We start from the raw sequence: 57,671 nt of genomic DNA on the forward strand, positions 1-57,671 counted from the left end.
TCGAAGTATTATCGACAATCATACCGATACGATCTTGTCCTGATCCGCGAATCGAAATGTATTGTGCGGACACGCTACCTCCACCGACGTTAATGTCCGTACGATTAGCCAGTAATTCGCGCAGGTTACTGATATTTCTAGTATGATTCACCGTAGGTTGAGCTTGAACCTTCACCGTATCAAGTGTAGCTTGATTAGCTTCCACATAGCCGGCGACGGCTAAACTAATTAAGCTTAATTTAAATATTGTTTTTTTATGCATTATGAGTCTCCTTTTAAAAAAGGTCTTAAGTTTAAATAAAAACAATTATCATTTCAATTTGTTTTACGCATAAAAAAAGCGAGATATTATCTCGCTTATATCGTTTCGGTTCTCTTTAATTACGATTTTAATAAACTGCCTTTTGCCGCATTTAAATATTGCATCATTGACCAGAGCGTTAAACCAGCGGCAATATACAGTAAAATCCAAGCAAGCACTTCCATCGCAAAATTAAACCGCCACAACATTCCGCCAAGCGCCAACATTTGTGCGGTGGTTTTAAATTTTCCCCACATAGAAACCGCTACACTGGCGCGTTCGCCTAATTCCGCCATCCATTCTCTCAATGCCGAAATAATAATTTCTCTCGCAATCATAATCGCCGCGGGAATAGTAATCCACCACGTATGATAATATTCCACTACACACACCAACGCCACCGCAACCAATACCTTATCCGCTACCGGATCTAAAAACGCCCCTAATTGAGTGGTTTGATTCCATTTTCTTGCCAAATAACCGTCGAAAGCATCGGTAATGGACGCAATAAAAAAAATCAGCGTTGAAATTTCAGCGGCATACCAACCGGCAGGCAAATAAAAAGCAATGACAAACAGAGGAATTAACACGACCCGAAATAAGGTTAAATAGGTAGGAAAATTTAGTTTCATATAGTGGCATTTGCAAAGTAAACGTTCGGTTATCTAAGTGTATCACACTCATAAGAAAATTTTTAACTATTGTATAGATAAAGTCAATTGACTTTGGCTAAATTTGTCGCTAATTTACACTTGATTTATGGAAGTTTGTCCATACATAAATAAAAGTTTTGTTCAACTTAAAGGAAACAATATGGAAAATCGTGTAATTAGCGGTGCAGCAGGTAACGAATCGTTACTTAGCACCCACAAAGTATTACGTAATACTTATTTATTACTTTCAATGACATTGGCTTTCTCGGCCGTTATTGCTTTTGCGGCAATGTCAATGAACGCACCTACACTACCGTGGTGGGGATTATTAATCGGTTTCTACGGTTTATTATTTCTTACTAATGCTACTGCAAACAGCGGTGCGGGTATCTTAAGCGTATTTGCTTTAACCGGCTTTTTAGGCTACACCTTAGGCCCAATTTTGAACCGCTATATCGGTGCGGGTTTAGGTGATGTCGTCGCTCTTGCATTGGGTTCAACCGCATTAGTATTTTTTGCTTGTTCGGCTTACGTGCTGACGACCAAAAAAGACATGTCGTTTTTATCCGGTATGATGATGGCATTATTTGTGGTGTTACTCGTTGGGATTATTGCTAACATTTTCTTAGCGATTCCGGCATTAAGCCTTGCGATGAGCGCACTATTCGTCGTGTTCTCAAGCGGTGCGATTTTACTGGGTACCAGCAATATTATTCACGGCGGTGAAACCAATTATATCCGTGCAACCGTGGATTTATACGTATCTATTTACAACTTGTTCTTAAGCCTATTACAAATCTTCGGCGTATTAGGTAGTGACGATTAATCTAAAACGAATTTAAGAGAGTAAGTGCCACACCCGTGGCACTTTTTATTTTATGTATTACATTGAATTAAACGAAAAAAAATACCCAACCGACGCTTCCGGCTATCTCACTCATCTTGCAGATTGGTCGGAAGATCTTGCCATTGAAATCGCGAAGAAGGAACACATTGAACTGACGGATGAACATTGGGAAATCATCTTTCTGGTACGTGACTTCTATCAAGAATATAAAACCTCACCAGCAATCCGAATGTTAGTTAAAGCAATGGCGAAAAAATTCGGTGAAGAAAAAGGAAACAGCCGTTATTTACAACGCTTATTCCCTGACGGCCCCGCAAAACAAGCAACTAAAATTGCCGGTTTACCTAAACCCATAAAATGTTTATAATTATTATTAATTGAGATTCATTCTCAATAACAACTCTAAATGAGAATTCATCGCTAAAAGGAGAATCTATGAAACTTTCATTTTTAAAACAAGCATTTGTGGTCGTACTAGGTATGAGTGCAACACTCGCTATGGCCGCCCCCTTTAAAGTCGTCACTACTTTTACCGTTATCCAAGATATTGCACAAAACGTTGCCGGTGATAAAGCGATTGTCGAATCCATCACGAAACCCGGCGCCGAAATTCATGATTATCAACCGACGCCAAAAGATATCGTAAAAGCGCAAAAAGCGGATCTTATCTTATGGAACGGTATGAATTTAGAACGTTGGTTCGAGCGTTTCTTTGAAAACGTAAAAGGTAAACCGGCAGTTGTAGTGACCGAAGGTATTACGCCGATTGCAATTACCGAAGGCGAATATAAAAACTTACCGAATCCGCATGCTTGGATGTCATCGGCTAACGCTTTGCAATATATTGAAAATATTCGCGCCGCATTAGTGAAATACGATCCGAAAAATGCCGAAAGTTATAACCAAAATGCTAAAATTTATGCAGAAAAAGTAAAAGCCATTGCGGAGCCGTTACGCCAACGTCTATCCGTTATTCCGGAAGCACAACGTTGGTTAGTAACCAGTGAAGGGGCATTTAGTTATTTAGCACAAGATTATCAGTTAAAAGAGCTTTATTTATGGGCGATTAATGCCGAAGAGCAAGGCTCGCCGCAACAAGTGAAAAAAGTAATCGATGGCGTAAAAGCCAATAATATTCCCGTTGTTTTCAGCGAAAGTACCGTATCGGATAAACCGGCGAAACAAGTGGCAAAAGAAACCGGTGCATTATACGGCGGTGTGTTATATGTCGATTCACTTTCAACCAAAGACGGTGCCGTACCGACTTATTTAGATCTATTAAAAGTAACGATCAGTACGATTGTTGACGGTTTTGAAAAAAGTAAAAAATAACATGGTATCCATTCCTACTTCTATTTCCGTTGAAAAGCTAAGTGTCCGTTATAATAACGGGCATTTAGCCTTATATGACGTATCCTTCCAACTGCAAAACGGTACGATTTGCGCCCTAATCGGCGTAAACGGCGGCGGTAAATCCACACTATTTAAAAGTTTAATGGGATTAGTTAAACCTCAAACCGGTACAATTCTGTTAAACCGAATGCCGATTCAAAAAGCATTGAAACAAAATCTGGTGTCTTATGTACCGCAAAGTGAAGAGGTCGATTGGCAATTTCCGGTTTCCGTTTACGATGTCGTTATGATGGGACGTTACGGTTATATGGGATTGCTACGCCGTCCTTCATCTCTTGATAAACAAAAAGTGATGCAAGCGATGGAACGAGTGGACATTTGCCACTTGCAGCATCGCCAAATCGGTGAACTTTCCGGCGGGCAGAAAAAACGCGTGTTTCTTGCTCGAGCATTAGCGCAAGAAAGCCAAATTATTTTGCTTGACGAGCCGTTTACCGGTGTTGATGTAAAAACCGAAAATGCCATCGTTGAATTGTTGCAGCAACTGCGTAGCGAAGGACATTTAGTTTTAGTTTCAACTCATAATTTAAACAGCGTGCCTAGCTTTTGTGATCAAGTATTGATGATAAACCGTACCTTACTCGCTGCAGGTAAAACCGAAACCACCTTTACGACCGAAAATCTGGAAAAGGTCTTTGGCGGCGTACTGCATTATCTCGCTAAAGATATTGGATAGATTAGATTGATAAAGACCGCCAAAAACAAGCGGTCTTTTTTTCGTATTTTTTAACATTACGTAACGAATATAAAACCGAGTAGCTTCTATATTTCTCTTTTCACAAAACTCACTAACATCGGCTGCACAATACGTGCATAATCTTGCGTATTTAAAATAATTGAACATTCTAACGTACCGGCGTTAAAAGCAAGTTCAGCATAGCGTTCAAGTAAACTAGGATCTGCAATAAGTTTAAGATCCGGATGAAAGCTAAAAGGTGGAATCGCACCAAAGACACAATCTGTAAGTTCATCAACTTCTTTAGGACTGGCAAGAGACGCCTTTGTACCGCCTAAGTATTGGGCGATTTGATTTAAATCCGCCTGCTCATCGGCTGGTAAAATAGCGAGTACCGCTTGTTTTACACCATTTCCTTTGATTTTACACACCAAGGCTTTTGCCCCTTGCCCGATTTCCGTACCACGAATTTTCGCAACCTCTTCCGATTTACCGGCACTCACATGACGGACTACTCGATAACGAGCTTGATATTGGTCTAAAAGTGCGGTCAAATTTTCGAATGTTTTTTCCGACATATTATTTCCCTTAGTTAATGATCTGATTTCAGTCCGGCACCACACATCGTAATTAAGCAATCTTCTACTGCACCATATAGCTCACAGTAGTGAAGATAAGCCGCATAGCTGGCTGCGGTAGTGTGTTCACAATAAATCCCTTTTTTGGCCAAAGCGTTTCGTGCCGCAAGAATTTTATCTTCCGGTGCATGTACAAAACGAATCGCATATTTTTCCGCATAAGCTAAAATTTCACTTGCTCGCATAGGCTGTCCAATGGCAATGCCTTCGGCGATAGTCGGCTTAATCTCAACCTGTTCTGCAAATTTTTGCCCTTTTTTGACCGCTTGCAATAAGGGATCACAATATTCGCTTTGTAATGCAATAATCGTTGGCATTTCATCAATAACGCCACTTTCCAACAAATGTTCTAGTCCTTTAATGACACCAATAAACAAAGTACCGTTTCCAACCGGAACGACAATATGTTTTGGAATCCGCCCGAGCTGTTCAAACGTTTCATAAATATACGTTTTCGTACCTTCATAGAAAAAGGGGTTATACACGTGGTTGGCATAATAAACGCCCTCATTTTCAACTTTAGCACGACATACATCTGCACAATGATCACGGCTACCTTTAATCACATTAGCTTTAGCACCATGCGCCTCAATCATATTAATTTTTTTCGGCGATGTTCCTTCCGGTACAAAAATTTCACATTGAATACCCGCTTTAGCGCAATAGGCTGCGACACTATTTCCTGCATTACCACTACTATCTTGTACGACCGATTCAACACCAATCGACTTACAATGACTGATAAGTACCGCCGCACCACGGTCTTTAAAGGAAAGCGTTGGCATAAAATAATCCATTTTTAATAATACGTTTTCATCAAAGCGAACTATCGGCGTCATTCCTTCGCCCAAGGAAATATCACGCCAACTTTCATCTTGCAAAGCAATAAATTTTCGATAACGAAATAAGCTCCACTCATGGCGATCAATCGTGTTGAGATCGAATTTAGGCGGTTTATAATCCAGTGTCCATAAGCCTCCGCATTGACATTTTGCTTGGCGAGTAGATACCGATGCGGTTTGTTGGCATTGATTACAGATAAATTTCATATTGATTCTCCTAAGCAAATTCGGCAACCGCATCAATTTCGATAAGTGCGTTGTAATGCAAATTACCGCAAAGTACAACAGTACGAGCCGGTTTATGTGAACCGAAAAAATCAGCATAAACTTGATTCACCGTATCCCAATAAGCTACATCGGGAATATACACACGGCATTGCACAACATCATTTCTACTAAGACCGGCAGCGGCGAGCACTCGAGCTAAATTAGCGAGAACTTGTTTGGTTTGAGCGGCAATATCACCAACAATTTTCCCATCAGCATTAAATGGAAGTTGTCCCGATACATACAACATACCGTTGGATTTTATTGCCGGAGAATAATGCCCTTTACTTTGATTCGGTAGAATAATTTCCATTAGCGTTTTCCTCTTACTTCATCTAAATAACTATAAATGGTCACTTTATTTACGCCTAATTTTTCAGCAGCTTTCTCAATACTGCCTTTCATTAAAAACAAGCCTTTTTGTTCCATAAAACGAATCTTTTCAATTTTTTCATCTCGATTCATCGTCTGAACAGATTGCCCGTTTAAAATTTTATCCATTAAATTTTCTACCATTGCAGAAAGCGGAAGTTCTTCTATTTCTAGCGTGTTCTCAGTTTGTTTTATCTGATTTAGGTTAGGCAATAAGGTATTTAAGTAAGCAATTTGCTCAGTAATCGGTGTTGTATCAATATTGATACACAAAGCACCAACTAGCTGTTGATTTGGGTCAAAAATCAGTTGAGTGGATGAACGAATAAGTTTACCCTCGACTTCAAAATAGTAATTGGCTACATAGTTATTATTCAACTTATCCGATAACATCACTTCCTTAACCAAATGGTCAAAATTCTGCCCCGGTTTACGATGTGTAACATCGCCGGCAACATACACTACCGAATGCTCAGGGCGATTTAAATCATGTAAAACCACTTCACAACTTTTACCAAACGTTTCAACTAACATCTCTGCCATCGAAATATAAGGGATAAGAATTTGGTTCATAGTATCTCCATAGAATTTTTTATATAGAATATATAAAATTTTATATACCATCAATAAATTTATATAATTTCTTATATAAATCCATTGAAAATTATACAGAGTTGCCCCTCCCCTTAAATTTTTCTTGTAATTTCGCTCAATTTTGCTAAATTCTTCAGGTTATTTTGCTATTTTTTAAAGGTCTAACCATGAACCAATTAGATTTAATCAAATCTTCAATCAAATCGACTCCTGACTATCCGAAAGCAGGTATTATTTTCCGTGACATTACCTCATTATTAGAAGTGCCGGAAGCATTCAAGGCAACCGTAGATGCCATCGTTGCCGAATTTAAAGACAAAGGTATTACTAAAGTCGTCGGAACCGAATCTCGCGGCTTTATCTTTGGTGCACCGGTAGCACTTGCGTTGGGCATACCTTTTGTATTAGTGCGTAAACCGAAAAAATTACCTCGTGAAGTGATTTCACAATCTTATGCTTTAGAATATGGCGAAGATACGCTGGAGATCCATTTAGATTCGATAAAAGAAAGTGACAATGTGTTAGTTGTGGACGATTTATTAGCAACCGGCGGCACAATTGATGCAACAGCCAAATTAATTCGTCGTTTAGGCGGTAAAGTAGAACACGCTGCATTTGTGATTTGGTTACCGGATTTAGGCGGTAAAGAACGTCTGGAAAAAGAAGGCATCAACTCATTCACATTAGTTGAATTTGCCGGTCATTAATATTTCTTAGTACGGAATACTATTCCGTAACAAATAAGAGTCGCAATGAGTTATCAAGTTTTAGCCCGTAAATGGCGTCCGCAACGTTTTTCTGAAGTTGTCGGGCAGCAACACGTTTTATCCGCATTAGAGAATGGTCTGCGTGAAGGCAGACTTCATCACGCCTACCTGTTTTCCGGTACACGTGGTGTAGGTAAAACCTCGATTGCACGCCTATTTGCTAAAGGCTTAAATTGTGAAACAGGTATCACCGCCACACCTTGCGGTGAATGTGCAAATTGTAAAGCGATCGAAGAAGGTCGCTTTATTGATCTGATTGAAATTGATGCGGCTTCACGTACTAAAGTCGAAGACACACGTGAGTTGCTTGATAATGTTCAATACAAGCCAACAGTCGGACGCTTTAAAGTTTACCTGATTGACGAAGTGCATATGCTCTCGCGTCACAGCTTCAATGCGCTGCTTAAAACGCTTGAAGAACCGCCGGAATACGTGAAGTTCTTACTGGCAACGACCGATCCGCAAAAACTTCCGATTACGATCTTATCCCGTTGTATGCAATTCCATTTGCGTGCGTTGGATCAAGCTCAGATTACCAACCATCTCGAATTTATCCTGCAACAGGAGAATATTCCCTACGAGTCGGCTGCTATTGAAAAACTGGCAAAAGCGGCTCAAGGCAGTATTCGTGACTCATTAAGTTTAACTGATCAGGCAATTGCGGTAAGTAATGCGAATATTAGCTTACCTATCGTGCAGCAAATGCTCGGTTTAATTGATGATCATCAACCAATCGAATTAGTCACCGCACTTGCGCAAGCCGACGGTGAAAAAGCGATGGCTGTCATTCAATCCGTTGCCGAAAAAGGGGTTGATTGGTCACAACTACTCTCTGACGTTGCCCAAACGTTACATCAAATTGCGATGCTTCAGTTGCTCAAAAATAGCGGGCAGGAACAAACTCAGTTGCATTTTTTAGCAAAACAAATTGCGCCTGAAGACGTACAGTTTTTCTACCAATTAATGCTTAACGGTAAGAAAGAATTGGAATTCGCACCGGAACAACGTGCCGGTGTGGAAATGACCATTTTACGAGCATTGGCTTTCCATCCGAAACGTACCGAAGAGATCAATCGTCATCCGGTAATGGAAGCGGCGAAAGCAACAAGCGAGCAACCTCATACACCTCAACAGAATATTGAACAGCTCAAAGCTCGTTTAAACCAGAATCATACGCAACAAGCGGTTAATTCTGTCCAAAATGTTGCAACACAACCTATTGCAAAAATGCCGGAAAACCCAACCGCTTACCAACAACCAGCCGTAAATACGGCTGAAAGCGGTTCTACACCGGTATCACCCGCTCTTGCGGCAATGCAAGCCCGTAAGCAATTACAGCAAACTCAGGCACAACTGGCTCAAAACGAAAAAAAAAAGTCTGAGTTAGTTAAACCGGCTACTCTACCCGCAAGCCGAGCGAATCCACAAAAAACGCCAAGTTTACAAGAGCGTTTTATGAATTTGGCAACCGAGCAACAGGCACAATCTCGGCCTCAACCGACACAGCAAGCGGCAAAACCGCTAAGTGATGAAGATTATCGTTGGACGTGGCTCAATCCCGAATTAGAAACCCAAAACGAAAGTACCAAACCGTCCGATATCAAGCAAGCAATCCTACAAGAACGTACGCCGGAATTAGTCGCAAAAACCATTGCATTATCTTGCGAGCAAGACGAATGGTGCAAAATTGTAAATGAGTTAAAGCTCGGCGGCTTATCTCGCCAAGTGGCGTTAAACAGCTATTTAGCCGAAAAACAAGGTGAACGGCTTAAGCTCATTCTTAAACCGGCAATGGCACACTTGGACAATGCCGAATCTCGTCAAAGCCTAGCAACCGCCTTGCAAGAAAAAGACTTTAGCTATGAATTGAGTATCGGCGAAAGTGAGGAACATAAAACACCGCTTGAAATTCGTCGCGCCATTTTTGAAAATTTAACGCTCGAAGCGAAAAAAGCACTTACTCATGATGAAAAATTAATGCTGTTACGCCAAACTTTTGATGCGGAAATCGATGAAAGTACGATTCGAGCCGTTGCAGAGAATAAAGAATAATGAACGCTTTAGAAATTACAAATCTTATTAAAACCTACCCGACCGGCGTGCAAGCGGTAAAAGGAATCGATCTCATCGTAGAACAGGGCGATTTTTACGCACTACTTGGACATAACGGTGCGGGTAAATCGACGACTATCGGAATTATCAGTTCTCTGGTAAATAAAACGAGCGGTAGCGTAAAAGTCTTCGGTTACGATCTCGATACACAAAAAATTCAGCTCAAACAGCAAATCGGGCTTGTACCGCAAGAATTTAACTTCAATCAGTTTGAAAAAGTGGTTGACGTCTTAACTCAACAAGCCGGTTATTACGGTATTTCTCAGAAAGAAGCGACGGTTAGCGCCGAAACTTGGTTGAAAAAACTCGATCTTTGGGAAAAACGTCATCATCTCACTCGAGAGCTTTCAGGCGGTATGAAACGCCGAGTTATGATTGCTCGTGCTTTAATGCACAATCCGAAATTACTGATTTTAGACGAACCTACCGCCGGAGTTGATATTGAGTTACGTCGTAGTTTATGGGACTTTTTACGTGAATTGAATCAACAAGGTACGACTATTATTTTAACTACTCACTATTTAGAAGAAGCCGAGAATCTTTGTCGTCATATCGGCATTATTCAAAACGGTTTATTGGTTGAAAATACCTCGATGAAAGCCTTGCTTTCCAAATTGGAAACGGAAACCTTCGTGTTGGATTTGCAAAAAAAATCGGAAAATCAACCGCTTGAAATAAAAGGTTATCCGACTCAATGGCTAGATGAAAATACGTTGGAAGTCGAAGTAAAACGAGAACAAGGTTTAACCAATCTGTTCCATCAAATCGCACAACAAGATGTCGAAGTGCTTAGTATGCGCAACAAGTCTAACCGTCTTGAAGAACTCTTTATGAAAATGGCAAATTAATATATGAATTTAACTGGATTTTTTACCCTTTCCGCCAAGGAATCTCGCCGCATTATTCGTATTTGGCGACAAACGCTTGTTCCGCCGATTATTACCACCACACTCTATTTTCTGATTTTCGGTAAACTGATCGGCAGTCGTATCGGTGAAATGAACGGGGTCGGTTATATGCAATTTATTGCGCCGGGATTAGTGATGATGAATGCGATTACCGCTTCTTATGTGAATACCGCTTCGTCTTTTTTCCTCAGTAAATTTACCCGTAATTTTGAAGAATTACTGGTTTCTCCGCTCTCGACACATAATATTATTTGGGGCTATGTGATGGGGAGTATTGTACGAGGCGGTTTAGCCGGTATTTTAGTGATGTTAGTCGCGCTTTGCTTCGTTTCGTTTGATATTCACTCGTGGACGATTATTTTACTGACCTTGTTAATGACAACCGTGGCTTTTGCGCTCGGCGGATTAATTAATGCGGTATATGCCAAATCCTTTGATGATGTCGGCTTAATTCCGACTTTCGTACTTACACCGCTCACTTATTTAGGCGGTGTTTTTTACTCTATTTCACTTTTACCGGAGTTTTGGCAAACCGTCTCCAAATTCAATCCGATTGTGTATATGATTAACGGCTTCCGTTACGGTTTTTTAGGTATTAGTGATGTGTCGGTGTCCTATACGTTTGTGGTGTTAATCTCATTTATTACCGTGCTATACTATATCGCCTTTTCATTGATTGAGAAGGGCGTCGGGCTTCGTAGCTGATTTTCTTTGCCAAGGATAACACGAGAGATATTTGCTAAAGTCAGCCAAAAACCGACCGCTTGCTCTCGTGTTAAACGTTTTAAAGGAATTTCAATATGAAACGATTATCTAAAACTTTACTTATCGGAATATCGGCGCTTTCATCGGCTTTTGCTTTAGCTCAAAACATTACCGTTTTTGCCGCCTCATCAATGAGCAATGTATTGCAAGAAATTAATCAAGATTTTGCAAAGCAATACCCGAATGATAAAGTGATTTTTTCTTTCGCCTCCAGTTCGGTACTCGCCAAACAAATTGAACAAGATGCGCCGGCGGACGTATTTATTTCCGCGGATCTAAAATGGATGGAATATCTAAAAGAAAAACAATCCGCCAAAACTCAAAATATCCGTCATCTCGTTAAAAATGATCTTGTTTTGATTGCGCCGAAAGACAGTTCATTAACGACAAGCGATATACAAGCGGTCGATTTCACCAAAATTTTAGCAAACAGCTATTTATCGGTCGGCGATCCGGCTCACGTACCTGCAGGCAAATATGCCAAAAAAGCCTTGGAACATTACGGCTTATGGCAACAAGTCGAGCCAAAACTTGCTCGAGCAAAAAATGTGCGAGATGCACTTTCGTTTGTCGAACGTGGGGAATCACCGCTAGGTATCGTGTATTCTACCGATGCGAAAATATCCGATAAAGTCAAAGTAATTGCGATTTTCCCGACCGAAAGTTACGGAGAAATCGTTTATCCTGCGGCAACTCTCAGTGATAAAGCACAAGCCAAAGCATTTTTAGATTTCCTTTATTCACAGGAAGCCAAAGCGAAATTTAAAGCTGCCGGTTTTTATCCGATTAATTAATCTTACAAAAGGGATAGCCAAAGGTTATTCCTTTTCTTCTTATCAACGGTTGGTAAATCATGTTTAATTTTACCCCTCAAGAACTTGATGCCATTTTCTTAAGTTTGAAAGTCGCTTTATTAGCAGTGGCTTTATCATTACCGTTAGCGATTTTTACCGCATGGTTGCTCTCCCGTAAGCAATTTTGGGGCAAAAATTTATTAAACGGCATCGTGCATTTACCTCTGGTTTTACCGCCGGTCGTGATTGGTTATCTGTTATTAGTTTCAATGGCGAAAAAAGGCGTAATCGGTCAGTATTTATGGCAATGGTTTGAATTTTCGTTCAGTTTTTCTTGGAAAGGAGCAGTGCTTGCTTCAATGGTGATGGCATTTCCGTTAATGGTCAGATCGATTCGCCTGACCTTAGATGCGGTCGATCCGAAATTGGAACAAGCCGCCAGAACCTTAGGCGCACCACCGTTAAAAGTGTTTTTTACTCTTACGTTACCGCTTTCCTATTCGGGGATTATCGCCGGTGCGGTACTCGGCTTTGCTCGTTCGCTCGGTGAATTCGGTGCGACAATTACCTTTGTTTCCAATATTCCGAATCAAACTCAAACCATTCCGTCCGCACTCTTTACCTTTATTGAAACGCCGGACGGAGAACTGGCTGCCGCACGCTTATGTGCCGTTTCGATTATGATTTCCTTAATTGCACTATTTGCTTCCGAATGGTTTGCGGAAAAGCAAAAACGCTTACTGAATTAACTTATGCTTCAATTAAATCTACATCAAACACTCGGACAACTTAAATTAGCGGTAAAGTTAGATATTCCAAATAAAGGCGTTACCGCGATTTTCGGACGTTCCGGAGCCGGTAAATCCAGTTTAATCAATCTAATCGCCGGCTTATCTACACCGCAGAAAGGTTATATCCGGCTTAATCAACAAACTTTATTTGATAGCGAACAGCGGATTAATCTCGCACCGGAAAAGCGAAAAATCGGCTATGTGTTTCAAGAACATCGACTTTTCCCGCATTATACAGTGGAAAAGAATCTCAAATACGGCTACAAGCGGTCGGATTCCGCTCATTTTTTGCAAATCGTACAATTACTGGGAATCGAGCATTTACTCACACGCTTTCCGGCGAGTCTTTCCGGCGGCGAAAAGCAGCGTGTTGCGATTGGCAGGGCATTATTAAGCGAACCGCAATTATTGCTAATGGACGAACCATTGTCGGCTTTAGATTTACCCCGCAAACAAGAATTAATGAATTATTTGAGTAAACTTGCCGCTCAAATTGAAATTCCGATTTTATATGTCAGCCATAGCCTAGATGAAATTATTCGCTTAGCCGATAATCTTATTCTGCTCGAACAAGGTAAAGTTACGCTTTTCGATAGTGTGGCTAACGTGTGGCACCATCCGGCTTTTACGGCTTGGCAACCGGATTCGCAAAAAGTCAGTTTATTAGAATTACCGATTAGCTCGCATCAATCGAATTATAAGATGATCAGTTTGGCACTCGGTTCGCAAAAAATTTGGATAAATGAAACGCCGCATTATCACATCGGCGATAAGTTACGCCTGACCATTGCCAGCAAAGACGTTTCGATCAGTTTAAAAGAACCGAATCCAAGTTCGATTCGTAATATATTGACAGGGAAAATTACGGAGATTATTCCGCATTCGGATCGAATGGATATTGCCGTATTAGTTGATAGTCACATAATATGGGCGAGTATCAGTTTATGGTCATTCGATGAATTGGCATTAAAAAACGGGCAAAATGTATATCTTCAAATCAAAAGCGTTTCTTTATAGCAATACAAAAATTTAGTAAAATAAGACCGCTTACAAAGAGAAAGAATATGCCTATTGTCAATCAATCTTCGCTTGTGCCTTATAGCGCCGAGCAAATGTATCAACTCGTAAACGATTACGAAAAATATCCGCAGTTTTTATCCGGCTGTATCGGTGCCAAAACCATTAGTCGCGGAAATAATGAGCTTGAAGCCGAATTACAAATTCAAAAGTTAGGTATCAGTCAAAGTTTTAGCACACATAATAAAATGCTCCCTAACGAACGGATCGAAATGAAATTGGTTAATGGTCCGTTTCGACAATTGCAAGGCGCTTGGAACTTTCGGCCGTTTGACGAGCAAAGCTGTAAAATATCGCTTTATTTAGAATTTGAATTTTCAAATCCTGTCGTGGGAATGGTATTCGGCAAAATATTTAATGAGCTGACGTTAAAAATGGTCAATGCTTTTAAACAACGCGCAAAAGAGGTGTACGGTGTCTGATATAGAGAAAATCGAAGTAGAAGTGCTTTTTGCCTATCCGAATAAACATTTTTTAAAAAAAATCACATTAGATGCGCCTACTAGTGTACAAAATGTGATTTTACAATCCGGCATTCTAGAAAAATATACCGAAATTGATTTACGAACGAACAAGGTCGGTATTTTTAGCCGTCCGGTTAAACTTACTGATATGGTGGAAAACGGTGATCGTATTGAGATTTATCGTCCGTTAATTGCCGATCCGAAAGAAATTCGCCGTAAACGAGCCGCCGAGCAAAATAAAAAATAGTAAAAAAGCACGAAACTTTCATTTCGTGCTTTTTTGTTAGCGCAATACTATCTTCTATATTTACCCGCCATAGACTGATACACCGTATTTTCATTCGATAGAATCATATATTTCTGATTCAAAATAGAAAGCTGGGAATTTAATTCCGTATTTAGTGCGCTAATCCATTCACGGAACTCGGACACGCCTTGTTCATAACGATTTTTATAATAGTTACTGATACGTTTATCATGCTCGTATGCTTGTTGTAGGGTCGCATAACTGCTGAGTGATTGTTGATAAGCGTAGTAGTGCTGATCAATTTCATTTAATGCGCTGGTCACCGTCTGTCCATAATTTAATTTCGCCGTCATATAATCCGACTCGGAAATTTTCACGTTATTTTTCACACGATTCCAATCTAAGAACGGTAAATCAAATGAAATCACACCGTTACCGACCGGATTATCGCTAATATTTGCGACTTTTGAGGCGCTTGCCGAAATCGAACCGCTAAGCGTAACTGTCGGGAACCAACTTTTTTCTGTTGCGGTAAGCGATTTAAATGCGCTTTGTAAACGGTTTAAACGGGCTACGACATCCGGGCGATTTGCGATTGCCGATACCGGTACGTTTAAATCGATTCCTTGCAATTTAACACCTAAAATACTCGGATAACGAGTAGGTAACGCTTGATTCGGTTTTAAATTTAACAAATTACGCAATGTCTGCTCTGCCGTTTTAAGATTGGTACGCACCGAAATTAAACTATTACGTGCGTTTAACGTTGCCTGCTGAGCTTGTTCCACCGCTAAACGATCGATTGCACCTGCGGCATATTTATTATTTAAAATCGTTGAGATTTGCTGATAATTATTAATGGTACGCTCAATCACTGCGATGGCATCTTTATAATAAGCAATTTGGTAGTAAGTAGAAACGACCGAATTTAATAATGAAAGACGTGTCGCTTTTAAATCTTCAACCGTGGCTTTATGCTCCCATTCCGCCGCACTTGCCGCATCAGCCAAACGTTGCCATAAATCAAGCGTATAACTCAAATTAAACGCTGCAGTATTTGAAATCGTTGATGGCCCAGTAGATGCTTGACTTACACCTAAACGACTTTGTGTTGTGGAATGAAGTTTTTTAGCCGCCGATGATGAACCTGATCCGCTAAACGTCGGTACTAGATTCGCGCCGACTAAATTCGCATTATAAAGCGCTCGGTTTACTGCAATGGCGCTTTTAGCTAAATCTAAGTTATTGGCAATCGCTTGCTCAACTAACGAATTTAACTGGCTATCATTATAACCTTGCCACCATTGCTCATTAATTTGGAACTGTTTGGTAATTTCTTCATATTGTTGATATGTTGCCTGCGCTTGTTCAAGCGAACCGTCCGCACTTAATTTTGTGGTTGAACAAGCCGATAAGGCAAGTACAACGGAAAGTGTTAAAGCTAATTTTGAAAGTTTCATATTGTTTCCTAAAAACTGTTATCAATCGGGGGAAGAATAATTAGACCGATTTAGAACAAAACATAGTTTATTCGGGTAAATTTTTTCTCAATTCAGACCGCTTATTTCGAAAGTAATTGACGAATTAATTTTTCATATCGAACCGCTTGAGAAGCTTGTTTTAAACGCTCGGAAGTTAAAATACTTTTCAACTCGCTTAATGCGGTTTGGAAATCATCATTTACGATCACATAGTCAAACTCATTATAATGAGACATTTCCGATACGGCCTCGGCCATTCTTTTACCGATTGTTTCTGCCGAATCTTGACCTCTTCCGATTAAACGTTTTTCCAATTCCTCACGAGAAGGCGGTAAAATAAAAATAGTCTTTACATTCGGAACTTTATTACGAATTTGACGGGCTCCCTGCCAATCAATATCTAAAAATACATCAATCCCATTCTCCAGACTCTTTTCTATCATCGGCAAAGAAGTACCGTAATAATTACCGAATACTTCAGCCCATTCTAAAAAATGCCCTTGCTCGATTAACGATTCGAATTCCTCATGACGAGTAAAATAATAATGTACCGCATGTTCCTCTCCCGGACGAGGATTACGCGTAGTATGAGAAACGGAAAGTTGAACTTCCGAACGAGGTAAATCCGCTAATAGCGCATTAATCAATGAGGATTTACCGGCACCGCTTGGTGCGGAAAGAATGTAAAGATTACCTAACATAACATTATTTATTATTTAAATGAAAAAGTTACAATTGAAAATGGAGAACCAATTTTTTAATCAGTTCTCCATTATTCACGAATTACTTACGTGCGAGAGGCGGAACAAACGTGATGCCTAAGTCCCAAGGTTGTTCAATCCACGTTTCTTGAGGAATATCAATTACATAATCGTCCACTAACGGTGCACCTGCCGGTTTAGCGAATACGGTTACGAATTTCGCTTTAGGATACATTTTGCGAATTTCTTTTGCCGTATTACCGGTATCAACCAAATCGTCCACAACAATGAAACCTTCGCCATCTGTTTGCGCCGCGTGTAATACTTTTAATTCGCCTTGTTCATCATGGTCATAGCTGGAAATACATACGGTTTCAACATGACGGATACTTAATTCACGCGCTAATACCGCCGCTGGAAACAAACCTCCGCGACTTACCGCAATAATCCCTTTCCATTGTGATGCGGGTAAAAGACGTTCCGCTAATTTACGGGCGTGCATATGGAACATATCCCAAGTTACAACATATTTTTCGTTTGTGTATTTTTCACTCATACAAAGTCCTAGATAAAAAAAAGCGGTGTCAAGGCACCGAATAAAAAAATTGCGTTATTCTAACCTAAAATGCGCATTCGTGCTATCATTTCCACTATTCTTCAACAATAGCGGTCTAATTTTTGCAAAATTTTACGAAATTTTGACCGCCTATAAGTTATTAAAGGTAAATATGTCTGAAATCACAAAACTTTCTCCAACCTTATTATGGCAATGGTTTGATAAAATCTGCGCAATTCCTCATCCTTCATACCATGAAAACCAACTGGCGGAATTTATCGTCGATTGGGCAAAATCTAAAAATTTATTTGCCGAACGCGATGAAGCGGGCAACGTATTAATTCGTAAACCGGCCACGCAAGGTATGGAAAATCGCTGTACTATCGCACTTCAAGCTCATTTGGATATGGTTCCGCAAGCAAATGCCGCAACACAGCACGACTTTCTCAAAGATCCTATTCAACCTTACATTGACGGAGAATGGGTCAAAGCCAAAGGCACGACTCTCGGTGCCGATAACGGCATCGGGCTTGCTTCTTGCCTAGCCGTATTAGAGGCTGACGATATTGCCCATCCTGCTCTTGAAATCTTACTGACGATGAGTGAAGAAGTCGGTATGGAAGGGGTTTTAGGCTTACGTCCGAATTGGTTAAAATCAGATATCATGATTAATACCGATACCGAAGAAAACGGCGAAATTTATATTGGTTGTGCCGGTGGTGAAAATATCAACTTATCACTTCCGCTTCAATATGAACCGACAGCTGCTGATGCTGCATTGCAAGTTACTTTAAAAGGCTTACAAGGTGGACATTCCGGCTGTGACATTCACACGACTCGAGCAAATGCGATAAAATTGATGGCGAGAATCCTAGCGGATGTTCAATCGAATTATCCGATACGTATTTCCGCACTAAAAGGCGGCTCTGTACGTAACGCGATTCCGCGTGAAGCACAAGTCACCTTAACCGTTGATGCAAATCATCAACAAAATGTAACTGCTTACTTAACCGAATTAGCGAAGAAAATTCAAAGTGAACTAAGATTAGCCGAAGCCAATTTAAAACTTGAAATTGAACCGGCGCAATTACCAAGTCAGTCATTAGCTATCGAATCTACTCAAAAAGTCATCCATTTACTTAACGTACTGCCAAACGGAATCGTCCGTAATAGCGATGTTGTCGAAAATGTAGTAGAGACTTCATTAAGCATCGGCTTAGTTAAAATTGAGGAGCAACAGCTTACCTCAACAATTTTAGCTCGCTCATTAATTGAAAGCGGAAAAGAAGATGTGAGAGGAAAAATCAATTCTCTTGCTGCATTAACGGGAGCAAAAGTAGCATTCTCCGGAAATTATCCGGGTTGGGAACCCGATACTCAGTCACGAATTACGCCATTAACCAAAGCAATTTATGATGAAGTTTTAGGTTATGAAGCTCAAGTTAAAGTTATTCATGCCGGATTAGAATGTGGACTAATCAAAAAGGTTTATCCTAATATAGATTTGGTTTCTATCGGACCGACAATCCAAAACGCTCATTCTCCGGATGAGAAAGTACATATCCCTGCAGTTGAAATTTATTGGGAATTGCTCACTAAATTACTTGCTCAGGCTCCGGTAAAATAATTACTAAAAAAATGCAGAACGGCTAGAATTTTACTTCTAGCCGTTTTTCTTTCTATCTTATTTCTCTACCATAATCTTCTTTAATATATTTAAACTATAAGCGGTCAAATTTCTTTGTTGTTTTACAAATACGCTAGTTGGAGCCGTTTGACTAAAATAGTCTATCACTGGGGAATTATAAGCTTAGGAAATTTATAAAAGGTAGGTCAAAAGGAAGAAACAAAGAAACTAAAGAAAAAATGAAGAATGAATGAACAAAGAATGATTCTGTTAAAACTATTATAAAAAAACCAAAACCCCGTAGTTATCGCTAACCACAGGGTTTCTTGCTTCGTTTTCGCTTTCGCGCTAAATTCAATCCGGCGATGCCCTACTCTCACATGGGGAAACCCCACACTACCATCGGCGTTACTGCGTTTTACTTCTGAGTTCGGAATGGATTCAGGTAGAGCCACAGCACTCTGGTCGCCAGAATATTCTGTTGATGTCTTTTGTCTTCTTTGTCTTTGTTCTTTCTTCTTAAATTCGAAACAAGCTGCTACTGAGTGTAGCGCTCAAAAACACTTGAGCGTTGTATAGTTAAGCCTCTCGGGCAATTAGTATGTGTTAGCTCAACGTATCACTACGCTTACACACCACACCTATCTACGTCGTAGTCTCCAACAACCCTTACAGTCTTATAGACTGGGAGAACTCATCTTGAGGCAAGTTTCGTGCTTAGATGCTTTCAGCACTTATCTCTTCCGCATGTAGCTACCCAGCAGTGCCTCTGGCGAGACAACTGGCACACCAGTGATGCGTCCACTCCGGTCCTCTCGTACTAGGAGCAGCCCCTCTCAATTCTCCAACGCCCACGGCAGATAGGGACCGAACTGTCTCACGACGTTCTAAACCCAGCTCGCGTACCACTTTAAATGGCGAACAGCCATACCCTTGGGACCTACTTCAGCCCCAGGATGTGATGAGCCGACATCGAGGTGCCAAACACCGCCGTCGATATGAACTCTTGGGCGGTATCAGCCTGTTATCCCCGGAGTACCTTTTATCCGTTGAGCGATGGCCCTTCCATTCAGAACCACCGGATCACTATGACCTGCTTTCGCACCTGCTCGACTTGTCCGTCTCGCAGTTAAGCTTGCTTATACCATTGCACTAACCTCACGATGTCCGACCGTGATTAGCAAACCTTCGTGCTCCTCCGTTACGCTTTGGGAGGAGACCGCCCCAGTCAAACTACCCACCAGACACTGTCCGAGTACCCGTTCCGGATACTTCGTTAGAACATCAAACGTTAAAGGGTGGTATTTCAAGGACGCCTCCAACAACACTGGCGTGTCATCTTCAAAGGCTCCCACCTATCCTACACATCAAAATTCAATGTTCAGTGTCAAGCTATAGTAAAGGTTCACGGGGTCTTTCCGTCTAGCCGCGGGTACACCGCATCTTCACGGCGATTTCAATTTCACTGAGTCTCGGGTGGAGACAGCCTGGCCATCATTATGCCATTCGTGCAGGTCGGAACTTACCCGACAAGGAATTTCGCTACCTTAGGACCGTTATAGTTACGGCCGCCGTTTACTGGGGCTTCGATCAGGAGCTTCTCTTGCGATAACACCATCAATTAACCTTCCAGCACCGGGCAGGCATCACACCCTATACGTCCACTTTCGTGTTTGCAGAGTGCTGTGTTTTTAATAAACAGTTGCAGCCAGCTGGTATCTTCGACCGGTTCAACCTTCGTGAGTAAATCACTACAATCTACGCCGGCGCACCTTCTCCCGAAGTTACGGTGCTATTTTGCCTAGTTCCTTCACCCGAGTTCTCTCAAGCGCCTGAGTATTCTCTACCTGACCACCTGTGTCGGTTTATAGTACGGTTTAGTATAACCTGAAGCTTAGTGGCTTTTCCTGGAAGCGTGGTATCGGTTACTTCAGTTCCGTAGAACCTCGTCATCACTTCTCGGTGTTGAATGGTGTTCCGGATTTGCCTAAAACACCCACCTACCGGCTTAAACGCACATCCAACAGTGCGATAACCTAACCTTCTCCGTCCCCACATCGCAGTTATACCAAGTACGGGAATATTAACCCGTTTCCCATCGACTACGCTTTTCAGCCTCGCCTTAGGGGCCGACTCACCCTGCCCCGATTAACGTTGGACAGGAACCCTTGGTCTTCCGGCGAACGAGTTTTTCACTCGTTTTATCGTTACTTATGTCAGCATTCGCACTTCTGATACGTCCAGCAAACCTCTCGATTCACCTTCATCCGCTTACAGAACGCTCCCCTACCCAACAATGTTTCCATTGATGCCGCAGCTTCGGTGACTAGTTTTAGCCCCGTTACATCTTCCGCGCAGGCCGACTCGACTAGTGAGCTATTACGCTTTCTTTAAATGATGGCTGCTTCTAAGCCAACATCCTAGCTGTCTAAGCCTTCCCACTTCGTTTCCCACTTAACTAGTACTTTGGGACCTTAGCTGGCGGTCTGGGTTGTTTCCCTCTCCACGACGGACGTTAGCACCCGCCGTGTGTCTCCTGAGTATCACTCTTCGGTATTCGCAGTTTGCATCGGGTTGGTAATCCGGGATGGACCCCTAGCCGAAACAGTGCTCTACCCCCGAAGGTGTCCGCTCAAGGCTCTACCTAAATAGATTTCGGGGAGAACCAGCTATCTCCCGGTTTGATTGGCCTTTCACCCCCAGCCACAAGTCATCCGCTAATTTTTCAACATTAGTCGGTTCGGTCCTCCAATTAGTGTTACCCAATCTTCAACCTGCCCATGGCTAGATCACCGGGTTTCGGGTCTATACCTTGCAACTCAATCGCCCAGTTAAGACTCGGTTTCCCTTCGGCTCCCTTATTCAGTTAACCTCGCTACAAAATATAAGTCGCTGACCCATTATACAAAAGGTACGCAGTCACAAGATTTCTCTTGCTCCCACTGCTTGTACGTACACGGTTTCAGGTTCTATTTCACTCCCCTCACCGGGGTTCTTTTCGCCTTTCCTTCACAGTACTGGTTCACTATCGGTCAATCAGGAGTATTTAGCCTTGGAGGATGGTCCCCCCATCTTCAAACAGGATTTCTCGTGTCCCGCCCTACTTGTCGTTAGCTTAGTACCATAATAATGTTTTCGGATACGGGATTATCACCCTCTACGATTGAGCTTCCCAGCTCATTCTCCTAACAAAACTATTATCACTAACAGGCTCTTCCGCTTTCGCTCGCCGCTACTGACAGAATCTCGGTTGATTTCTTTTCCTCGGGGTACTTAGATGTTTCAGTTCTCCCGGTTTGCCTTATTAAGCTATGGATTCACTTAATAATAGTAGATTCTTCATCTACTGGGTTTCCCCATTCGGATATCTTGGATTAAACGCTTCTTATCAACTCATCCAAGCTTTTCGCAGATTAGCACGTCCTTCTTCGCCTCTGATTGCCAAGGCATCCACCGTGTACGCTTAGTCACTTAACTATACAACCTCAAATGTTTTCAAATATTTTCAAATTTTATTTGAATGCATTCAACGCGATACTTTATTCAACTAAACACTTAGCTGCTTTTGTTCAGCTAAGATTTTTTAACTACTCAGACTTTCAATGTATTCGTTAGCACTTTCGCTTTAACGAACTTGAAAAATCTCTCAGTTTTCAGCTTGTTTCCAATTTTTTAAAGAACAATTTAAGACAATAATTTGACTTATCATCATGACTAAATAAACAAAATATCTATCAACAATATCTATTCACTTAGTCATGATGATTGGTGGAGATAAGCGGGATCGAACCGCTGACCTCCTGCGTGCAAGGCAGGCGCTCTCCCAGCTGAGCTATATCCCCATACATCATAACTCAATATAATCACACCTTTCAGCTTTCACTCGTTTTGAGTGGTGGGTCTGAGTGGACTTGAACCACCGACCTCACCCTTATCAGGGGTGCGCTCTAACCACCTGAGCTACAGACCCAAAAGGATGTCGGATTATATCCGTTTTCGTCTTCTTTCTATCAAACAATCTGTGTGAACACTTGCTGCCGCTCAATTTCTGGTAAGGAGGTGATCCAACCGCAGGTTCCCCTACGGTTACCTTGTTACGACTTCACCCCAGTCATGAATCATACCGTGGTAAACGCCCCCCTTGCGGTTAAGCTATCTACTTCTGGTACAACCCACTCCCATGGTGTGACGGGCGGTGTGTACAAGGCCCGGGAACGTATTCACCGCAACATTCTGATTTGCGATTACTAGCGATTCCGACTTCATGGAGTCGAGTTGCAGACTCCAATCCGGACTTAGACGTACTTTGTGAGATTTGCTCCATGTCGCCATCTTGCTTCCCTCTGTATACGCCATTGTAGCACGTGTGTAGCCCTACTCGTAAGGGCCATGATGACTTGACGTCATCCCCACCTTCCTCCGGTTTATCACCGGCAGTCTCCTTTGAGTTCCCGACCTAATCGCTGGCAACAAAGGATAAGGGTTGCGCTCGTTGCGGGACTTAACCCAACATTTCACAACACGAGCTGACGACAGCCATGCAGCACCTGTCTCATGGTTCCCGAAGGCACTCTCGTATCTCTACAAGATTCCATGGATGTCAAGAGTAGGTAAGGTTCTTCGCGTTGCATCGAATTAAACCACATGCTCCACCGCTTGTGCGGGCCCCCGTCAATTCATTTGAGTTTTAACCTTGCGGCCGTACTCCCCAGGCGGTCGATTTATCACGTTAGCTTCGGGCACCAGACTCACAGTCCAATCCCCAAATCGACAGCGTTTACAGCGTGGACTACCAGGGTATCTAATCCTGTTTGCTCCCCACGCTTTCGCACATGAGCGTCAGTACATTCCCAAGGGGCTGCCTTCGCCTTCGGTATTCCTCCACATCTCTACGCATTTCACCGCTACACGTGGAATTCTACCCCTCCCTAAAGTACTCTAGTTGACCAGTATGAAATGCAATTCCCAGGTTAAGCCCGGGGCTTTCACATCTCACTTAATCAACCGCCTGCGTGCCCTTTACGCCCAGTTATTCCGATTAACGCTCGCACCCTCCGTATTACCGCGGCTGCTGGCACGGAGTTAGCCGGTGCTTCTTCTGTAGTTAACGTCAATTACCAAATCTATTAAATTTGATACCTTCCTCGCTACCGAAAGAACTTTACAACCCGAAGGCCTTCTTCATTCACGCGGCATGGCTGCATCAGGGTTCCCCCCATTGTGCAATATTCCCCACTGCTGCCTCCCGTAGGAGTCTGGACCGTGTCTCAGTTCCAGTGTGGCTGGTCATCCTCTCAGACCAGCTAGAGATCGTCGGCTTGGTCAGCCTTTACCTAACCAACTACCTAATCCCACTTGGGCTCATCTTATGGCAGGTGGCCCGAAAGTCCCACCCTTTAATCCTAAGATATTACGCGGTATTAGCTACAGTTTCCCGTAGTTATCCCCCTCCATAAGCCAGATTCCCAAGCATTACTCACCCGTCCGCCACTCGTCGGCAAAGAAAGCAAGCTCCCTTCCCGTTACCGTTCGACTTGCATGTGTTAAGCCTGCCGCCAGCGTTCAATCTGAGCCATGATCAAACTCTTCAATTCAAAAAGTTTAATCGCTCAATATTCTGCTTAGCTAAGTTCACTTCCCTTACCTAACCAAGTTAAGCAAAAAGAAAAATATGAATTTCTAGTTTAAGCACCTATTAAGACTTCAAGTTTTAAATAATATTTTCAAAATCAAGTCAATCAACAAGTGCCCACACAGATTGTCTGATATATTGTTAAAGAGCAAAAAAGAACGACGCACCGCATTTACTTCTCGTTCACAACAGTGCGTCGTTGTGTGGGTGCATTATAGAGAAATCTAAATTCCTTGCAAGTACTTTTTTCAAAAAAATCTTGAAAAAGTGATTGAAAGAACAGATTTAATACAATTCGCATATTATTTTAACTGAATAAGTGCATTAATTGTGCTTTTAATCCGCTTTGACGCTGAAGATTATTATTCACCGCCTGTAACCAAACTTGTTTTTCTCCGAATAAAGTAAAATGCTTTTTAGCTCGGGTAATCGCCGTATAAATTAATTCTTTACTCATAACCGGTGCAAAGTGCAATGGCGTTATCAGTAAGGTATGTTCAAATTCGGAACCTTGCGACTTATGAACCGTCATTACATAAGCCGGTTCAAATTCGGGAAGTCTATTCAGAGAAAGACTTAAATATCCATCGTCAATTTTCGTATCAAAATAAACTCTCGATATTCCGTTCTCATCCGGTAAGATAATCCCTATATCGCCGCTATAAATATGATTTTGCGGCGAGTTCTGTGTAATGAGTAACGGTTTACCGATATAGTAATTTTTACTTTGTTCTAAAGAAATCAGTTTTGCCGCCGCTAATGCCGTTTCTATCCTTTTATTTAATTGCTCTACGCCCAATTCACTTATACGCAATGCGGATAAGAATCTTACTTTTTGAAAAACCTCGAAAATTTCATTTACCGACACTTTCGTCGGATTATTGTAACGTTGTTTAACAAGCGTTAGATATTCCTTATAAAGCTCGACCGCTTTATCCGTTATTTGTTTCACGTAGTTTTGAATCCACTGCTGTTTTTCCGGGAAATCCGAAGTGTGTGCATATTCGATCAAAGATAAATCCGCTGAGCCTTTTGCAAAAAGTTGCCAAGATTCAACCGCTTGCTTTTCATTAACCAGTTTCGCCAACTGACCGATTCCGGAATTATCGTCAAAACGATAACTTTTTTTCAAATGACATAACGCATCACAAATAGGTAATGATTTTCCTTTCGGAACTAATTGATACTCGGTAACTTGATTCAAATAATCGCAATGCTTCCGGCTATATCCCTGTTGAAGAAACGCTCCGAGTTCTCCCATAATCGCTCCGGCTTCAACCGACGCAAGCTGATCTTTATCGCCTAAAATAATTAATCGGGTATTTGGTTTTAATGCCGCCATTAATTTTTCCATTAAAAAAAGATCAATCATAGACGCTTCATCCACCACTAAAAGGTCAATATGTAACGGATTTTTTGAGTGATAACGAGGCTCATCACTTTGCGGACGTATTCCTAACAAACGATGAATTGTCGAGGCGGTCGTTGGAATTTCAAAATTCAAATTAAGCACGCTTAAACTTAATGTGATTGACTCTTTTAAACGTGCCGCCGCTTTTCCTGTCGGTGCGACAAGCGCAACATTCAACATTGCTTTACCGCTACGTAGCTGTTTTTCTTGCAACGCAGCTAATAATTTGGCGACCGTTGTAGTTTTACCGGTTCCCGGCCCGCCTGAAATTATGCTAAACTTTTGTTTGATAGCCGTAGCGACCGCTATTTTTTGCCAATTTATTTCATCCGACTTTTCAAATAGTTTTTCTAGAATTTGCTTATCCAATGCGGTATTGGCAATTTGTTCGGGAAATTCGACCGCTTTCACTAAGTAATTCGCGATATTGTTTTCCGCCTGCCAATAACGATAAAAATAAAGTAACCCGTGTTGAAACAACATCGGTGCGACTTGCTTAGGATCCGAACTAAACGCAATATGGTTTTGTAGTACGTCCTGCCATTCAAGCGGCGTGATTCCGCCGATTTTTCGCAAAATTTCATCATTAAGCGCCTTTTCCTCATTTCGATTTGATAAACCGAAAAAAAATCGTGAGGCTTGAGAATCCAAAGGAATAGCGGCATGACCTTGCATTACGTGAAAAGAAACTAATGCGGCAAGCAATACCGCCAAGTTTTTTTGTTGTTCGGTATAGGGATAACTTTGCTGTTTACGATCAATCATTTTAGCGAATTGATAATCCAATTCGGAAATCACATTCGTTTCTTTTAACTCATATAAAAGCGTCAGCATAAATAAAATCCTCTAAACTTAATCCGCTTAGAATTATCCGATGTTCATTATTCATTGTCCATTTATTCTCATCGAGCGTATAATTATCTTTACTTTCAAATGAAATCATCAAAAAAAGTAATGAAACCAGCAACAGCAACTATTAGCCGAGAGGCTCTCCGCCATAATATAGAACTGATAAAAACCTTCGCACCTCAACAAAAACTGCTTGCCATGATCAAAGCGAATGCTTACGGGCAAGGATTATTGCCTGCCGCCGACACGCTCGCCGATTTGGTTGAAGGATTCGGGGTCGCGCGTTTAAGGGAAGCGCTCGAAATTCAAGAAACCGGTTACACCGGCAAGATTTTATTAATCGAAGGATTCTTTGATCGAGAAGAATTACTGAAGACCCTTTCCAGACGATTCGATACCGTTATACATTGCCAAGAACAACTTGAACTTCTCGAACAAGTTGCCGAAGAATGGCAGCGAGAGCAACAAAAAGGCTTTTGGAAACGCAAGGCGAAAATTTATTTTCCGATTAATGTTTGGTTAAAAATTGATACCGGTATGCACCGCCTCGGCGTACATCCCGAACAAGTTGATATGTTCTATCAACGCTTAAAGGCCTGTCCGTTAGTGGAAAGTATTAGCTTTGTCAGCCATTTTAGCCGAGCGGACGAACCGGATTGCGGTTATACCGAAAAACAAATCGCCATATTTGAAGCGGCGACCTCTCCTTATCCTACACACGAACGCAGTATTTCCGCTTCGAGCGGTATTTTATATTGGAAACAGGCGCATTATGACTGGGTTCGTCCCGGTATTATTATGCACGGTATTTCTCCGCACTATACGCCGATTACCGATTTAGGCTTCAAACCGGTAATGACGCTCGCTTCTTCCTTAATTGCGGTCAGAACGCATAAAGCGGGCGAACCGGTCGGATACGGTGGTGCTTGGGTAAGTGATAAAGACACTAAATTAGGTGTGGTGGCAATGGGTTACGGTGACGGCTATCCGCGCAATGCGCCGGAAGGCACGCCGGTTTTAGTAAACGGACGAATCGTACCGATTGTCGGCCGCGTTTCGATGGATATGCTGACCGTTGATCTCGGAGCAGACAGTCAAGATAAAGTCGGTGACGAAGTGATTTTCTGGGGCAAAGATCTATTAATCGAGGAAGTCGCACAACATATCGGGGTAATCAGCTATGAATTGATTACCAAACTTACCCCACGGGTAATTTTTGAATACGAATAATTCATATAAAAAGCGGTCGTTTTTACAAGAAAATTTGCAAAAACGACCGCTTATTTATTCACTTAGATTAAGAAAACTCAATCTTAATTATTTTGCACAACCGCAGTGTGAAGCGTGTTCTTCAAAACGACGAGCCGCTTCGTCCCAGTTTACCACGTTCCAGAACGCTTTAATGTAGTCCGGACGGCGGTTTTGGTAATGTAAGTAGTAAGCGTGTTCCCAAACGTCTAAAGCTAAAATAGGGAAACCTGAAACGCCCGCAACCTCTTTACCCATAATCGGGTTATCTTGGTTTGCCGTTGAAACAACCGCTAATTTACCGTCTTCAACCACTAACCATGCCCAACCTGAACCGAAACGCGTTGCCGCCGCTTTTTCAAATTCCGCTTGGAACGCTTCTACCGAACCGAAATCACGTACGATTGCATCTTTTAATGCACCTTGTAAAGTCGTACCGGTTTTTAAACCTTTCCAGAAAAGCGTGTGGTTTACGTGGCCGCCAACGTTGTTACGAACTGCGGTACGTTTCTCAGCCGGAACTTGGCTTAAGTCTTTAATTAACGCACCCGGGCATTTTTCTAAAAGCTCAGGGTGAGCTTCTAACGCCGCATTTGCGTTATTTACGTATGTTTGGTGGTGTTTAGTATGATGGATTTCCATCGTTGCTTTATCGAAATGTGGCTCTAACGCATCATAAGCGTAGCCTAACTCTGGTAATTGATATGCCATTTTAGGGTCCTTTTTGTTAGGTGAATAAAAATCGTGTTAAATATACCAAAAATAGGCTTGAGAAGACATCATTTTTTAATCTAAATCAAAAAAATAGAATTTTTCTATCATTTTATGAAACTATTTTTAGTTCCGCCTTTTATTTCTAAAAAAAACCATTGACAAACCAAACACTTTCCCCCATTCTCTCGAATAAGTGAAATATTGATTCAACAATATACAGAGTAACTAGAATTATGGCACGTTTTACAATGATTACCACCACCGGCATGATGACCATTATGTGTAAGGCATAATGCGGGGATGTGTACCAGTAAAACGGCAAGAAACAGACTAAACCCGCTAACAAGCGGGTTTTTTTATACCTAAATTTGCAAATACTAATATCAAAAAATCATCAGGAGAAATTATGCGAGTTCTTAAATTTGGCGGTACTTCCCTTGCAAACCCGGAACGCTTTATCCAAGCTGCCGACATCATTGAAAAGGCACATTTAAAAGATCAGGCGGCGGGCGTACTTTCCGCTCCGGCTAAAATCACCAATCACCTTGTCGCCATCGTCGATAAAGCTATCGCAGGCGAATCTTTCGAAACCAACCTAAAAGAAGCTACCGAAATTTTCCACAATATTATCAATGGACTCTATGCAACAAATAATAATGTTGATCGTGAAGGCTTATTGGCTTTAGTGGAAGCGGAACTTACCCAAATTCAAGGTGTGGCAAGTGAAGCGGCAAAAAGCAAATCATTACCGGATAGTGTTGCGGCGACGATTCACTGCCGTGGCGAAAAACTATCGATTGCAATGATGCAAGCGTGGTTTGAAGCAAAAGGTTACGATGTTACTCGTATTGATCCTGTTGAAAAATTATTAGCGCACGGTAGCTATTTGGAATCTTCGGTCGATATTAACGAATCGACCAAACGCATAAATGCCGGTTCGATTCCGAAGAAAAACGTAGTGTTAATGGCAGGTTTTACTGCGGGTAATGAGAACGGTGAACTGGTCTCACTCGGTCGTAACGGTTCCGACTATTCGGCAGCATGTTTAGCCGCTTGTTTAAAAGCGGATTGTTGCGAAATTTGGACGGACGTGGACGGCGTTTATACTTGTGACCCTCGCTTAGTGCCTGAAGCGATTTGTTTAGAATCAATGAGTTATCAAGAAGCGATGGAACTTTCTTACTTCGGTGCGAAAGTCATTCACCCTCGTACTATCGGTCCGTTAGTGCCGTTAAATATTCCGTGTTTAATTAAAAATACCGCAAATCCTGATGCGAAAGGCACATTAATCGACGGCAACGTAGCGACTGACGGTTTAAAAGTAAAAGGCATTACTAATCTTGATAATGTTGCAATGTTTAACGTATCCGGTGCCGGTATGCAAGGTATGGTCGGTATGGCGGCTCGCGTATTCTCGACTATGTCGAAAGCCGGCATTTCGGTCATTCTAATTACTCAATCTTCTTCCGAATACAGTATCAGTTTCTGCGTACCTGCAAAATTTGAGGAAAAAGCGACCGCTTGCTTAAATGCGGAATTTGCTCAAGAGTTAAGTAAAGGCGATTTGGATCCGATTGATATGATCCGCGAGCTTTCTATCATTTCGGTAGTCGGTGACGGTATGCGTACCGCAAAAGGGATTGCCGCTCGTTTCTTCTCTTCACTGGCACAAGCCAATATCAGCATCGTTGCCATTGCACAAGGCTCGTCCGAGCGTTCGATTTCAGCGGTAGTGCCGATGAATAAAGCGATTGAAGCGGTTAAAGCGACCCATCAAGGTTTATTCAGCAATAAAAAATCGATTGAAGTCTTTCTAGTCGGGGTAGGCGGAGTCGGAAGCGAACTTATCGATCAAATCAAACAACAAAAAGAATTTTTAGCAAAGAAGGATATTGAAATCCGTGTATGCGCATTGGCGAATGCGGATAAAATGCTCCTCAACGAAAACGGTTTAAATTTAGATAATTGGAAAAGCGATTTAGAAACGGCAACCCAACCGTCCGATTTCGACGTTTTACTCTCGTTTATTAAGTTACACCACGTAGTAAATCCGGTATTTGTCGATTGTACCGCGGCGCAATCAGTGGCAAACCTTTATACCCGAGCGTTAAAAGAAGGTTTCCACGTTGTTACCCCAAACAAGAAAGCCAATACCGGTAGTTACCGATATTACCAAGAATTACGTGAAGCTGCTCGCCAAGGTCAGCATAAATTCTTATACGAAACGAACGTAGGCGCAGGCTTACCGGTTATCGAAAACTTACAAAACTTATTGGCTGCCGGTGACGAAGTGGAAAAATTCGAGGGGATTTTATCCGGCTCGCTTTCATTTATTTTCGGTAAATTAGACGAAGGTTTAAGCCTTTCGGAAGCAACGTTAATCGCAAAAGAAAAAGGCTTTACCGAGCCGGATCCGCGTGATGACCTTTCCGGTGCGGATGTCGCTCGCAAACTATTGATTCTTGCGCGCGAAACCGGTTTGGCACTGGAATTCGACGATATTGAAGTGGAAGGCGTACTACCGAAAGGCTTCTCGGACGGTATGAGTAAAGAAGAATTCTTAAAAGTCTTGCCGGAAATCGACGCACAGTTTAATGAACAAGTCCAAGCGGCTAAAGCGGAAGGTAAAGTATTACGCTATGTCGGTTCGATTACCGGCGATAAATGTCGTGTTGCTATTGAAGCGGTAGATGAAAATCACCCGCTTTATAAAGTAAAAGACGGTGAAAATGCGCTGGCATTCTTAACCCGTTACTATAGCCCGATTCCGCTCTTATTAAGAGGTTACGGTGCAGGTACGGACGTAACCGCCGCCGGTATTTTTGCCGATATTCTGCGTACATTACACGGAGGTTCAAACTAATGACGACATTACGAATTTATGCTCCGGCATCAAGTGCCAATCTAAGTGTCGGTTTTGACTCGTTAGGTGCGGCGATTTCACCGATTGACGGCTCGTTACTCGGCGATGTGGTACAAATTGAAGATTGCGAAACCGCTTTTGAGCTGGAAAGCGCCGGTTATTTCGTGCGTAAATTACCGAAAGAGCCGCAAAAAAACATCGTTTATCAAGCCTACGTATTATTTAGCGAACGTCTGAAATTACGCGGCGGTTCGGTTAAAAACTTACGCCTCACGCTTGAAAAAAATATGCCGATCGGCTCGGGTTTAGGTTCAAGCGCCTGCTCAATCGTAGCGGCATTGGTTGCATTAAATAAATTCCATGACGAACCGTTTTCTAAAATGGAATTATTGGAAATGATGGGCGAATTGGAAGGACGAATTTCCGGCTCAATCCACTACGACAACGTCGCACCTTGCTATTTGGGCGGTTTGCAGTTAATGACTCAATCGCTCGGCAATATTTGCCAAACCATCCCGTTCTTTGACGAATGGTATTGGGTACTGGCTTATCCGGGCGTTGAAGTTTCGACGGCGGAAGCTCGTGCTATTTTACCGAAAAACTATACTCGTCAAGATATGATTCAACAGGCGCGTTACCTCGGTTCGTTCGTACACGCTTGTCATACGCATCAAGACATCTTAGCGGCGACAATGATGAAGGATTTAATTGCCGAGCCGTATCGTGAAAATCTGTTACCGAACTTTGCCGAAGTTCGCCAAGGCTGTAAAGATCTCGGTGCATTATCGGTAGGTATTTCCGGTTCGGGCCCGACAATGTTTGCCATTGCGCCGGATTTGGAACACGCTCAAAAATTAGTAGCCTATCTTGAAAAAGAGTATCTACAGAATAACGAAGGCTTTATTCATATCTGTAAAGTGGATAACCAAGGCGCGCGTGAATTGAAATAATTCGCAGTGTATTTAGCCTACTATACAAGCGGTCGGATTTTGCAAAAAAATTGTAAAATCCGACCGCTTTTTTAGTGTGATTCTCCTCGTCTTTTGAACAAGTCAATTTCATATTCCTTTCCGTTATATTAAATGATTTTTCGCCACTAACATCTTTCGGAAAAATATCGTATGCTTGCCGAGAAATCTTAATTCAGACTAAAGGAACAACTCTATGACAATTTATGCAGACAACTCATATACTATTGGCAATACCCCGATTGTTCGTTTAAAAAACTTCGGTCAAAACGGCAACTTATTAGTAAAAATCGAATCTCGTAATCCAAGTTTCAGCGTGAAATGCCGTATCGGCGCCAATATGGTATGGCAAGCAGAAAAAGACGGTATTTTAGCCGAAGGCAAAGAAATCGTAGATGCGACCAGCGGCAATACCGGTATTGCTCTCGCTTATGTGGCGGCGGCTCGCGGTTATAAAATCACTCTTACCATGCCGGAAACAATGAGTACCGAACGTAAACGCTTATTACGCGGTTTAGGCGTAAACTTGGTTTTAACCGAAGGCTCAAAAGGTATGAAAGGCGCGATTGCTAAAGCGGAAGAAATCGTCGCAAGCGATCCGAACCGTTATGTGATTTTAAAACAGTTTGAAAATCCGGCGAACCCGGCGATTCATCAACAAACCACCGGCCCGGAAATTTGGAATGCGACCGAAGGTAAAGTGGACGTGATCGTTGCCGGTGTGGGTACGGGCGGTACGATTACCGGTATTTCTCGCTATATCAAACAAGATCAGGGCAAACAAATTATTTCCGTTGCGGTCGAACCGAAAGAATCACCGGTTATTAGCCAAACCTTAAACGGCGAAGAAGTTAAACCGGGTCCGCACAAAATCCAAGGTATCGGAGCCGGCTTTATTCCGAAAAACTTAGACTTAAGCCTTATCGACCGTGTCGAACAAGTTTCAAGTGAAGAAGCGATTGCAACCGCACGCAGAATTATGGCGGAAGAAGGTATTTTAGTCGGTATTTCATCCGGTGCGGCGGTTGCGGCGGCGGATCGTTTAGCGAAGTCACCAGAATTTGCAGATAAACAAATCGTGGCGATTCTCCCATCCGCTTCTGAGCGTTATTTAAGCACCTTATTATTTGAAGGTGTAGAAGTTTAATTTTCTCTTCTTTCTTTAAAATGCCGGCATAACGCCGGCATTTTTCGTTTAGAAATGCTCATAAGCGGTCTATTTTTGCAAAGAATTTGCAATTTGGATGATTTTGCTATATTATTTACCAAGTCTTTTTACGGTATTATCCGTATCTATTTATTCTTAAATTAATCCAATCTTACAATTATCAAGAATTATTTCTTATGCATCTTACTCAATTAAAAAACACTCCTGTATCGGATCTTGTTGCGCTCGGCGAAGGGCAAATGGGCTTAGAAAATTTAGCTCGTTTACGTAAACAAGACATCATTTTCGCCATTCTTAAACAACACGCGAAAAGCGGTGAAGATATTTTCGGTCAAGGTATCTTAGAAATTTTACCCGACGGTTTCGGTTTCTTACGTTCGGCAGACAGTTCATATCTTGCGGGTCCTGACGATATTTATGTTTCTCCGAGCCAAATTCGCCGTTTCAACTTACAAACCGGTGATAAAATCGAAGGTAAAATTCGTCCGCCGAAAGAAGGCGAACGCTATTTTGCTTTATTGAAAGTTGATCTTGTCAATGATGACAAACCTGAAGTTTCTCGCAGCAAAATTTTATTTGAAAACTTAACCCCTTTACACGCCAATTCACGTTTACGTATGGAACGCGGAAACGGCTCAACCGAAGATTTAACCGCTCGTATTCTTGATTTAGCAGCCCCTATCGGTAAAGGTCAGCGTGGTCTGATCGTTGCACCGCCGAAAGCAGGTAAAACCGTGCTTCTGCAAAACATCGCACAAAGCATTACCCATAATCACCCCGAATGTGAATTGATCGTGTTACTGATTGACGAACGTCCGGAAGAGGTAACCGAAATGCAGCGTACCGTACGCGGCGAAGTAATTGCCTCCACCTTTGACGAACCGGCGACACGTCACGTACAGGTTGCGGAAATGGTAATCGAAAAAGCGAAGCGCTCGGTAGAGCATAAAAAAGACGTAGTTATCTTATTAGACTCGATTACTCGTCTTGCTCGTGCTTACAATACTGTGACGCCTGTTTCCGGTAAAATCCTTTCCGGTGGTGTGGATGCGAACGCATTACATCGCCCGAAACGTTTCTTCGGTGCGGCGCGTAACGTAGAAGAAGGCGGCAGCTTAACCATTATTGCGACGGCATTAGTTGATACCGGTTCAAAAATGGACGAAGTGATCTTTGAAGAGTTTAAAGGTACCGGTAATATGGAATTACACCTTTCTCGTAAAATTGCGGAACGTCGCGTATTCCCTGCGATTGAGTTTAATCGTTCCGGTACACGTAAAGACGACTTATTAATGTCGCCGGAAGAACATCGTAATGCGTGGATGTTACGTAAAGTACTGAATCCGATGGATGAAGTGGCGGCAATGGAATGGTTAATCGATAAACTCGGCGTAGCCAAAACCAACGAAGAATTCTTCGAATTAATGAAACGCTCATAAAAAATATAAGCACTCTTCCGAGTGCCTTTTATCGGTTACTTCGCTAGAATGTAGCTTCCAAACTTAATACGTAGTTTCTGCCCGGTGCCGCATAACTTGCATGACCTCGATTGTAAACCGGAATCACACTGGTTACCGCCGTTTGGCGAACCGCTTCCCACGTACTATATTTACGATTGGTTAAGTTATAAACACCGCCTCGTACGGTAAAGTGTTTAGCAAAAGTATAATAACCGATAACATCATAAATATACCAAGGTCGAGTACGTTGATTCGTCACACCTTTTACCACATCACCGGTGTAATAAGCCGTTCTACCGATTAACTCGCTGGCTTTTTTCGCTTTGGAATAAGTCAGAATATAATTCACACCCCATTTACCGTTAGGCTCATCATAGCCTAAACTTGCCACATAACGTTCCGGCTGTATCGCATCCAATACCGGGCTACGTACAAACACATAATTCGGTTTCGTATCGACGTTTTTCACTTTAATACGGTTATAAGCAAGATTTGAATATAAACCGTCCGGTAAAGCCGACCAGATACCGTGCCAATTGAGTTTACCCAATAGGTTTATCCCATTAAGGTTAATTGATTGTAGGTTATAAAAACCATGAATACCGTCAATCCCTTTTTCTTTTGCACTAACAATCAAATCTTTGTAACGATTATCAAAATAGCTCACTTCCATTGTACCGAAATTACCGTTGAGCTCTAACCCAACCTCTTGATTAAGCGCTTTTTCCGAGGTCAGTTTCTTTTTAAGTAACGCTTTACGTCCATATTTGCTATCTATAGCGCCGGGAGTACGACGACCGAACATTTCATCAAACGATGGGACTCTAAAACCGCTTGAAGCACGGTAAGACAAAGCAATATGCTCTAACGGTCGAACCGTTAATCCGGTATTCCAAGAGAAATTTTTATGTGTTCCGGCATCAACCCAATCATCATCCGATTTAAAACGATGGTAGTCATAACGTACACCTAATCCTAGATCCAGCTTATCACCAAAGAAAATACGATCCGACAGACCGATTGCGTAATGCTGCCCTTTAGTAATATGTGCCGAACAATCGCTAAAATCTTTTCGTTTTCCATAACCATCATGAACGATACAATGATTATGATGAGCGACTATCACTTGTCTTTTACCGATAATTCTCGGGTATTTATAAGTACCGCTATTATGATAGCCGACATCTTGATCCCGATTGCCGACATCATAATACGGATGTGCCGACTCATCCTCTTTAGAATAAACTAAATAAGTACTCTCAAATTGATCTCTCTTATGATTAGAACGCATACGATCATAATTCATCGCTAAATTAAATAAGTGCTGAGTTTTACCGACCATTAAATCCTTTTCAAAAGAAAGTTGCACTTGTTTATGACGTTCCTTATAAATATTCCGTTCATAAGAGGCGTTGGAATCTCGTTTATCCGGCGTTACCTTACAGTTTTTATCAAAATATGGGTATTTACTGCAATTCAAATTATGTACTTTAGTCAGTAAACGAATATCTTGTTGATCCAAATTGAGCGTTAAACGGTCAAAAGCCCCTTTGTCATTATCGGACTTATATTGATAGCCGAATCCTAAACGGCGTTTAGTATGTCGTTCGTCAAAAAACCTTGCTCTACTCCAATAAGTGCTTCGTACTAAATCAGGATTAAGCGTATTTCCGTAACCAATCGCTTGAGAAGGATCATCCGGATAGAAATTTCTGCCGAATAGCGAGTACTCCACTTCGGTTTTTTTAGGATCCAGTTGCCCTTTACCGTTCCGTAATAAACCGGCATATTTCTCTTGCGTCATATCCTGTATATCATAACGTTGCTTGGTTTGTTCAAATACGGCGTTTACCGAATGTTTCGGTGAAAAATGGTACGCTAATTTAAATAACCAAGAGCCGGATTGATATTTCATCGGGTTAGGAGCAATTCGACCGTCACCGGTATAATCTTTCGCATTGTTCGAATCTTTTACGACTTTCGCTCCTCGTACAATCGGGCGAGGCGTACAGCCGGGATTACTTCCTTGCCCGGTCGGACATTCGTCTTGAAAAACAAACCAGTTATCTCTTTGATTTTTATCCAAATTAAGTTCTCTTGGCACGACACGATAGAAGGACTACCTTACATTAGTAGCATCTTTATGGATTTCCGTTTCTTTGCCCTTTCGATGCGTATATTGTACTAACGCTTCGAATCCGCCGGCACGACCTGCAAAACTTAGCGATTCGCTAAATTGCTTATTTTTACTCGAATAGGCTGTTTTACTGTCTAATCCCCAATTTTGTCCTTCTTTAATCACATCGTCGGGATTTTTGGTACGGAATCCGACCGCACCGCCTAAGGCACCGCTACCGTATTCTTGCGAACTGGCTCCCTTACTAAATTCAATCGAACGAATATTTTCATATTCGATTTCATTAATCGCTCCGCCTTGGGCAAACGGAGATAAACTCTTATAAGACTGAATTTGCGGTAAGCCGTCCACCAGTAATGCGACGCGATTACGATCCACCCCGCGAATCGAATAGCCGCTACTTGCCCCCCGTCCTTGTTCAACCACTGAAATACCGGGATCATAACGAGTCAGATCACGAATATTTTGTACCTGCTCTTTATCAAGATCTTTACTGGTTTTAGTCACTTTACCTAAACCTGTTACTTCGTTTTGTCGGCGGTGTACCTCCGTTTTCGCTTTGACCGTAACAGTACCTAATTCCGTTTCAGTTTGCTTCGCATACGTTTGTGCGGATAAAATCAGAAAGGCGGATTGCACGGCAATATAGCTTAAACTTAATTTAAATTGCTTCACTCTCGACCTCTCTCTTATTTCTTCTCAACTTGACGTTTCGCACCGAAAACACTGGCTGCTTTATCTTTACTTTGTTCAGTACTTAACAAACTACCGCCGATCTCTGAAGCCGTCTTACCATAAAAACCTCCTGATACTTTGCCATCAACATGGTATGTCTTTCCGTTCGCACTAAAACCGTTTTGCAGTGTTTTTACGACGCCGGAAAAACCGTTTTTATCTATTACGCCTTCTTGAAGCGACAATACGGTACCGCTAGTCGGTCCGCTACCAAAGCCACCGTTTACTCTCTTATTATCAAAATCCACTTGTAAATATGCCGCACTGTTTTCCGGTGTTTGCCATTTCGTACCGTCTTGGCTGCTGATTTGCCCTTGCCAACTGCCTTTATAAGCAAATACTCCCGATTTCGGAATGGCATCTACGGCGGTGCGTTCTCCGGTTAAATATAGTTTTGGCCCTTCGCCCGCCACGTCAAAAGTACCGAATTTAACATCCGCCAAATTCTCACAACAAGCGGTCACTTTTACCGTTTTATTTGCAAATTGGTGATCAAAATTTTGTTTGAGTAACGGGATAATATGTCCGTCAATCACGAGTAAATTCGCTTGCCCGAACGAATCCATCTCGCTTTGCTTAAAATCTTTTAAATCGATTTGTCGAGCATCGAATTTCGTTTCCGTTTCCGCTTTATTGCCTTTCTGTTTAGCGGCAAACACGCCGAATAACGATTTATCGTTGGTTAAGAATTTTCCCGCCAATTCTTCCGCATTCGGTCCGTAGAATCCGCCTTCTAAAGAATTATTGGCATCTTTGCCGAAATAACGATCTTTCGGATCAGCGGCTTTTGCACTACCGCGAAAACGGTTGCCAAACAGTTTTCCGTCAATATCGTAGCGTTTGGTTCTTTCTTGTGCTTTATTGCCATACACAGGATAATTTCGATATAACTGACCGGTTATTTCTTTTTTACCGAAATTTACAGTAAATTCGCTGGTATGTCCGACTGCTCCTTTACTTTTCTCATAGTTTACCGGTTCATCATAAGATGTCGCCCCATAACGATCACCGACGTGAGATTCTTCAAAGCCTTCCGCTCTACGTTTATTAACCGCATCGGTGGTGAAATCCCATGTGCCTTCATATTTCACAATTTTATCTACCGGTAATGCTTTGGACGGATTTACTCCTTTATAAAACACATAGCCAACTTTACCGGAACGATATACATCCTGTTGTTTCTCATTTTTCTCTGTCGAAAATCCTCCCTCGCTAAAGACAAATCCGGAGCGAACATAATCCATATTTCTAGTACGCAGTGCTGTTTTTCCATCATGAGAATAAACTAACCCCTGTTTGGATTTTTTTACCGCAGGATGTTCTTCAATCTCTTTTTTGTTCGGAATTTCGTCTAAACTTCCTCCCAGACGCTTAACGTTATCCGGAGAAAGTTCCACTCGTTCTTCCGCCTTAGGACCGATAATACGTCTTGGTATCGCAATTTCTGAACCTAAAGTCGGTTGTAAAAATTCCGGTAACTGCTCGTAAGGTTTCGCTTCGGTAACGTCATCTCCAAACTCTATAGGTTTAGTCTTTTTAGGATCATACCTCGGTATTTGTTCTTGAGTGTTATCTAAGCCAAAACCACCTTTACCACCTGAACAGGCGGTCAGTAATGTTGCGGCTATTACTATCGCAATTTGTGATTTTTTCACATTCATTTAAGTTCTCCTTTTATAAATGAAAATAATTATCATTTAAATTAAAGCAAATATTTTTAATTATTTTGTAAGAAATTGTATAAATATCTCTTTATTTACAATAACATAGATTAAACATAATAAAAAAATCCCCCTAAGTGATTCACTTAAGGGGATTCGTTCGTCTTAAATTTTTTAAACGTTATTTGCAAAAAATTGCTAAAATCTAACCGCTTACAGGCTTTCCAAAACCTCTCTTAACACCGTAACACCATGATCGATTTGTTGTTCGGAAATCACTAACGGTGGTAATAAACGTAATTTGGTTTTAGCAGTAAGTGTTAATACACCTTTCTCTATTGCTTTCGCCACCACATCAGCGGCTTTTACCCCATCCTCAAATTCAATACCCAGCATTAAACCTAAGCCGGAAACCGATTTTACTTTTGGTAAGGTAAGCAATGCCGCACGTAATTTTTCGCCTTTAGCCGCTACATCCGCTAAGAATTTTTCATCTATTTTCGCTAATACCGCATTCGCCGCCGCACAACAGACTGGATTTGCTCCGAAGGTTGAGCCGTGATCGCTTTTACCGAGTGTATTTTGGCATTTGTCACCTAATACGAAAGCACCGATCGGTAAACCGCCGCCTAAGCCTTTGGCAAGCGTGATAATATCTGGCTGTAAACCGAAATGCTGATAAGCAAACAATTTTCCGGTGCGCCCGATACCGGTTTGTACCTCATCAATAATCAAAATGATATCTTTGGCTTGGCAAATCGCTTGTACGCCTTGTAAATATTCAGTATCTAATGCACAAACACCACCCTCACCCTGTACGATTTCTAAAATAATCGCACACACGTCATCTTGTTCAATACGTGCATGTAAGGCATCTAAATCGTTCGCCGGCGTATGTTCAAAACCTTGTGTAAATGGGAAGAAATGTTGATGAAACACATCTTGTCCTGTTGCGGCAAGGGTTGAAATCGTACGTCCGTGGAATGAATTGACTAAACTGAGTACGGTCGCTCTGCCCTTACCGTATTTATCATGGCTATATTTACGTGCAGTTTTAATCGCTCCTTCATTCGCTTCCGCCCCCGAGTTGCAAAAAAACACACGTTTTAGACCGCTTGCTTCAACCAAACTTTTAGCCAGTACAGCAGACGGCTCGGCAAAAAATATATTTGAAGTATGCTGTAATTTGCCTGCTTGCGTAGTTACCGCCGCCAGCCAACCGTCATCCGCCCAGCCAAGGCTGTTTGTCCCGATACCGCTAGTAAAATCTAAATACTGATTGCCTTCAAAATCCCATACGTCACAACCTTTTCCGTGTGAAAGGGCGAGGTTAAATCTACCGTAAGTTTGTGCGATATAATCCGCATCTAATTGTTTGATGTCGTTGCTGTTCATATTGTCTTCCTAATTATTTTTTATAAAAAAGCGTACCGTTTTTACCACCGAATAATGAGACTAAAATGGCATGCGGTACTCGTCCGTCAATGATATTCGCTTCAATGCCGCCGGCGTTAATAAAATCGGTACAGCAGGCGATTTTCGGAATCATACCGCCGGCAATAATGCCTTGATCAATTAAGCCTTGCACCTCGCTGACCTCAACTTCAGGAATCAGCGTACTCTCATCAAAACGATCGCGTAATAAGCCGGCGATGTCCGTCATACTCACAAGTTTCGCCGCTCCTAGTGCCATGGCAATTTCACTCGCTACTGTATCCGCATTGATATTATAAGCTACGCCTTGATCATCTACGCCAACCGTAGAAATCACTGGAATTAAATTTGCACTTAACGCAAGTTCCAATAATTGAGTATTTACTTTCACAATCTCACCGACAAAGCCGTAATCTACTTCAGCTTGTAACTTTTCGCATTGCAACATATTCGTATCAATACCGCATAAGCCAACGCCTTTACCTTTTAATAACGCCACCAAACTTTTATTCACTTTACCAGCGAGCATTTGTAATACCACATTAATCGTATCTTGATCGGTAACTCGTAAGCCATTGATAAATTGCGGTTCTTTGCCGAGTAACTTCACCCCCTGTGAAATTTCCGGCCCGCCGCCATGCACTAATACCACTTTCACGCCTAATTGATTCAGCAATAAAATATCCTGCATCACCAATTTTTTAAGATCTTCATTGATCATCGCATTGCCGCCGTACTTCACCACAATAATTTTTTCTTGATACGGAGCAAGATAAACGGTCGCTTGTTCTAACAGATTTGCAAAATTTTCAACTTCGTTTTGTAACATTCTAAACCCCAAATAATATCTCACGCTGACTACACGTCTAGTCCGGCTGTTTCTTCACGACCTAGCATAATATTCATACATTGTACTGCCGCACCGGATGCGCCTTTACCTAAATTATCGAAACGTGCACATAATAACAGCTGTGTTTCATTACCGTAAACAAAGATTTCAAGGCTGTCTTTGCCGCTCAATGCATTCGCCGCCAACATTCCGTCTTCAGGTAGCGAGCAAGCGGGATGAACCGTAATCAATTTTGAGTTTTGGTAATATTCGCTGAATAAATTTGCAATTTTTTCGGCAGAATTGACCGCTTGTGAAAGAGCGGAAACAGGGAGCGGTACAGTCACCAACATTCCGCTGTAATAGTCGGCAACAACCGGAGTGAAAATAGGAGGATGATTTGAACCGGTAAGCGCTTGCATTTCCGGTAAATGTTTATGTTTAAGAGCTAATCCATAAACACGAGGCGCACTAAATTTTTGTTCACGATCCGGATTTTGATATTCGGCGATCATCGCTTTACCGCCGCCGGAATAGCCGGTGAGAGAATGGCAAGAAAGCGGATAATCGGTACTCAATGCACCTTTTTCAATAAGAGGACGAACTAAAGCAATATAACCTGTGGCATGACAACCCGGTACGGCGACCCGATTCGCATTTTGAATTTTTTCAAACTGTCCGGAAAGCTCGGCAAAACCATAAGTCCAGCTCGAATTAACACGATGAGCGGTTGAAGTATCGCAAATTCTTGCATCCGCCGGTGCATGAGCCACTAATTCTTTAGAGGCTTCGTCCGGTAAACAGAGGAAAGTCAAATCCGCTTCCGCGACTTTTGCCACTCTGGCATTAAGATCTTTACGTAATTCTTCCGGCAAGCTTAATAATTCAATATCTTCCGCACTGGCTAGACGGTCAAAAATACGTAAACCGGTCGTACCGACTGCTCCGTCCACAAAAATTTTATATTTACTCATCATAAATCCTTATTGCTGTTAAAACGTTAAATATCTTACTCTTATTCAGACACAATATCAAACACAAAACAGAATAAAAATTCACACAAAGTGAATAATTAATCAAAAGTAAGTAGATGTAATATGGCTTGATCTTAAAAAGAATTTATACTTTTCCAAGTATTTCTTATTGATGATAATTTAAATTTTTTTATGACATAAAAAACGGCATTTCTAATAAAATGCCGTTCATTTTTAAACTTCGGATTTTAAACGCTGAATTAAACGGCTATTCGCCGGCGGAAATTCGCTCTCGTCCAAATCGGCTTGAGCCACCCAAAAGCCTTCTTGACCTTCACGCCCAAAGGGTTCGCCAACCCATTCTTCCACTAAATAAAAGAAAAACTCAATTACTTTGGTCGGATAATCAAATCGGAACGATTCATAGGGAAACGCACTTAATATGTGAATACCGATTTCTTCTTCCAGCTCGCGTTTTAACGCTTCTTCCGGCGTTTCTCCCGCATCGACTTTACCGCCGGGGAATTCTAACGCTTGTGCAAAATCTTGTCCTTCAAGCCTTTGCGTTAAATAAATCTGTCCAAATTCATTACGGATAATACCGGCTGCAACTTGGATTACGGGTTTATTCATAAACATTCCTTTACAATAAGTCAAGAGCAGTAAGATTTTGCAAGTTTTTCACAAAATCCTACCGCTTGTATTAATTACGCATATCTTGCTTTACTGCCGTGGCAATGTTTGTATTTTTTGCCGGAGCCGCAAGGGCAAGGATCATTGCGACCGATATCCAAATTTGCTAACTGCTCTTCGGTCAAAGACTCCGATTGTTGAGCTTCCGCCTGATGATCAGCCGTACGATAGTTTTCCGACTCCGCTTGCGCCATCGCTTCTTGCTGACGTTGCGCTTCTTCGATTTCTTCTTGACTGCGTACTTGAATACGGCTTAACACGCTAATTACGTTAGATTTCAACAAATCGAGCATATTAGTAAACATTTCAAATGATTCTTTCTTATACTCTTGTTTCGGATCTTTTTGTGCATAACCGCGTAAGTGAATCCCTTTACGTAAATAATCCATTGCCGAAAGATGTTCTTTCCAAAGCTCATCCAAGTTTTGTAACATCACGCCTTTTTCGAAGTTGCGCATCACTTCCGAGCCGACTTTCTCTTCTTTTGCGTGGTACTCTTGTGTCGCAATATCAATAATACGCTCACGTAACGTTTCTTCGTGTAAGTCATTTTCTTGCTCTAACCAATGCTGGATAGGCAGTTCCATACCGAATTGACGTTTTAACGCTTCTTCTAAACCGGCAACATCCCACATTTCTTCGATAGATTGCGGTGGAATAAATTGGTCGATAACACGATTGAACACATCGCCGCGAATGGTTTCAATCATGGCGGAAATATCTTCGGTTTCAAGCAAGTAATTACGCTGTTCGTAAATCGCTTTACGCTGTTCGTTCGCAACATCGTCGTATTGTAATAAGTTTTTACGACCGTCAAAGTTGTGCGCTTCCACTTTCGCTTGTGCCGATGCGATCACTTTAGTCAGTAATTTTGACTCCATCGCCTCACCTTCTTCAGAGAAGGCTTTACGCATCATATTCAATTTACCCTCATTCAAGTAAATACGCATTAACGCATCGTCTAAAGACAGGTAGAAACGTGATGAACCTGGGTCGCCTTGACGACCGGAACGACCGCGTAACTGGTTGTCGATACGGCGAGATTCGTGACGCTCGGTACCGATAATATGTAAACCGCCCGCTTTCATCACAATGTCATAACGTTCTTTCCATGCCGCTTTAATCGCTTCGATTTGCTCTTCGGTCGGATTTTCCAACTTCGCAATTTCCGCTTTCCAGTTACCGCCTAACACGATATCCGTACCACGCCCCGCCATATTGGTTGCTATGGTTACCGCACCCGGCGCGCCGGCTTCGGCTACGATTTCCGCTTCTTGTGCGTGGAATTTCGCATTTAATACGTTATGAGCAATACCGGCTTTGGTTAATTCCACCGATAAAAGTTCTGATTTCTCAACCGATGCGGTACCGACCAATACCGGTTGTTGGCGAGCTATACATTCTTGAATATCTTTGATAATTGCGGCAAATTTTTCCGGTTCGCTCTTAAACATTAAGTCGGTACGGTCGTCACGAATTACCGGTTTATTGGTCGGAATCACAATCGTATCCAAACCGTAAATTTGTTGGAATTCAAACGCTTCCGTATCCGCCGTACCGGTCATACCGGCTAATTTTTCGTATAGACGGAAATAGTTTTGGTAAGTGATAGACGCAACCGTTTGGTTCTCGCCTTGAATATTAACTTTTTCTTTCGCTTCAATCGCTTGGTGTAAACCGTCAGACCAACGGCGACCCGCCATAGTACGACCGGTATGCTCGTCGATGATCACCACTTCACCGTCTTTTACAATGTAGTCCACGTTTAATTCAAATAATTTATGCGCACGTAACGCCGCATAAACGTGGTGTAATAAAGCGATACGGGCCGGATGATAAAGCGTTTCGCCCTCTTGCATTAAGCCCATTTCGGTCAAAATACCTTCCACTTTCACCATACCGCGTTCGGTTAAATGCGCTTGTTTATTTTTTAGATCTAAAGTGAAATCGCCTTCACCGGTATATTCTTCGGTGTCTTCTTTATCTTGCTGAACCAAGTGCGGAATAATCGTATCGATCGCTTGATAGATTTGCGTCGCATCTTCCGCCGGACCGGAAATAATTAACGGCGTACGCGCTTCGTCAATTAAGATCGAGTCCACCTCGTCCACCAACGCATAGTGTAATTCGCGTTGGAAACGGTCTTCTTTGGCGTGTGCAAGGTTATCGCGTAAGTAATCGAAACCCAACTCACTATTGGTTGAATAAGTAATATCCGCTTTATAGGCTTCACGTTTTACTTCATTCGGAAGTCCCGGCACGTTTACCGCTACGCCTAAACCTAAAAACTCAAATAACGGGCGGTTGGTTTCCGCATCTCGGCGTGCGAGATAATCGTTCACCGTTACAACGTGAACGCCTTTACCTGTCAGTGCATTTAAGTAGCAAGGCAATGTTGCGGTTAAAGTTTTACCTTCACCGGTACGCATCTCGGCGATATTACGATTAGTTAATACCATACCGCCGATTAATTGCACGTCAAAATGGCGCATTCCCATTACACGGCGGCTTGCCTCACGCACGGTTGCAAACGCTTCGTGCAATAAACTGTCAAGGCTGGCACCGTCAGCTAAGCGCTGTTTAAACTCCGCCGTTTTCGCTTGTAATTCTTCATCGGTTAATTTTTCAAATGTCGGTTCAAGTTTATTAATTTGCGCCACGCGCTTTCTTAAACGTTTTAAAGTACGATCGTTGCTTGAACCGAAAATCGAAGTGATAATTTTTGAAATCATTATTTTTGTCCTAATCTGATTATTTTTAATGTGAGAAATACGGAATACGCACAACGATACGAAGAAACGCTTCTCTCTTTGTGTTCCGTAGCGAATAAAATCGAATGATTAGGCAATAGGTCCGGCTCGGATAGGATGATTGTCATCGCCATCAAAGCGGTAGGATTTGGTAAGAATTTTGCAAAAAACAACCGCTTGCGATGTCGTATTCATCTGTGCCAAATGGCGCTCTGCAATAAAAAGCGTTTGTTGTTCGCCGTCTTCCGTTACTTGAGTATATTGTGTGACTAATTGATTAATAACGGTATTTTGTTCATTTTCACGATTCAGCGTCGCTTGAATTTCGGGTAACGCAAAAATCGCAACAAGTCCGAATACAAGTTGCGACCAAAAAGGGGTTTTATGAAAATGTCGAAATAAAGTCATTAAAAACATCAATGAATCAATTAAAAAATTATATTAATTATACGCTAAATTCCAGTAGAATGGAGGCATTATGGGGTCAATTTAAGTAAAATCAAGACGGTAGCTTGAAGAAAGATGAAAAATTCAACAATACGAAATATCACAGAGGTTTTACAGAACTCAAGTTTATCTCGCATTGTCCAACGGGCTAACGAGCTGAACTTATTGAATCAAAAAATTCAAAAATTATTACCAAGACAGTATCACGGGCTTTACCGTATTGTAAATTTAGTTGATAATTGTCTTATCTTTGAGATGCAAAATGCAACGATACGTCAAGGATTACTGTTGCAAAGAACCTTATTACTCGAACTCATTCAAACGGATTTTCCGAACGTGACCGAGCTTCAATTCAGAGTGAGCCCGAGTTTTAAACATTTTTAATTTGTAGAAGGAAAACGGTATGAAAAAAATTGCTTTCATTGCATTGAGTATGACATTAGGCGCATGCTCATTATTACCTCAAAAATCCGTCGTAGGCACGTTCCAAGGCAATTTACCTTGTGCCGATTGCGAGCGAATCAAAGCCGAATTAATTTTAGGTAATAATAACAGCTATCAATATAACACCGTTTATGTCAAAAACGGCAAAGAATATCCGTTTACCGATAAAGGCACTTATACGTGGGAACAAAATAAACGAGGCGTGATTCGTTTAGAAAGAGATTCGGGTTCGCTTGCATTTAAAGTTAATGATACGCAAGCCGAAATTTGTGATGCCAACGGTAACCCGGCAAAAATCGCCAATAGTCCGTACGTATTACACAAAGTGAAATAAGAAACAACCGATAAAACCAAGCCCGTAGCATTCGATGTTACGGGCTTTTTCATATCGAACGCCAATACGCTGGATAAAAAAATCCCCGGAAAAACCGGGGATGAAAATAATAATTAAAAAAGTAATTAATTACTTTAACTTAACCAAGGAAATATCTATGAAAACAGTAAGGAATCTTTCTCAATTAATAATGGCGGTGAGAGGGGGATTCGAACCCCCGATACACTTTCGCATATACACGCTTTCCAGGCGTGCTCCTTCAACCACTCGGACATCTCACCGAATTACTAAAAAATATACATTAAAATATATTTGAAAGATAGTGGAACTATACCGATTTTTACCGGACTAAGCAAGCATTTTATTTATAAAATAAATTAATTATCAGCAATTTATAAACCGACACCCGCACAATTCGGCGATTTCGGCACCATACCGTTATTCTCCGCCCATTCCGTCGGCGTATAAGTATGTAATGCCAGTGCATGAACGCCGTTTTCCAACTCATCCGCAAGACAAGTATAAATCGCTCGGTGACGAGCCACCGTTCTTATTCCCTCGAAAGTTTCGCTGACTAACGTCACTTTAAAATGCGATTCCGCCCCTCTGCCCGAACTGTGCATATAACTTTCGTTTTCAATATTGAGAAAAACGGGAGAAAATTGCGCCGTTAATTTATCTCGAATGGCTTGTTCTATCAACATTTTTATTCCTTATGAATTGCCAATTAACAGTTGATAAGTAATAATTGCGTAACAATGTTGTCGCGCTATTGTCTTATTAAGTGCATTATCCATTATCAATAACGAATTATCAATTAAAAGGATCTCTTATGAAATTATCAAAAAAAGTTTTACTTATCGCAACTACGTTAGCAACAGCCGTATTAACGGGCTGCCAATCGCAATCAAACGTCTTAAACTTTACTACGCCGAGTCCGACCGCAACGTTTAACACGAATAACCAAACGGCGGCGGTGAGTGTTTTAACACAAGACCTACGAACTTCTCGTGAGGTGGCAAGTTATACGAAAAACGGTCAAATAACTTATTTAACCTCAAGCCCGGAAGTCGGTTTAATGTTCCAACAAGCGGTGCAACAAGATTTAAACGCCAAAGGTTTCCAATTGGTACAAGGCGCAGCGAATGCCAATGTAATTGTGAGCGTTCGCAAATTCTTTGCAACGGTTGAACAAGGCAACTTATTATATAAAGTCAATGCGGCGGTAGGCGTTGAAGTTGCGGTGAAAGGCCCGAAAGGCAACTTCAGCAAAAACTTTAATGCAACCCGAGGCTATGAAGGCGCAGCCGTCACTACGGATAACGATGATATTAAAAAAGTGTTAGGTCAAGCGTACGATGATGTCGTTAAAGCGATCTACAACGACAATGAAATCTCAAATGCAATTCACCAGTTTAAATAAGCGATAATACAAGCGGTCTGATTTCGGTAATATTTTGCAAAAAATCTTGTAAATCCGACCGCTTGTTTAATATGAGAGATAATTCTCTTCTCAATTTAAATTGTTATCCAGCGTTTATTTCACAAGTCATTTTCATAATAATAGTCACTAATGATTGTTAATTAAAGAACATCTTATGCGTATTCCAAGAATCTATCATCCCGAATTATTAGCAAACCGAACCGATTGTATTTTAAGTGAAGATGCGACCAATCACGTCGGTCGAGTATTACGAATGACGGAAGGTGAGCAAATTATTTTATTTGACGGCTCAAACCATATTTTCCACGCCACATTACAAGCGGTCGGGAAAAAGCAAATTATTGCAAAAATTGATGGTAGCGAATTGGATAATCGTGAATCCAATTTACCGATTCACTTAGGGCAGGTGATTTCTCGCGGCGATCGGATGGAATTTACCATTCAAAAATCGGTTGAGCTAGGCGTAAAAACCATTACTCCGCTTTGGTCTGAACGTTGCGGGGTGAAACTGAACGATGAACGCCAAGACAAAAAACTACAGCAATGGCAAAAAATTGCGATTGCCGCTTGCGAACAATGCGGACGTAATGAGATTCCTGAAATTCGCCCGATTATGAAATTGACCGACTGGTGTAAAGAACAAGACGATATGCTGAAATTAAATCTGCATCCTCGTGCGAAATACACCATTCGCCAGTTACCGAATGTGCCTGAAGCTGGTGTACGTTTATTAATCGGCTCGGAAGGCGGCTTATCCGCTGAAGAAATCGCGATGACCGAAACCCAAGGCTTTACCGAAGTTTTACTCGGCAAACGAGTCTTGCGTACGGAAACCGCCTCACTCGCAGCGATTACTGCCCTACAGGTTTGTTTTGGAGATATTTAATGTTAGAAAATTTACAAGGCAAATTTTTAATTGCAACGCCGGAAATTGATGACGATTACTTTGATCGTACCGTGATTTATATCTGCGAACATAACAGTAACGGTGCGATGGGCTTAGTGATTAATACACCAACCGACTTATCCGTGTTGGAATTGATTACCCGTATGGATTTCCAAATGGCGAATCAGCGTAATTATCATAAAGATCAGATGGTCTTAAGCGGCGGGCCTGTCAGTCAGGATCGAGGCTTTATTATTCATACTAAAACCGAGCACGAATTTTTACATAGTTATCGTGTGACAGATAATATTTTTCTAACCACTTCCGGCGACGTATTAGATAGCCTAGGTAAACCGGAAGCACCGGAAAAATTTATTGTTTGTTTAGGTTGTGCGACGTGGAAACCGGAACAACTCGAACAAGAAATCGCACGTAATTACTGGCTGATTTCCGAAGCGAACGACAAAACCTTATTCGAAACCGGTTATTTAGAACGTTGGGTGGAAGCGAATGAAATGCTTGGTATTTCAGGTGTGTTAGCCCGTGCCGGTAGAGCCTAATGACAGCCTAAGCAGCGGTCAAAAATAGAAAATTTTTTGCAAAAGGATAATATGGCAAGAACAATTCTCGCATTTGATTTCGGTACTTACAGCATCGGTTGTGCGGTCGGACAAGATATTACCGGCACCGCACAGGGACTCCCCTCTTTTAAAGCGCAAGACGGGATTCCGAACTGGGATCAAATTGAAAAAGTGATCAAAGAATGGCAGCCGGAACGCTTAGTGGTCGGCTTACCGCTCAATATGGACGGCAGCGAACAACCACTCACCCAAAGAGCGAAAAAATTTGCGAATCGCTTAAACGGACGTTTTAATTTGCCGGTTGAGCTACAAGACGAACGCCTCACAACAGTATCAGCGAAAGCGGAAATTTTTGAACGAGGCGGTTACAAAGCCTTAAAGAAAGATAAAGTGGATTCGATTTCCGCCTGCTTAATTTTAGAAAGCTGGTTTGAAGCCCAATAAAAAAGAGTAAGACCGCTAATTTGAACAACGCAAAGAAGCGGTCTAATTTTTGGATTTTTTGCAAATCTAAGCCAAATGTTCCGTGCGGTTAAACTCAACTAATTCAGCCTTACCATTCTCAACGACCGCACGGTTAATTGCAGTGTTAATCACAAAACTGTGTTTAGTTTCATCACGACATTCCGACCAGTGTAAACCTCGTAATACCGCTGTGAGAACGGTTAATGTCATACCGTGTGCAACAATTAATACGTTTTCATTATCTTGGTGCAACTGAGCAATTTGATTAAACACTTTAATCACTCGGCTATAAAGATCTTCATAAGTTTCACCGCCATTAGTTTCCGCACGATATTCCGCCGGTGTTTTTTTCATCGTCCAATATTCATCAATTGAGTATAAATCGACCGATTTAGTGCCTTCCCAAAGCCCAAAATCAAACTCATTTAAACCGAAATGGTGAAAGTGCGGAATATTCTTTTCGTTATTTTCCGCCAAAATATAATTTGCTGTATCTTGCGCACGTTTTTGCATACTGGAATAAGCGGCGGAAAATTTAACCTCTTTTAACGCTCTCCCCGCTTTTTTTGCCCCTTCAATACCTTCTTCAACCAAAGGTGAATCACCTGAGCCTTGCAAACGCCCTTCTAAATTCCAAACGGTTTTCCCGTGGCGGACTAAATAAATGTTGAGTGCCATATTCAATTCCCTGTTAAAATAGACAAAATTTATCGGAGTATAGCAAAAAATGACTGAAAAATTGACTATTTGCTTCCAACATCACGACTTTGTTGTGATTGATAAACCCGTCGGGATGAGTGTGCACAAAGATGAGGAAGCGGTCGGATTAACCCAAAAACTCGCTGAACAATTACAAGTGGAACAAGTTTGGCTGGTACATCGCTTAGATAAAGTCACGTCCGGCTTATTGATTTTCGCCTTGAACAAACAAGCTGCCGTACACTTTTATCATCTATTTGAACAACATAAAATCGAAAAAACCTATTGGGCGTTGAGCGATCAAAAACCGAAAAAGAAACAAGGTAAAATTAGCGGTGATATGCAAAAAAGTCGTAACGGCGCGTGGAAATTGTGCCATAGCCAACAGAATCCTGCCGTGACTCAATTTGTTTCGCATTCTCTTGAGCCAAATTTACGCCATTTTATTTTGCAACCGAAAACCGGTAAAACACATCAATTAAGGGTAGCGATGAAAAGTTTAGGCAGCCCGATTTTAGGTGATCAACTCTATGCCGGCACAGAAGCGGATCGAGTTTACTTACACGCTTATCAACTAAAATTTGACTATCAAGGCGAATCTTTTTGTATCCAAAGCCCACCGACAAGCGGTCAACTTTGGACAAAGATTTGCAATGCTGAGCATATAAAAAACATTTAACGCTATAATTTTATACATTATAACTTATCAAACAGAGGATTTTATGAGCTTATTTGAAGCAAGTTTGATTATCTTATTACTGATTATTGCCAGTGCGATTATTTCATCTTCAGAAATTTCACTTGCCGGTGCAAGAAAACTGAAATTGCAAGCAATGATTAACGAGGGAGACCTCCGTGCCGAAAAAGTCTTAAAACTTCAAGAGCAGCCTGGACGTTTTATTACCGTGGTGCAAATCGGCTTAAATATGGTGGCAATTCTCGGCGGTGTGGTCGGCGAAAGTGCGATCAATCCTTACTTTAGTGAATTACTTTCCAAATATACGCAAGCGGAATGGGTTGATAGTGCCGCCTCTTGGATTGCCTTTATCATCGTTACCTCTGCATTCGTGCTCTTTGCAGACTTAATGCCGAAGCGACTGGCAATGACCTATCCGGAAAAAATTGCGGTGCGCACCATCGGCGTTATGATGTTTTGTATCGCCTTATTTAAACCGCTCGTACTATTTTTCGATTGGATCGCCAATACGTTATTTAAGTTTTTCCACGTTTCCACCGTCCGCCAAGACAATATGACCTCCGAAGATATTGTTGCGGTGGTTGATGCGGGAGCAAAAGCCGGCATTTTAAAAGCGCAAGAACATTACTTAATTGAAAATGTGTTTGAAATGCAAGAACGTCGTGTGACCTCAACCATGACCACGCGTGAGCATATCGTTTTTTTAAACCGCACGGACAATCGTGAAAAAGTATTGGAAACATTAGGCGAAGATCCCTATTCCAAAGTGCTGATTTGTGATGACGGACTAGATAAAATCTTAGGTTATATCGAAACCCACGATCTCCTGACACAGTACCTAAAAAACGATAACGTGTCGCTAACGGATGCGAAATTACTAAAAAAGTCGCTTTTTATTCCGGATACGCTCTCGCTGTACGAAGTTTTGGAGCTGTTTAAATCCGCCGGTGAAGATTTTGCGGTTATCGTAAACGAATACGCATTAGTAGTGGGGATTCTAACCCTCAATGACGTAATGAGTATTGTGATGGGCGAATTGGTTTCCACCGAAGAAGAACAAATTGTCCGCCGAGATGAAGATTCGTGGCTGATTGACGGTGCGACTCCGCTGGAAGACGTGATGAAAGCGTTAGAAATCGAAAGCTTCCCGAATGCGGAAAACTATGAAACCATCGGCGGTTTTATGATGTATATGTTACGCAAAATCCCGAAAAAAACCGATTTTGTTCTCTATGATCAGTATAAATTCGAAATTATTGATACCGAGAATTTTAAAATCGACCAATTAATGGTTTCTTTCCGTAAAGATATTTCGAATTAGCATAGAAAAAGCTCCGACTTAATCGGAGCTTTGTTCTTACCAACGGTGTCTATGATAACCGTAACCGACACCAATGCTTGGATAAATTACCGGTTCTCTTACCACCTGTCTGACGACTTTCGGACGCTTATCGCTTTGATTAAGCGGTTCGTCCGGCTCAATTTGTTGCGCCACACGTTGTTTTTGTTTTTCCGAAACGGTATTACCGCTCGCCACTCGTTGTTGATATTCGGCTACCGCCTGCATATCCATCGGAACCGTACTTTGTTGCTCGGGTGCGGAACAAGCTACCGTCACTAAAGATAACGCAAGTAACATTAATTTTTTCATTATTTTTTCCTCTTTGTAAAAATAAGCGAAAATTAGACCGCCTGTATATCTTTTTTATCCCTACGCTTACGCATTTTTTCTAATATTATACGCATAAAATAAGGCATTTTCTTGATTGGTTTAATGATAATTTCGTCCGCTAACGGCTGCTGTTCTAACATTAAATACATATTTAATACCGTATAGACATCAACATCGTGTTGATTCTTAAAGAAATTCATCAATCGATACTTTTCTATCTTGATCCGTAACGAATTTGCAATATTTTGGTATTTTTCGACCGCTTGCAAAGCGATATTCACATTACTCATCACAATCAATATCGGCACTTGCGGATGATTTTTTGCAAATTCCCAAGCCGACGCTAATTTCTGCTTCGCCAATATTTTAGCGAATCGGAATCTTTCTTTCGTCCAAATATATTCGCCGTTTTCATATAGAAATTGGTCATGCTCAATATGAAAAACTTTACCGCTCGGAAAATGCTGCTCAAATTCCGCTATTTTTTGTTTGGCAAAAGTAGATTTACCCGAGCCGGAATGCCCTCGAATAATGATTAATTTTCGCATCCTATAAAAAAGGACGCCAGAAGGCGTCCTAATCTCTATTCTTTAAAATTAAAGAGCAGATTTTGCTTTTTCAACTAAAGCTGCGAATGCAACTTTGTCGAATACAGCGATGTCAGCTAAAATCTTACGGTCGATTTCAACAGAAGCTTTTTTCAAGCCGTTGATGAATTTGCTGTAAGATAAACCGTTTTGACGTGCTGCAGCGTTGATACGTGCAATCCATAATTGACGGAATTGACGTTTACGTTGACGACGGTCACGGTAAGCATATTGACCAGCTTTAATTACAGCTTGGAACGCAACGCGATAAACACGTGAACGCGCACCATAATAACCTTTAGCAGCCTTAAGAACTTTCTTATGGCGTGCTCTTGCAATAACACCACGTTTTACACGAGCCATTATTAAATCTCCTAATGTATATAATTAACTAAAATTCACTAAAGTACGTTTTAACTTGACTCAACGCTTATGCGTACGGTAAGCACGCTACTACTAATACTTGGTCTGCTTTCGCTACCATTGATTTGTGGCGTAAGTGACGTTTACGTTTAGTGGTTTTCTTAGTCAAAATATGACGTAAGTGAGATTGTTTACGTTTGAAACCGCCTGAAGCTGTTTTCTTGAAACGCTTAGCAGCACCACGTACTGTTTTAATTTTAGGCATTGTTTTATAAACTCCGCATTGCTTTATCTAATACATAATAATCAGGCGAAAAATACGCTTATCGCTAACCGTCTTTTTACTTGCAAAGCACTAATTATCTCGAACAGAGCGTTACCGCTCATAGCCCTTTACGGCTAAAAAGCAAATCAGGCTGCGAAATGTGCCTGTAGATTGCTTTGTTTCTCTTTTTTACAAAAGAGAAAACGGACGGATTTTATAAGATCCGCCCGTTTTATGCAAGAATAAATTATTTTTTCTTCGGTGCAATGACCATTACCGCTTGACGACCTTCCAGTTTGCCCGGTGCCGATTCAACAACCGCCACTTCAGCCGTATCCGTTTTAACGCGATCTAAAACGTCTAAACCGATATCTTGGTGAGCCATTTCACGACCACGGAAACGTACGGTAATTTTAACTTTATCGCCGTCTTCCAAGAAACGTAAAATGCTACGTAACTTAATTTGATAATCGCCTTCGTCTGTACCCGGACGGAATTTAATTTCCTTCACTTGTACGACTTTTTGTTTTTTCTTCTGCTCTTTTGCAGCTTTTTCTTTTTCGTAGATGAACTTACCGTAGTTCATAATACGACAAACCGGCGGTTCTGCATTAGGGCTGATTTCAACTAAATCTAATTCAGCATCTTCCGCTCTCGCCAAAGCATCTTGAATTGATACGATACCAACTTGTTCGCCATTCTCATCAGTTAAGCGAACTTCCTTCACGCCACGAATTTCATCATTAAGACGATGTGCGCGATTTGTCTGAACACGTTTTACAGGTTTAATAGTATTATTCCTTCTATAAATTTAACTACGATCGACTGCAGTAGCAGAGATATGAATATATAGGCTTAGCAAAACCAAGCACAAAAACGTTTTGAGTTTAATTGATTTTGTAAAATAGTGCAATGATTTGCTGAAATTATTTGTGCGCTTCAAATGCAAAAAAGCGATCAAATCTGACCGCTTTTTCACAAAAGATGAAACTACTCTTCGCCTAATAATTTAAGCTCACGAGCTTTCACTTGGTTTTTGAGGATTTCAACAAATTCTTCAATGGTGAATGTGCCTAAATCCGCACCTTTACGGGTACGCACCGATACTTTGCCCGCTTCAATTTCTTTATCGCCGCACACAAGCATATAAGGTACTCGACGTAAGGTGTGTTCACGTACTTTAAAGCCGACTTTTTCGTTACGTAAGTCTGATTTCGCACGGATACCCGCATCAGATAACGCTTTCGTTACTTTCTGTACATAGTCCGCTTGGCTATCGGTAATATTCATTACCACTGCTTGAGTCGGCGCTAACCACGTAGGGAAGAAACCTGCGTATTCTTCGGTGATGATACCGATAAAGCGTTCGATAGAACCTAAAATCGCACGGTGAATCATAACCGGTGTACGGCGACCGTTATCTTCCGCCACATAAGACGCATCTAAGCGACCCGGTAATGCGAAGTCTAATTGGATCGTACCGCATTGCCATTCACGATCTAAACAGTCACGTAATGCAAACTCAATTTTCGGACCGTAGAATGCGCCTTCGCCTTCTTGGATTTCATAGCTTAAGCCGTTTGCCGTTAATGCTTTTGCTAAACCGTCTTCCGCACGATCCCACATCGCATCATCACCGATACGGTTTTCAGGACGAGTTGAAAGTTTCACTTGAATGTTGCTGAAACCAAAAGTGCTGTAGATATCGTAAACCATACGGATACAGCTAGTTACTTCGCTTTCAATTTGATCTTCAGTACAGAAAATATGCGCATCATCTTGAGTAAAACCACGTACACGCATTAAGCCGTGTAATGAACCTGACGGCTCATTACGGTGGCACGAACCGAATTCCGCCATACGGATTGGTAAGTCACGGTATGATTTTAAACCTTGATTGAAGATTTGAACGTGTCCCGGGCAGTTCATCGGTTTGATCGCATATTCACGGTTTTCAGATTGAGTCGTGAACATTAAATCCGCATAGTTTTGCCAGTGGCCGGTACGCTCCCAAAGCACTCTGTCCATCATAAACGGACCTTTCACTTCTTGGTAATCGTACTCTTTTAATTTGGTACGTACGAAAGTTTCGAGCTCACGGAAAATCGTCCAGCCGTCATTGTGCCAGAACACCATACCCGGCGCTTCTTCTTGCATATGGTATAAATCTAACGCTTTACCGATACGGCGGTGGTCACGTTTTGCCGCTTCTTCTAAACGGGTTAAGTATTCCGCTAATTGTTTTTTATCTGCCCAAGCCGTGCCGTAAATACGTTGCAACATTTTATTTTTACTGTCGCCACGCCAGTATGCGCCTGCAACTTTTTGTAATTTGAAGTGGTGGCAGAAACGCATATTCGGTACGTGC

Annotated in this window: 55 protein-coding genes, 3 tRNA genes and 3 rRNA genes (2 of these 61 cut by a window edge); 27 read left to right on the forward strand and 34 right to left on the reverse strand. The window is 41.7% G+C overall.

Translation table 11 applies throughout. The features are described from left to right. Positions 1 to 262, reverse strand: partial view of a TonB-dependent receptor domain-containing protein gene (locus tag DY200_RS04970; RefSeq protein ID WP_115587144.1) — the start only. The gene continues 1,709 nt to the left of window position 1, outside the view; only the first 262 of its 1,971 coding nucleotides appear in the window; it begins with the start codon at positions 260 to 262; its stop codon lies beyond the left edge, outside the window. Between the two features lie 119 nt (positions 263 to 381). Continuing rightward, positions 382 to 933 carry a CDP-diacylglycerol--glycerol-3-phosphate 3-phosphatidyltransferase gene (pgsA, locus tag DY200_RS04975; RefSeq protein ID WP_005619923.1) on the reverse strand — a complete coding sequence of 184 codons (552 nt, stop codon included), beginning with the start codon at positions 931 to 933 and terminating at the stop codon, positions 382 to 384. Between the two features lie 181 nt (positions 934 to 1,114). Between pgsA and DY200_RS04980 the strand changes: the two genes are divergently transcribed. The 4 genes from DY200_RS04980 to DY200_RS04995 all read left to right on the forward strand — a co-directional run bounded on the left by DY200_RS04980 (position 1,115) and on the right by DY200_RS04995 (position 3,890). After that, entirely contained in the window at positions 1,115 to 1,780 is a 666-nt protein-coding gene (locus tag DY200_RS04980) for a Bax inhibitor-1 family protein (protein WP_115587145.1), read from the forward strand. Between the two features lie 52 nt (positions 1,781 to 1,832). Further along, positions 1,833 to 2,168, forward strand: a complete 336-nt coding sequence (locus DY200_RS04985) for a TusE/DsrC/DsvC family sulfur relay protein (RefSeq protein WP_115587146.1) — start codon at positions 1,833 to 1,835, stop codon at positions 2,166 to 2,168. A 68-nt stretch (positions 2,169 to 2,236) separates the two neighbouring features. Next, positions 2,237 to 3,133 carry a metal ABC transporter substrate-binding protein gene (locus tag DY200_RS04990; protein WP_115587147.1) on the forward strand — a complete coding sequence of 299 codons (897 nt, stop codon included), beginning with the start codon at positions 2,237 to 2,239 and terminating at the stop codon, positions 3,131 to 3,133. Position 3,134: 1 nt separating this feature from the next. Further along, positions 3,135 to 3,890 carry a metal ABC transporter ATP-binding protein gene (locus DY200_RS04995; RefSeq protein ID WP_115587148.1) on the forward strand — a complete coding sequence of 252 codons (756 nt, stop codon included), beginning with the start codon at positions 3,135 to 3,137 and terminating at the stop codon, positions 3,888 to 3,890. 86 nt (positions 3,891 to 3,976) lie between these two features. Here the strand turns inward: DY200_RS04995 and DY200_RS05000 are convergent, their stop codons facing one another. The 4 genes from DY200_RS05000 to DY200_RS05015 are packed head-to-tail and all read right to left on the reverse strand — an operon-like array spanning position 3,977 to position 6,582. Then, positions 3,977 to 4,468, reverse strand: coding sequence for a YbaK/prolyl-tRNA synthetase associated domain-containing protein (locus DY200_RS05000; protein ID WP_115587149.1), 492 nt, complete (start codon positions 4,466 to 4,468; stop codon positions 3,977 to 3,979). 14 nt (positions 4,469 to 4,482) lie between these two features. Further along, a complete protein-coding gene (locus DY200_RS05005) occupies positions 4,483 to 5,577 on the reverse strand; it encodes a threonine synthase (RefSeq protein WP_115587150.1) in 1,095 nt (364 codons plus the stop codon). 10 nt (positions 5,578 to 5,587) lie between these two features. Beyond that, positions 5,588 to 5,950: a RidA family protein gene (locus tag DY200_RS05010; RefSeq protein WP_115587151.1), complete on the reverse strand. Its 363-nt coding sequence runs from the start codon at positions 5,948 to 5,950 to the stop codon at positions 5,588 to 5,590. Next, complete coding sequence (locus DY200_RS05015; protein WP_115587152.1) at positions 5,950 to 6,582, reverse strand: helix-turn-helix transcriptional regulator; 633 nt, start codon at positions 6,580 to 6,582, stop codon at positions 5,950 to 5,952. The genes DY200_RS05010 and DY200_RS05015 overlap by 1 nt, the downstream gene beginning before the upstream one ends. Before the next feature lie 188 nt (positions 6,583 to 6,770). On the opposite strand from DY200_RS05015, the gene apt reads away from it, so the two are divergent. From apt to DY200_RS05060, 9 genes are all read left to right on the forward strand, one after another. After that, a complete protein-coding gene (gene apt, locus DY200_RS05020) occupies positions 6,771 to 7,310 on the forward strand; it encodes an adenine phosphoribosyltransferase (RefSeq protein ID WP_115587153.1) in 540 nt (179 codons plus the stop codon). A 45-nt stretch (positions 7,311 to 7,355) separates the two neighbouring features. After that, positions 7,356 to 9,422: a DNA polymerase III subunit gamma/tau gene (dnaX, locus tag DY200_RS05025; protein WP_115587154.1), complete on the forward strand. Its 2,067-nt coding sequence runs from the start codon at positions 7,356 to 7,358 to the stop codon at positions 9,420 to 9,422. Further along, positions 9,422 to 10,330, forward strand: coding sequence for an ABC transporter ATP-binding protein (locus tag DY200_RS05030; protein WP_115587155.1), 909 nt, complete (start codon positions 9,422 to 9,424; stop codon positions 10,328 to 10,330). Before dnaX ends, DY200_RS05030 begins: the two co-directional genes overlap by 1 nt. Before the next feature lie 3 nt (positions 10,331 to 10,333). Then, the gene (locus tag DY200_RS05035) at positions 10,334 to 11,095 is read left to right on the forward strand and encodes an ABC transporter permease (RefSeq protein ID WP_115587156.1); all 762 of its coding nucleotides are present in this window, start codon (positions 10,334 to 10,336) and stop codon (positions 11,093 to 11,095) included. Positions 11,096 to 11,190: 95 nt separating this feature from the next. Then, positions 11,191 to 11,949: a molybdate ABC transporter substrate-binding protein gene (gene modA / locus DY200_RS05040; RefSeq protein ID WP_115587157.1), complete on the forward strand. Its 759-nt coding sequence runs from the start codon at positions 11,191 to 11,193 to the stop codon at positions 11,947 to 11,949. A gap of 59 nt (positions 11,950 to 12,008) precedes the next feature. Further along, on the forward strand, positions 12,009 to 12,698 hold the full coding sequence (modB, locus tag DY200_RS05045; RefSeq protein ID WP_005596144.1) for a molybdate ABC transporter permease subunit: 690 nt from the start codon (positions 12,009 to 12,011) through the stop codon (positions 12,696 to 12,698). 3 nt (positions 12,699 to 12,701) lie between these two features. Next, entirely contained in the window at positions 12,702 to 13,757 is a 1,056-nt protein-coding gene (modC, locus tag DY200_RS05050) for a molybdenum ABC transporter ATP-binding protein ModC (RefSeq protein WP_115587158.1), read from the forward strand. A 47-nt stretch (positions 13,758 to 13,804) separates the two neighbouring features. After that, positions 13,805 to 14,239 carry a type II toxin-antitoxin system RatA family toxin gene (locus DY200_RS05055; RefSeq protein ID WP_115587159.1) on the forward strand — a complete coding sequence of 145 codons (435 nt, stop codon included), beginning with the start codon at positions 13,805 to 13,807 and terminating at the stop codon, positions 14,237 to 14,239. Continuing rightward, entirely contained in the window at positions 14,199 to 14,528 is a 330-nt protein-coding gene (locus DY200_RS05060) for an RnfH family protein (protein WP_012478312.1), read from the forward strand. The genes DY200_RS05055 and DY200_RS05060 overlap by 41 nt, the downstream gene beginning before the upstream one ends. 47 nt (positions 14,529 to 14,575) lie before the next feature. Here DY200_RS05060 and tdeA read toward each other — a convergent pair whose 3' ends face one another. The 3 genes from tdeA to gpt form a co-directional block, all read right to left on the reverse strand. Beyond that, a complete protein-coding gene (tdeA, locus tag DY200_RS05065) occupies positions 14,576 to 15,988 on the reverse strand; it encodes a toxin/drug exporter TdeA (protein ID WP_115587160.1) in 1,413 nt (470 codons plus the stop codon). 101 nt (positions 15,989 to 16,089) lie between these two features. Further along, positions 16,090 to 16,710: a guanylate kinase gene (gmk, locus tag DY200_RS05070; RefSeq protein ID WP_115587161.1), complete on the reverse strand. Its 621-nt coding sequence runs from the start codon at positions 16,708 to 16,710 to the stop codon at positions 16,090 to 16,092. Between the two features lie 82 nt (positions 16,711 to 16,792). After that, positions 16,793 to 17,266 carry a xanthine phosphoribosyltransferase gene (gpt, locus tag DY200_RS05075; RefSeq protein WP_005600318.1) on the reverse strand — a complete coding sequence of 158 codons (474 nt, stop codon included), beginning with the start codon at positions 17,264 to 17,266 and terminating at the stop codon, positions 16,793 to 16,795. A gap of 172 nt (positions 17,267 to 17,438) precedes the next feature. Between gpt and DY200_RS05080 the strand changes: the two genes are divergently transcribed. Next, entirely contained in the window at positions 17,439 to 18,893 is a 1,455-nt protein-coding gene (locus DY200_RS05080; protein WP_115587162.1) for an aminoacyl-histidine dipeptidase, read from the forward strand. Between the two features lie 357 nt (positions 18,894 to 19,250). Here the strand turns inward: DY200_RS05080 and rrf are convergent. The 6 genes from rrf to recD all read right to left on the reverse strand — a co-directional run bounded on the left by rrf (position 19,251) and on the right by recD (position 26,770). Beyond that, positions 19,251 to 19,366 (reverse strand): 5S ribosomal RNA (rrf, locus tag DY200_RS05085). A 102-nt stretch (positions 19,367 to 19,468) separates the two neighbouring features. After that, positions 19,469 to 22,370: ribosomal RNA gene (locus DY200_RS05090) — 23S ribosomal RNA — on the reverse strand. Between the two features lie 289 nt (positions 22,371 to 22,659). Beyond that, positions 22,660 to 22,735 (reverse strand) — tRNA-Ala (locus DY200_RS05095). A 51-nt stretch (positions 22,736 to 22,786) separates the two neighbouring features. Next, positions 22,787 to 22,863: transfer RNA gene (locus DY200_RS05100), tRNA-Ile, on the reverse strand. Positions 22,864 to 22,945: 82 nt separating this feature from the next. Further along, positions 22,946 to 24,487: ribosomal RNA gene (locus DY200_RS05105) — 16S ribosomal RNA — on the reverse strand. Together the 16S, 23S and 5S rRNA genes with 2 tRNA genes alongside form the textbook arrangement of a ribosomal RNA operon. Before the next feature lie 345 nt (positions 24,488 to 24,832). Further along, complete coding sequence (recD, locus tag DY200_RS05110; RefSeq protein ID WP_115587163.1) at positions 24,833 to 26,770, reverse strand: exodeoxyribonuclease V subunit alpha; 1,938 nt, start codon at positions 26,768 to 26,770, stop codon at positions 24,833 to 24,835. 120 nt (positions 26,771 to 26,890) lie between these two features. Here recD and alr point away from each other — a divergent pair, with 120 nt between their 5' ends. After that, a complete protein-coding gene (alr, locus tag DY200_RS05115; protein ID WP_115587974.1) occupies positions 26,891 to 28,015 on the forward strand; it encodes an alanine racemase in 1,125 nt (374 codons plus the stop codon). 87 nt (positions 28,016 to 28,102) lie between these two features. Here the strand turns inward: alr and sodA are convergent, their stop codons facing one another. Next, complete coding sequence (gene sodA / locus DY200_RS05120) at positions 28,103 to 28,744, reverse strand: superoxide dismutase [Mn] (protein ID WP_005606958.1); 642 nt, start codon at positions 28,742 to 28,744, stop codon at positions 28,103 to 28,105. A 409-nt stretch (positions 28,745 to 29,153) separates the two neighbouring features. On the opposite strand from sodA, the gene thrA reads away from it, so the two are divergent. The 4 genes from thrA (at position 29,154) to rho (ending at position 35,185) form a co-directional block, all read left to right on the forward strand. Next, a complete protein-coding gene (gene thrA / locus DY200_RS05125) occupies positions 29,154 to 31,610 on the forward strand; it encodes a bifunctional aspartate kinase/homoserine dehydrogenase I (protein ID WP_115587164.1) in 2,457 nt (818 codons plus the stop codon). After that, the gene (gene thrB / locus DY200_RS05130) at positions 31,610 to 32,560 is read left to right on the forward strand and encodes a homoserine kinase (protein ID WP_115587165.1); all 951 of its coding nucleotides are present in this window, start codon (positions 31,610 to 31,612) and stop codon (positions 32,558 to 32,560) included. The genes thrA and thrB overlap by 1 nt, the downstream gene beginning before the upstream one ends. Positions 32,561 to 32,774: 214 nt before the next feature. Then, entirely contained in the window at positions 32,775 to 33,725 is a 951-nt protein-coding gene (cysK, locus tag DY200_RS05135; protein ID WP_115587166.1) for a cysteine synthase A, read from the forward strand. A 197-nt stretch (positions 33,726 to 33,922) separates the two neighbouring features. Then, on the forward strand, positions 33,923 to 35,185 hold the full coding sequence (gene rho, locus DY200_RS05140; RefSeq protein ID WP_005596104.1) for a transcription termination factor Rho: 1,263 nt from the start codon (positions 33,923 to 33,925) through the stop codon (positions 35,183 to 35,185). Between the two features lie 43 nt (positions 35,186 to 35,228). On the opposite strand, the gene DY200_RS05145 is transcribed toward rho, so the two are convergent. From DY200_RS05145 to secM, 9 genes are all read right to left on the reverse strand, one after another. Beyond that, positions 35,229 to 37,310, reverse strand: coding sequence for a lactoferrin/transferrin family TonB-dependent receptor (locus DY200_RS05145; protein WP_342352667.1), 2,082 nt, complete (start codon positions 37,308 to 37,310; stop codon positions 35,229 to 35,231). 15 nt (positions 37,311 to 37,325) lie between these two features. Beyond that, on the reverse strand, positions 37,326 to 38,018 hold the full coding sequence (locus DY200_RS10795; RefSeq protein WP_244924182.1) for a TonB-dependent receptor plug domain-containing protein: 693 nt from the start codon (positions 38,016 to 38,018) through the stop codon (positions 37,326 to 37,328). Positions 38,019 to 38,032: 14 nt separating this feature from the next. Further along, the gene (locus DY200_RS05150) at positions 38,033 to 39,739 is read right to left on the reverse strand and encodes a transferrin-binding protein-like solute binding protein (RefSeq protein ID WP_115587167.1); all 1,707 of its coding nucleotides are present in this window, start codon (positions 39,737 to 39,739) and stop codon (positions 38,033 to 38,035) included. 213 nt (positions 39,740 to 39,952) lie between these two features. Then, positions 39,953 to 41,134 (reverse strand): aspartate aminotransferase family protein, encoded by a 1,182-nt coding sequence (locus DY200_RS05155; protein ID WP_115587168.1) that lies wholly within the window; start codon positions 41,132 to 41,134, stop codon positions 39,953 to 39,955. Positions 41,135 to 41,147: 13 nt separating this feature from the next. Beyond that, positions 41,148 to 42,002: an acetylglutamate kinase gene (argB, locus tag DY200_RS05160; RefSeq protein ID WP_115587169.1), complete on the reverse strand. Its 855-nt coding sequence runs from the start codon at positions 42,000 to 42,002 to the stop codon at positions 41,148 to 41,150. A gap of 29 nt (positions 42,003 to 42,031) precedes the next feature. Beyond that, entirely contained in the window at positions 42,032 to 42,976 is a 945-nt protein-coding gene (argC, locus tag DY200_RS05165; protein ID WP_115587170.1) for an N-acetyl-gamma-glutamyl-phosphate reductase, read from the reverse strand. A 234-nt stretch (positions 42,977 to 43,210) separates the two neighbouring features. Continuing rightward, entirely contained in the window at positions 43,211 to 43,609 is a 399-nt protein-coding gene (gene mutT, locus DY200_RS05170) for an 8-oxo-dGTP diphosphatase MutT (protein WP_005596097.1), read from the reverse strand. A 74-nt stretch (positions 43,610 to 43,683) separates the two neighbouring features. Further along, the gene (secA, locus tag DY200_RS05175) at positions 43,684 to 46,401 is read right to left on the reverse strand and encodes a preprotein translocase subunit SecA (RefSeq protein WP_115587171.1); all 2,718 of its coding nucleotides are present in this window, start codon (positions 46,399 to 46,401) and stop codon (positions 43,684 to 43,686) included. A 108-nt stretch (positions 46,402 to 46,509) separates the two neighbouring features. Beyond that, on the reverse strand, positions 46,510 to 46,836 hold the full coding sequence (gene secM, locus DY200_RS05180) for a secA translation cis-regulator SecM (RefSeq protein ID WP_005596093.1): 327 nt from the start codon (positions 46,834 to 46,836) through the stop codon (positions 46,510 to 46,512). Between the two features lie 105 nt (positions 46,837 to 46,941). On the opposite strand from secM, the gene DY200_RS05185 reads away from it, so the two are divergent. Continuing rightward, a complete protein-coding gene (locus DY200_RS05185; protein WP_115587172.1) occupies positions 46,942 to 47,250 on the forward strand; it encodes a DciA family protein in 309 nt (102 codons plus the stop codon). A gap of 19 nt (positions 47,251 to 47,269) precedes the next feature. Next, positions 47,270 to 47,644 (forward strand): copper resistance protein NlpE, encoded by a 375-nt coding sequence (locus tag DY200_RS05190; RefSeq protein WP_005600290.1) that lies wholly within the window; start codon positions 47,270 to 47,272, stop codon positions 47,642 to 47,644. Between the two features lie 191 nt (positions 47,645 to 47,835). On the opposite strand, the gene DY200_RS05195 is transcribed toward DY200_RS05190, so the two are convergent. Next, a tRNA-Ser gene (locus tag DY200_RS05195) sits at positions 47,836 to 47,925 on the reverse strand. 111 nt (positions 47,926 to 48,036) lie between these two features. After that, complete coding sequence (locus DY200_RS05200) at positions 48,037 to 48,348, reverse strand: BolA family protein (RefSeq protein WP_005600288.1); 312 nt, start codon at positions 48,346 to 48,348, stop codon at positions 48,037 to 48,039. A gap of 128 nt (positions 48,349 to 48,476) precedes the next feature. Here DY200_RS05200 and DY200_RS05205 point away from each other — a divergent pair, with 128 nt between their 5' ends. The 4 genes from DY200_RS05205 (at position 48,477) to ruvX (ending at position 50,999) form a co-directional block, all read left to right on the forward strand. Continuing rightward, positions 48,477 to 49,067 (forward strand): YajG family lipoprotein, encoded by a 591-nt coding sequence (locus tag DY200_RS05205; RefSeq protein ID WP_012262747.1) that lies wholly within the window; start codon positions 48,477 to 48,479, stop codon positions 49,065 to 49,067. A 175-nt stretch (positions 49,068 to 49,242) separates the two neighbouring features. Then, entirely contained in the window at positions 49,243 to 49,974 is a 732-nt protein-coding gene (rsmE, locus tag DY200_RS05210; protein WP_005600286.1) for a 16S rRNA (uracil(1498)-N(3))-methyltransferase, read from the forward strand. Further along, the gene (locus DY200_RS05215; protein WP_115587173.1) at positions 49,974 to 50,534 is read left to right on the forward strand and encodes a YqgE/AlgH family protein; all 561 of its coding nucleotides are present in this window, start codon (positions 49,974 to 49,976) and stop codon (positions 50,532 to 50,534) included. The genes rsmE and DY200_RS05215 overlap by 1 nt, the downstream gene beginning before the upstream one ends. Before the next feature lie 51 nt (positions 50,535 to 50,585). After that, the gene (gene ruvX, locus DY200_RS05220) at positions 50,586 to 50,999 is read left to right on the forward strand and encodes a Holliday junction resolvase RuvX (protein WP_005596085.1); all 414 of its coding nucleotides are present in this window, start codon (positions 50,586 to 50,588) and stop codon (positions 50,997 to 50,999) included. Positions 51,000 to 51,065: 66 nt separating this feature from the next. Here ruvX and DY200_RS05225 read toward each other — a convergent pair whose 3' ends face one another. Further along, a complete protein-coding gene (locus DY200_RS05225; RefSeq protein ID WP_115587174.1) occupies positions 51,066 to 51,698 on the reverse strand; it encodes a histidine phosphatase family protein in 633 nt (210 codons plus the stop codon). Positions 51,699 to 51,747: 49 nt separating this feature from the next. On the opposite strand from DY200_RS05225, the gene DY200_RS05230 reads away from it, so the two are divergent. Both DY200_RS05230 and paeA read left to right on the forward strand, forming a co-directional pair. After that, positions 51,748 to 52,398, forward strand: coding sequence for a TIGR01621 family pseudouridine synthase (locus DY200_RS05230; protein ID WP_115587175.1), 651 nt, complete (start codon positions 51,748 to 51,750; stop codon positions 52,396 to 52,398). Between the two features lie 43 nt (positions 52,399 to 52,441). Then, positions 52,442 to 53,737: a polyamine export protein PaeA gene (paeA, locus tag DY200_RS05235; protein ID WP_115587176.1), complete on the forward strand. Its 1,296-nt coding sequence runs from the start codon at positions 52,442 to 52,444 to the stop codon at positions 53,735 to 53,737. A 36-nt stretch (positions 53,738 to 53,773) separates the two neighbouring features. Here paeA and DY200_RS05240 read toward each other — a convergent pair whose 3' ends face one another. From DY200_RS05240 to thrS, 6 genes are all read right to left on the reverse strand, one after another. Next, on the reverse strand, positions 53,774 to 54,067 hold the full coding sequence (locus tag DY200_RS05240; RefSeq protein ID WP_115587177.1) for a hypothetical protein: 294 nt from the start codon (positions 54,065 to 54,067) through the stop codon (positions 53,774 to 53,776). Positions 54,068 to 54,099: 32 nt separating this feature from the next. Further along, complete coding sequence (locus DY200_RS05245) at positions 54,100 to 54,636, reverse strand: recombinase RecA (RefSeq protein WP_115587178.1); 537 nt, start codon at positions 54,634 to 54,636, stop codon at positions 54,100 to 54,102. A gap of 48 nt (positions 54,637 to 54,684) precedes the next feature. After that, complete coding sequence (rplT, locus tag DY200_RS05250; protein WP_005596075.1) at positions 54,685 to 55,038, reverse strand: 50S ribosomal protein L20; 354 nt, start codon at positions 55,036 to 55,038, stop codon at positions 54,685 to 54,687. A 67-nt stretch (positions 55,039 to 55,105) separates the two neighbouring features. Beyond that, a complete protein-coding gene (gene rpmI / locus DY200_RS05255; RefSeq protein ID WP_005596065.1) occupies positions 55,106 to 55,303 on the reverse strand; it encodes a 50S ribosomal protein L35 in 198 nt (65 codons plus the stop codon). Positions 55,304 to 55,550: 247 nt separating this feature from the next. Next, complete coding sequence (gene infC / locus DY200_RS05260) at positions 55,551 to 56,114, reverse strand: translation initiation factor IF-3 (RefSeq protein WP_425320819.1); 564 nt, start codon at positions 56,112 to 56,114, stop codon at positions 55,551 to 55,553. 179 nt (positions 56,115 to 56,293) lie between these two features. Next, on the reverse strand, positions 56,294 to 57,671 hold the 3' portion of the coding sequence (gene thrS / locus DY200_RS05265; protein ID WP_115587179.1) for a threonine--tRNA ligase. Its footprint extends 554 nt past the window's final position; only the last 1,378 of its 1,932 coding nucleotides appear in the window; its start codon lies off the right edge, out of view — the gene reads right to left on this strand; the stop codon is at positions 56,294 to 56,296.

The sequence above is a fragment of the Actinobacillus lignieresii genome (genome assembly GCF_900444945.1).
Taxonomy (GTDB): Bacteria; Pseudomonadota; Gammaproteobacteria; order Enterobacterales; family Pasteurellaceae; genus Actinobacillus; species Actinobacillus lignieresii.

Excerpts from the sequence above, each read along its gene's own strand:
- pgsA (WP_005619923.1), bottom strand. The coding sequence starts at position 933 with ATGAAACTAAATTTTCCTACCTATTTAACCTTATTTCGGGTCGTGTTA.
- DY200_RS04980 (WP_115587145.1), top strand. The coding sequence starts at position 1,115 with ATGGAAAATCGTGTAATTAGCGGTGCAGCAGGTAACGAATCGTTACTT.
- DY200_RS04985 (WP_115587146.1), top strand. The coding sequence starts at position 1,833 with ATGTATTACATTGAATTAAACGAAAAAAAATACCCAACCGACGCTTCC.
- DY200_RS04990 (WP_115587147.1), top strand. The coding sequence starts at position 2,237 with ATGAAACTTTCATTTTTAAAACAAGCATTTGTGGTCGTACTAGGTATG.
- DY200_RS04995 (WP_115587148.1), top strand. The coding sequence starts at position 3,135 with ATGGTATCCATTCCTACTTCTATTTCCGTTGAAAAGCTAAGTGTCCGT.
- DY200_RS05000 (WP_115587149.1), bottom strand. The coding sequence starts at position 4,468 with ATGTCGGAAAAAACATTCGAAAATTTGACCGCACTTTTAGACCAATAT.
- DY200_RS05005 (WP_115587150.1), bottom strand. The coding sequence starts at position 5,577 with ATGAAATTTATCTGTAATCAATGCCAACAAACCGCATCGGTATCTACT.
- DY200_RS05010 (WP_115587151.1), bottom strand. The coding sequence starts at position 5,950 with ATGGAAATTATTCTACCGAATCAAAGTAAAGGGCATTATTCTCCGGCA.
- DY200_RS05015 (WP_115587152.1), bottom strand. The coding sequence starts at position 6,582 with ATGAACCAAATTCTTATCCCTTATATTTCGATGGCAGAGATGTTAGTT.
- apt (WP_115587153.1), top strand. The coding sequence starts at position 6,771 with ATGAACCAATTAGATTTAATCAAATCTTCAATCAAATCGACTCCTGAC.
- dnaX (WP_115587154.1), top strand. The coding sequence starts at position 7,356 with ATGAGTTATCAAGTTTTAGCCCGTAAATGGCGTCCGCAACGTTTTTCT.
- DY200_RS05030 (WP_115587155.1), top strand. The coding sequence starts at position 9,422 with ATGAACGCTTTAGAAATTACAAATCTTATTAAAACCTACCCGACCGGC.
- DY200_RS05035 (WP_115587156.1), top strand. The coding sequence starts at position 10,334 with ATGAATTTAACTGGATTTTTTACCCTTTCCGCCAAGGAATCTCGCCGC.
- modA (WP_115587157.1), top strand. The coding sequence starts at position 11,191 with ATGAAACGATTATCTAAAACTTTACTTATCGGAATATCGGCGCTTTCA.
- modB (WP_005596144.1), top strand. The coding sequence starts at position 12,009 with ATGTTTAATTTTACCCCTCAAGAACTTGATGCCATTTTCTTAAGTTTG.
- modC (WP_115587158.1), top strand. The coding sequence starts at position 12,702 with ATGCTTCAATTAAATCTACATCAAACACTCGGACAACTTAAATTAGCG.
- DY200_RS05055 (WP_115587159.1), top strand. The coding sequence starts at position 13,805 with ATGCCTATTGTCAATCAATCTTCGCTTGTGCCTTATAGCGCCGAGCAA.
- DY200_RS05060 (WP_012478312.1), top strand. The coding sequence starts at position 14,199 with ATGCTTTTAAACAACGCGCAAAAGAGGTGTACGGTGTCTGATATAGAG.
- tdeA (WP_115587160.1), bottom strand. The coding sequence starts at position 15,988 with ATGAAACTTTCAAAATTAGCTTTAACACTTTCCGTTGTACTTGCCTTA.
- gmk (WP_115587161.1), bottom strand. The coding sequence starts at position 16,710 with ATGTTAGGTAATCTTTACATTCTTTCCGCACCAAGCGGTGCCGGTAAA.
- gpt (WP_005600318.1), bottom strand. The coding sequence starts at position 17,266 with ATGAGTGAAAAATACACAAACGAAAAATATGTTGTAACTTGGGATATG.
- DY200_RS05080 (WP_115587162.1), top strand. The coding sequence starts at position 17,439 with ATGTCTGAAATCACAAAACTTTCTCCAACCTTATTATGGCAATGGTTT.
- recD (WP_115587163.1), bottom strand. The coding sequence starts at position 26,770 with ATGCTGACGCTTTTATATGAGTTAAAAGAAACGAATGTGATTTCCGAA.
- alr (WP_115587974.1), top strand. The coding sequence starts at position 26,891 with ATGAAACCAGCAACAGCAACTATTAGCCGAGAGGCTCTCCGCCATAAT.
- sodA (WP_005606958.1), bottom strand. The coding sequence starts at position 28,744 with ATGGCATATCAATTACCAGAGTTAGGCTACGCTTATGATGCGTTAGAG.
- thrA (WP_115587164.1), top strand. The coding sequence starts at position 29,154 with ATGCGAGTTCTTAAATTTGGCGGTACTTCCCTTGCAAACCCGGAACGC.
- thrB (WP_115587165.1), top strand. The coding sequence starts at position 31,610 with ATGACGACATTACGAATTTATGCTCCGGCATCAAGTGCCAATCTAAGT.
- cysK (WP_115587166.1), top strand. The coding sequence starts at position 32,775 with ATGACAATTTATGCAGACAACTCATATACTATTGGCAATACCCCGATT.
- rho (WP_005596104.1), top strand. The coding sequence starts at position 33,923 with ATGCATCTTACTCAATTAAAAAACACTCCTGTATCGGATCTTGTTGCG.
- DY200_RS05150 (WP_115587167.1), bottom strand. The coding sequence starts at position 39,739 with ATGAATGTGAAAAAATCACAAATTGCGATAGTAATAGCCGCAACATTA.
- DY200_RS05155 (WP_115587168.1), bottom strand. The coding sequence starts at position 41,134 with ATGAACAGCAACGACATCAAACAATTAGATGCGGATTATATCGCACAA.
- argB (WP_115587169.1), bottom strand. The coding sequence starts at position 42,002 with ATGTTACAAAACGAAGTTGAAAATTTTGCAAATCTGTTAGAACAAGCG.
- argC (WP_115587170.1), bottom strand. The coding sequence starts at position 42,976 with ATGAGTAAATATAAAATTTTTGTGGACGGAGCAGTCGGTACGACCGGT.
- mutT (WP_005596097.1), bottom strand. The coding sequence starts at position 43,609 with ATGAATAAACCCGTAATCCAAGTTGCAGCCGGTATTATCCGTAATGAA.
- secA (WP_115587171.1), bottom strand. The coding sequence starts at position 46,401 with ATGATTTCAAAAATTATCACTTCGATTTTCGGTTCAAGCAACGATCGT.
- secM (WP_005596093.1), bottom strand. The coding sequence starts at position 46,836 with ATGTTTTTAATGACTTTATTTCGACATTTTCATAAAACCCCTTTTTGG.
- DY200_RS05185 (WP_115587172.1), top strand. The coding sequence starts at position 46,942 with ATGAAAAATTCAACAATACGAAATATCACAGAGGTTTTACAGAACTCA.
- DY200_RS05190 (WP_005600290.1), top strand. The coding sequence starts at position 47,270 with ATGAAAAAAATTGCTTTCATTGCATTGAGTATGACATTAGGCGCATGC.
- DY200_RS05200 (WP_005600288.1), bottom strand. The coding sequence starts at position 48,348 with ATGTTGATAGAACAAGCCATTCGAGATAAATTAACGGCGCAATTTTCT.
- DY200_RS05205 (WP_012262747.1), top strand. The coding sequence starts at position 48,477 with ATGAAATTATCAAAAAAAGTTTTACTTATCGCAACTACGTTAGCAACA.
- rsmE (WP_005600286.1), top strand. The coding sequence starts at position 49,243 with ATGCGTATTCCAAGAATCTATCATCCCGAATTATTAGCAAACCGAACC.
- DY200_RS05215 (WP_115587173.1), top strand. The coding sequence starts at position 49,974 with ATGTTAGAAAATTTACAAGGCAAATTTTTAATTGCAACGCCGGAAATT.
- ruvX (WP_005596085.1), top strand. The coding sequence starts at position 50,586 with ATGGCAAGAACAATTCTCGCATTTGATTTCGGTACTTACAGCATCGGT.
- DY200_RS05225 (WP_115587174.1), bottom strand. The coding sequence starts at position 51,698 with ATGGCACTCAACATTTATTTAGTCCGCCACGGGAAAACCGTTTGGAAT.
- DY200_RS05230 (WP_115587175.1), top strand. The coding sequence starts at position 51,748 with ATGACTGAAAAATTGACTATTTGCTTCCAACATCACGACTTTGTTGTG.
- paeA (WP_115587176.1), top strand. The coding sequence starts at position 52,442 with ATGAGCTTATTTGAAGCAAGTTTGATTATCTTATTACTGATTATTGCC.
- DY200_RS05240 (WP_115587177.1), bottom strand. The coding sequence starts at position 54,067 with ATGAAAAAATTAATGTTACTTGCGTTATCTTTAGTGACGGTAGCTTGT.
- DY200_RS05245 (WP_115587178.1), bottom strand. The coding sequence starts at position 54,636 with ATGCGAAAATTAATCATTATTCGAGGGCATTCCGGCTCGGGTAAATCT.
- rplT (WP_005596075.1), bottom strand. The coding sequence starts at position 55,038 with ATGGCTCGTGTAAAACGTGGTGTTATTGCAAGAGCACGCCATAAGAAA.
- rpmI (WP_005596065.1), bottom strand. The coding sequence starts at position 55,303 with ATGCCTAAAATTAAAACAGTACGTGGTGCTGCTAAGCGTTTCAAGAAA.